The organism is Nonomuraea sp. K271, assembly GCF_009908215.1.
GTDB classification, from domain to species: domain Bacteria; phylum Actinomycetota; class Actinomycetes; order Streptosporangiales; family Streptosporangiaceae; genus Nonomuraea; species Nonomuraea longispora.
On the sequence record NZ_JAAAHR010000031.1, the window covers coordinates 1 to 56,797 of the forward strand.

A 56,797-nucleotide genomic window follows, 5' to 3' on the forward strand; every position below is an offset into this window, starting at 1 on the left:
GAGGGAACGGCGTCCCCCTCCCCCTCTCCCACCCAGAGCGGCGGCGGGGACGACTGCGACCTCGGCCCGTTCACCGATGACTTCGTCAACATCCGCCAGGTCCAGCAGGTCAACGAGGCGCGGATCGGCAGGGACGGCTCCCGCGGCTCGTTCGTCTCCCGCTGCGGCACCAACCAGAACCGCCACCACAACCCCGACAACTTCATCGTCGCGCCCGGCGTGAGCAACGGCGCGCACCACCTGCACGACTACGTGGGCAACCTGTCGACGGACGCGTTCTCCACCGACGAGAGCCTGGCCGCCGCGGGCACCACCTGCCGGCAGGGCGACAAGTCCACGTACTTCTGGCCCGTGATCAGGGACCGCACGTCGGACGAGAACGCCGGCGACCCCGACGGCAACGTGGGCCGGCTGGTGCTGCCCCGCGCGGTCACGCTGCAGTTCCGCGGCAACCCCACCGGCGACGTCGTGGCGATGCCGAGGTTCCTGAGGCTCATCACCGGTGACGCCAAGGCGGCCACGAACGGCACCGCAAACGCCAAGGCCGGCTGGAGCTGCTCGGGATTCCAAAATCGCATAAGTCCCGACAAATACACGCTTTGCCCGCGTGGCAGTCAGGTTCTTCGTATCCTGGACTTCCCTAGCTGCTGGGACGGCCAGAACACCGACAGCGCCAATCACCGGACGCACGTGGTCTTCCCCGACCAGAACGGTGCCTGCCCTCAGGGCACTCAGGCGATTCCCCAACTCCGCATGACCCTCGCGTACAACGTGCCGCAAGGTCCGTCGTACGCCGTGGACGCCTTCCCCGAGCAGAAGCACAATCCGGTCACCGACCACGGCGACTTCGTCAATGTGATGCCCGATCGGCTGATGCAGACCGTCGTCTCCTGCATCAACCGGGGCCGCCGTTGCTGATCTGACATGCCCTCACGGGCACCAGCCTTCCGAGTCGCACCCTCACCCGACCTTGGAGGGAAATAGATGCTCCACAGACGATCCCCCCGGCATGCCCCCACCAAGCTGGACACCAGAAACGTCCGGCTGGGGGCGAGCGCCCTGATCACGGCGGTCCTGTTGTCGGCGTTCGCGCTGACCAGGACGGAACGTGGCGTGGCGCTGCTCGGCCGGGGGGTGGGCTTCCTCGAGTTCTACGCGGGCGTTTTCGCCCTGGTGCTGCTGACCGCGACGGTCGCGCTCGGCCTGCTCACCACCGAACGCGTCTTCCTGTCACCGGCCAACCGGGTCAGGGCCCAGCTCGCGCACAGAGCCACCGCGTTCATCGGGCTGGCGTACCTGATCACGCACATCACCCTCATGGTCAGCCTGGGGCACGTGCCGCTGGGGGCGGCGGTCGTTCCGGTCGCCGGGATCTACGTGGGTTTCGGTGCGCTGGCCTTCGACCTGATGGTCCTGGCCGTGGTCACGGGAATGTTGAGGGGGCGCTTCGCCGTCCGGACCAGGCCGTGGATGTGGCGGATCTTCCACGCCGCCGCGTACGTGGCCTGGCCGGTCGGCATCATGCACGGGCTCACCGCCGGTCGCCCGCCGGCCGGCTGGGTGGCCTGGTCCTACGTGGCCTGCCTGGCGGCGGTCGGCTCCGCGCTCTGCGTGCGGGTGCTGGCCTCGCTGCGCCGGCCGCCGACCATGGCCGAAAGGGTCGAAGGGCCGGCGGTGGCGTCGCCGGCAGCCGCGGGCGTACCGAACGAACGGCCGCAGAAGGTGGCGGCGTCCGCAGCCTCCCGCGGCGCCGCGGTGAACGCCAACGCACCCGTGAGCCTCGCCGAGGCCCGGCGCAGATACAGGGAGGCCGGATGAGCCTGCCCGCGACGATCGATCAGGAGCGACCGTGATTCCGGCCCGAGTTCCCCGGGTTTTACGCATGGGTCCGGCCCGGCTCACCGCCGGGCTCGACCACTGCCGCAGGCTCGACCTGCCCGCGCACCGCACGCTCCACGGGGTGATGGAGCCGCGCGAGCTGGCCGAGCTCATCTCTCATGCCAACGACGTGGACATGCGCGGGCGGGGCGGCGCGGCCTTCCCGTTCGCGCGCAAGCTGCGGGCGGTCGCCGACGCGGCCGGCACGGGCGAGAGCGTGGTACTGGTCAACGGCGCCGAAGGCGAGCCGGCCAGTTCCAAGGACGCCATGCTGCTCACCCGCAACCCCCACCTGGTGCTGGACGGCGCAGTGCTGGCCGCCGAGGCGCTGGGCGCCCGCGAGGTGGTCGTCGCCACGGCCGGCGGTGAGGTCGCCGAGGCGTCCGTAGCCGCCGCCGTGGCCGAGCGCCGCGCCGCGAACGTGTCGGGAGGCGCGGAGAGCCGCGTACCGATCCGCGTGGTCGGCATCAAGGAGAGGTTCATCTCCGGCGAAGGCGGCGCGCTCGTCAAGGCCGTGAACGGCGAGGAGGGCATCCCGCCCGGCCGCAAGAAGCGGGCCGCGACGAGCGGTGTGGACGGGCTGCCGACCCTGCTGTCCAACACGGAGACGTACGCTCAGTTCGCGCTGCTGGCGGAGTACGGCCCGGAGAAGTACGCCGAGATCGGCACCAGCAAGGAGCCCGGCACGATCCTGCTCACCGTGAGCGGCGGCGCGGCGAAGGGCGCGGTCATCGAGGCGCCCACGGGCACCTATCTGGCCGACGTGCTGGCGCTGACCGAGGCCGAGATCGGCGACGGCGTGCTCATCGGCGGCTACCACGGCGCGTGGTTGTCCGCGGAGGTCGTCCAGACGGCCGTGCTCTCGCGCGAGGGCATGAAGCTGGCGGGCGCGACCCTCGGCGCCGGGATCATCGTCCCGCTCGGCGAATCCACCTGCGCGCTCGGGGAGGCCGCCAGGGTGGCGGCCTACCTCGCGGCCGAGTCCGCGGGCCAGTGCGGCCCGTGCCGTCTCGGCCTGCCGGACATCGCCAGGGCCATGTACGCGCTGGTCGAGGGCACGGGTTCGGTGGACGCCGTACGTCGCTGCGTGCGCGGCGTCGAGCGGCGCGGGGCATGTTTCCACCCCGACGGCACGGCGAAGTTCGTGTTGTCGGCGCTGGACGCGTTCGAGACCGAGATCGCGCAGCACCTGGAGCACGGCTCGTGCGGCCGGCCGATCCGCGGCGTGCTGCCGATGCCCGAGCGGGAGGCGCCCCCCGAGTACCGGCTGGAGGTGGACTGGTCCCGCTGCCAGGGGCACGGGCTCTGCGCGCATCTGTTGCCGGAGTTCGTGGACCTGGACGACTACGGTTTCCCGTCGTTCAGGAACGTCCCCGGCCACCTCGCCAAGGAGGCGCGGCGGGCGGTCGACATGTGCCCGGCGCTGGCCCTGCGGCTCGCCCGGACGACCGGAGACGGCCCCAAGCCCGCCGGCTCGCCGCTGAGGCTGGTCAAGGACGGCGTGCTCAAGAAGGCCGGGGCGAGCGTGCCCAAGCTTACGCGCGTGGGCACCGGCCCGAACGTCTCACGAGTCGGAGGAACTGCGGGTTGACGCGACATATCCCGATTTTTCAGGAATCACCATTTCTGTCGCACATAGACCGGCTCTCCCATGCCGACTATTGCGTAGAGCCGTTTGGACGTTTCCATCGGGACGCGTACGCATCCGTGGGACGCCGGCCGGTTCGGGACCTTTGTGGAACCGTGCATGGCGATGCCACCGACGAAGTAGAGGGAGTTGTACATCGATCCGAGCGGCCCGGTCGTCCACCCGGGCGCTCGCCGGTTGACGCGGAAGTCCCCCACGGGCGTGACCGCGTCGCCGCACCGCCCCTTGAGGCACCAGCGCCGCTGGGCGCCGCTGGAGATGTGCGAGATCAGCTCGGGACGGTGGCCGCGGTAGACGATGAGCAACTGGTCGCGCAGCCTGACCTCGACCCGGTTCGCCGGGCCGTTGGGCACCAGCGGGCGGGTCCTGAGCCGCCGGTCGAGCGCCCGCCAGATCTCCGGTCCCACCGCGCCCCGCGTCTGCATCTTGTGGCTCTTCTGCAGCGCCCAGACCGCGAACTTCGTCTGCTCGTCGTAGCGCCCGTTGATCTTGCCGAAGTAGTAGCGGCCATGGCGCAGTCCCCGCTGGAGGCGCTCGACCTCCTTGCCGCGATCCCCCGGCCGCAGGACGGGCACCTTCACCTCGGCCTGCTTGACCGGTATGGGATCGTTCCTGTCCGCCATCGCGGGTACGCCCATCAGCAAGGGCACCCCACATCCGACGACGAAAGCGCCGATTCTCCGAAATTTTATGATCATAATTCGATGCCTACCCACACCGTCGAGAATTCATCTCATGCATGGGTTTTGTCCGGTAAAGGCAGCGAATTTACAAATCCAGCTATAAACGGGCATTCCCCGTTTATTCGACTATCGTCGCCAGGTCGCGGCCGGCGAAAATCGTTCGCGCACCTCCGCGTCGCCTGCCACCATGCGGTGGTATGCGCAACTGGCCCCTGTTCGACCTGTCCATCACGACGCCTCGCCTGGAGCTGCGCCTCCCCTCGCTCGACGACCTCGACGAGCTCGCGGACCGCGCCGCCCAGGGCATCCACGAGGCGGGATTCATGCCGTTCATGTTCCCCTGGTCCGACGCCGACCCCGCCGAGCGGGCCAGGAGCACGCTGCAGTACCACTTCCGCGCGTGGGGCTCGCTCGCCCCGGAGAAGTGGTCGATCGACTTCGTGGTCGTGTACGACGGCCAGGTCGTCGGCACCCAGGGCCTCATGGCCACGTCCTTCTCGGTCACCCGCGAGGTCGGCACCGGCTCGTGGCTGGGACAACGTTTCCACGGCAAGGGCATCGGCACCGAGATGCGCAGGGCGGTGCTGCACCTCGCCTTCGCCGGGCTGGAGGCGCACCACGCGACGACCGAGGCGTTCGAGGACAATCACGCCTCGCTGGCGGTGACGAGGAAGCTCGGCTACCAGGAGGACGGCATCACGGTCCACGACCGCCAGGGCAAGCCGGCCGTCACCCGGCGCTTCCGCCTGGCCAGGGAAGACTGGGCGGAGTCGCCGGGTTACGAGATCCACAACCTGCCCGCCTGCCTGCCCCTCCTCGGCCTGACGAGCTGACGGCGTGCGGCCCGGTCCGCGGGCCGCACGCCCCGGCGCGTCAGAAGTCGAACTGGTCGATGTTGGAGGCGTCAAAGGTGAACGGCGGCCCGAGGATGACCTCGCCGTTCTTGCCGATCGTGCGCTCCCCCAGCTTGCCCGCCTTGAACGTCTCACCCTCGGCCCCGGTGATCTGCCCCGACACCAGCGCCGCCGCCGCGTACGACGCGAGGTAGCCCAGGTCCTTCGGGTTCCACAGGGCGAACTTCTCCACGGTCTTGTCCTTGACGTACTGGCGCATCTGGTTGGGCGTGCCCAGCCCGGTCAGCACGACCTTGCCCTTGTACTTCGAGCCCGAGATGTAGCGGGCCGCAGCCGAGACGCCGACCGTGGTGGGCGAGATGATGCCCTTCAGGTCGGGATAGGCCTGCAGCAAGCCCTGCGTCTCGGTGAAGGACTTCTGGTCGTCGTCGTCCCCGTAGGCGACCTTGACCAGCTTCATGTCCTTATACTCCGGCTTGGCCAGCTCCTCCTTCATGAACTCGATCCAGGTGTTCTGGTTCGTCGCGTTGGCCGTGGCCGACAGGATGGCGATCTCGCCCTTGTGGTCGATCATCTCCGCGAGCAGCTGCACCTGGCTGCGGCCGACCTCTTCCGAACTCGCCTGGTTGATGAACAGGTCGCGGCACTGCGGCGCGGCGTCCGAGTCGTACGACACGATCTTGATGCCCTTGGCGCGGGCCTGCTGGAGCGGGCCGCAGACGGCGTTGGCGTCGTTGGCGGCGATGAGGATCGCGTCGTGGCCCTGCTGGGTCAGCGTGTTGATGTAGGAGATCTGGGACGACGCCGACGCGTCGGACGGGCCGACCTCCTTCGCCTGGCCCTTGAACTCCTCGGCCGCCTCGATCCCGGCCTTGTCGACGATCACTTCGTACGGGTTGTTGATCTGTTTCGGCAGGAACGCCAGCTTGATGCCCTCCTTGAGCGGCGCGTCGGGGTTCGCCGAGGCGGCGGCCGAGGAGGCGGGCGCCTCCTGAGGAGCGGCGGTGACGGACGATCTCGTGGTGCCGCCGCAGGCCGCCACGCCGAGGACGAGCAGCATGGCGACGGCGGTGAGGCGCATCGGGGTCATGGGATTCCTTTCAGGGCCGGCCTGATGAGGGAGACGAGGCGCGGGGTGAGCACCGACACGATGAGGAGCAGGCCGGTGACGATCGACTGGATCTCCGTCGACACGTCGCCGAGCATCAGCAGATTGCGCAGCAACCCGATGAGCAGCACACCGGCGATGACCCCGCCCAGCGTGCCCTTGCCGCCGTCGAAGTCGACCCCGCCGAGCAGGACCGCCGCGATGACGGCGAGCTCGATGCCCAGGCCGTTGTCGGCGCGGGCGGAGCCGTACCTGAGGGTGAAGATGACGCCGGCGAACGCCGCGATCGTGCCGGAGAAGACGAACAGGAGCAGCTTGATGCGCTTGACCCGGATGCCGGCGAAGAAGGCGACCTCCTCCTGCGCTCCGATGGCGTAGAGCGAGCGGCCGAAGCCGGTGGCGTGCAGCACCACTCCGACGATGACGGCGAGCAGGACGAACAGCGCGATCGGGTAGGGGATCGGCGTGCCGGGCACGTTCTCCACGGCCAGCGCGACGTAGCCGGGCGGGAACTGGGCGATGGCCTGGTCGCCGAGCACGACGTACGCCAGGCCGCGGTAGAGGGCGAGCGTGCCGATCGTGACGGCCAGCGAGGGCAGGCCGAGCCGGGTCACGAGCAGCCCGTTGACCAGCCCGCACACGGCACCGACGAGCACCACGAGCGGGATGATCGTCTCGATGGCCATGCCGCCTTCCCACAGGGCGCCGACGAGCGCGCTGGACAGGCCGAGCACGGAGGCGACCGACAGGTCCACCTCGGCGGCCACCACGAGCATGGTCATGGCCAGCGCGATGAGCGCGATCTCGCCGAGGTCGCTCAGCGCGAACGACAGGTTGCCGATGGTCGCGAAGCCGGGAGTGCTGAAAGAGCCGGCCGCGAACACGGCGACCAGCAGCGACGCCACCAGGACGTCCCACCGCAGGACCCTGCCCATGACGAGGCGGCCGCCCCCTTGGTCAGCCATGACGGCTCCTGTTCCTGAGCAGGCGGGCCACCCTCATGGCCAGCACCCGGTCGACGCTGATGGCGAGCAGGAGCAGCGCGCCGGTGATGGCCTGCTGCCAGAAGGGGTTGACCCGGAGCACGACCAGGGCGCTGCCGATCGTGGTGAGCAGCAGCGCGCCGAGCGCGGCGCCGTACACGCTGCCGACCCCGCCGGTGATCGCGACGCCGCCCACCACGACGGCGCTGATCACGATCAGCTCCCAGCCGTTGGCGGAGTCGCCGATGACCGTTCCGAACCTGGCCAGCCAGAGCACGCCCGCCAGTCCGGCCAGGCAGCCGCTGACGAGGTAGGCGGTCAGGATGCGGCGGCGCACCGGTACGCCGGCCAGCCTGGCCGCCTCGGGGCTGGAACCAATGGCGTAGAACTCCCGGCCGCTCGGGTAGGAGCGCAGGTAATAGCCGATCAGCAGCATGAACACGAGCGTGATGAGCGGCAGGTACGGGACGCCCAGCACCGCCCCGTTGCCGAGCGACAGCAGCGCGGGCGGCAGGTCGACGGCGTTGATCTGGCGGCCGTGCGCGATGTAGTGGTCGACGCCCTGGATCACGTAGAGCGTGCCGAGCGTCACGACCAGGGCGGGGACCCGGCAGAAGCTGACGAGGAGCCCGTTGAGCAGGCCGCAGGCCGCGCCGACCGCCACCCCGAACACGACGCCGGGCACCAGGCCCCAGCCGCCGGCGAGCACGTCGGCGGTGACGAACGCGACCAGTCCCACCACGGAGCCGACGGACAGGTCGAGGTTGCGGGTGATGACCACGACGGACTGCCCAACGGCCAGCAGGGCGAGGATCGCGGTGTTGAGCAGGATGTCCTCGATGCCCTGCCCGGACAGGAAGTTGGAGTTGACCGCGCCGGTCATGCCGACGAGCAGGACCAGGGCGATGACCAGGCTCAGTTCACGCGCCCTGAACACCAGGTCGACCAGGCTTCGTGCGCTGCGCCCGCCGGGGGTCCGCTCGGGCGGCGCGGCCACCGTGGTGGTGGGTCCGGTCACGCGGCCCTCCCGGTTGCGGCGCTCATCACGCTCTCCTCGGTCGCCTCGGCCCGGGGGATCTCGGCGGCCAGCCGGCCCTCGTGCATGACCAGCACCCGGTCGGCCATGCCGAGCACCTCCGGCAGCTCCGAGGAGATCATGAGCACGGCGATGCCCTGGCCGGCCAGCTCGGACAGCAGCCGGTGCACCTCCGCCTTGGTGCCGACGTCGATGCCGCGCGTCGGCTCGTCCACGATGAGCACGGACGGCCGCGTGGCCAGCCACTTGGCCAGGACGACCTTCTGCTGGTTGCCGCCGGACAACACCCCCACACCGTCGGCCAGCCGGGCGAACTTCAGCTGCAGCCGCAGCGCCCAGTCCCTGGCCCGGTCGCGCTCGGCCCTTCGGGAGATGGCCGGCCCCCGGCGCAGCTCGCGCAGGCCGGTCAGCCCGATGTTGCGCTCGATCGACAGGTCCATGACGAGCCCCTGCTGGCGGCGGTCCTCGGGGACCAGGGCCAGCCCCGCCTTCATGGCGGCCGTGGGACTGCCCGCGGGGAGGGCGACGCCGTCCACCGTGACGGCTCCGGCGTCCCAGCGGTCGATGCCGAAGACGGCTCGCGCCACCTCGCTGCGGCCGGCGCCGACCAGCCCGGCCAGGGCGACGATCTCGCCCCTGCGCACCTCGAACGACACGTCGGTGAACACGCCCTCGCGGGTCAGCCGCTCGACCTTCAGCGCGACCTCGCCAACGGGCGCCTCCTCCTTGGGGAACAACGTGGCGACCTCGCGTCCCACCATGCGGCGGATGAGGTCGTCGTGGGTGAGCCCCTCGACGGGCTCGCCGGCGATCCAGGCGCCGTCGCGCAAAGTCGTGACCCGCTGGCACAACGTGAAGATCTCATCCAGCCGGTGGGAGATGAACAGCAGGGCGCAACCCTGCTCGCGCAGCGCCTCCGCCACCGAGAACAGCCGGGTCACCTCGTGGCCGGAGAGCGCGGCCGTCGGCTCGTCCATGACCAGCACGCGGGCGTCCCTGGAGATCGCCTTGGCGATCTCGACGAGCTGCTGGTCGGCGATGGACAGCCCGCGCGAGGGCTGCTCGGGGTCGAGAGCCACGCCGAGCCGCCCGAACAACTCCCTGGTGCGCGCGTGCATGGCCCTGCGGTCGATCCGGCCGAGACCGCGCCGCGGCTGACGGCCCATGAAGATGTTCTCGGCCACGGACAGGTCGGGGAAGAGGGTCGGCTCCTGGTAGATGACGGCCACGCCCGCCTGCTGGGCGTCGGCCGGTCCCGCGAAGTCGACCGGCTCGCCTCCGAGCAGCACCTGGCCGCTGTCGGGGCGGTGCACCCCGGCGAGCGTCTTGACCAGCGTCGACTTGCCGGCGCCGTTCTCCCCCGCGAGCCCGTGCGTCTCGCCGGCGAACAACTCGATGGAGACGTCACGCAGCGCCCGCACGGCGCCGAACGACTTGCTGACGTTCGCCAGGGCCAGCGTGGGGGGTGCGGCCATCCATCCTCCGGCAACAAACGTTTTAACGGGCGGCTGTCCGGAATCTAGGCGTTGTATCCAGCAAGCGTCAATGCCTTCATCCAAGGTATGACGGCATTGTGATTGCTACGTTTTAATCACGTCGCGAGCCTGGCGGAACACAGCCCGCCGCCCGTTCCGACCGGGCGGCGCCCCGGCTCCGCGGCCGGCCGGCTCAGTCGGCGGCCCTGGTGGACCGGGGAGACCTGGTCGCCGACCCGTCCGGGTGCCACCCGCCGGCGGCGCTGACCGACTCCACCGCAGGGCGGAGTCGGGGCGCACGCGCGGGAAGATCGTCATCACACCGGTCTGAAGTGGCTCAGCACCTCGGGGTTGGCCATGGCGTCGGGGTTGGCCGCCTGCTCGACGGGGGTGCCGAGCAGTATCTTGCGGACGGGCACCTCCAGCTTCTTCCCCGACAGCGTGCGCGGGATGCCGGGCACGGCGTGGATCTCGTTGGGCACGTGGCGCGGCGACAACTCGGTGCGCAGCGCGTCGCAGAGGGCCCGCTGGAGCGGCTCGGTGAGCTCGGCCCCTTCGGCGAGCGTGACGTACAGCAGGAGCCGCCCCTCCTGGCCGAGCTGGCCCGTGTCGATCACGAGGCTGTCGGCGATCTCCTCGAACCGCTCGACGACCCGGTAGAACTCGCTGGTGCCCATACGGACGCCGCCGCGGTTGAGCGTCGAGTCGGAGCGGCCGTAGATGACGCAGCTGCCGTCCTCGTTGATCTTGATCCAGTCGCCGTGCCGCCACACGCCGGGATAGACGTCGAAGTAGCTGCCGAAATAGCGTTCGCCCGACGGGTCGTTCCAGAACATCACCGGCATCGACGGCATCGGCCTGGTCACGACCAGCTCGCCCACCTCGCCGGTGACCGGCTCGCCCGCGGGTTCGTACGACTCCACCTTCGCCCCCAGCGACCGGCACGGGATGATGCCGGCCCTGACCGGGTGGAGCATGGTGGCCCCGACGAAACCCGTGCAGACGTCGGTGCCGCCGGAGAACGACCCGAGCGGGACGCCCGGCAGCTCGGCGGCCAGCCACGCGAACCCCTCGGGAGGGAGCGGGGAGCCGGTCGAGCCGACGCCGCGCAGCTTCTCCAGCCCCTCCGGGCGCAGGCCGGCCTTCAGCGAGGCCATGATGTAGGGGGCGCCGACCCCGAAATAGGTCACGTCCTCCGAGTCGGCGATGCGCCACAGCGCCGCCGGCGACGGATGGGTGGCCGAACCGTCGTAGAGCACCGGCGTGGCCCCCACCAGCAGGGCGCCGATGAGATAGTTCCACATCATCCAGCCCGTGGTGGTGTACCAGAAGAACACGTCGCCCTCGCCCACGTCCTGGTGGAAGGCGAGCGACTTCAGGTGCTCCAGCACGACGCCGCCGTGGCCGTGCACGATCGGCTTGGGCAACCCGGTGGTGCCGCTGGAGTAGAGAATCCACAGCGGATGGTCGAAGGGCACCCGCTCGAACTCCAGCGGCCCCTGCTCGGCCCGCAGCCCCTCCCAGCCGATGACTTCGCCGTGCGGCGGCTCCGTGGCGTGCGGGGAGGCCGGCTCGGCCTGCTGCGGCGCGCGACCCTCCCCGGCCGCCGCCAGGTAGGGGATCCACACGGTCGCGCGCAGCGACGGCAGCGCGGCGGCGATCTCGTTGACGGCCGCGGAACGGTCGTAACTCTTGCCGTTGTAGTGGTAGCCGTCGACCGCGATGAGCACCTTGGGCTCGATCTGCGTGAACCGGTCGACGACGCTCGGGACGCCGAAGTCGGGCGAGCCCGCCGACCAGATCGCGCCCAGCGAGGCGGTGGCCAGGAAGGCGATGAGGGCCTGCGGGATGTTGGGCACGTAGGCGGCCACCCGGTCACCGCGCCCCACGCCGAGGCGGCGCAGCCCCGTGCGCACGCGGGCGACCTCTTCGCGCAGCTCGGCGTGGGTCATCTCCTGGCGGGCGCCGTCTTCCGAGACGAACACCAGGGCCGCGCCCCCGCCTCGCGGGCGCAGCGCGTTCTCGGCGTAGTTGAGCGAGCTGCCGGCGAACCACGTGACGCCGGGCATCGTGCCGGACAGCACGGGCCCGTCGCCGCGCTCGCCGATCACGTCGAAGTAGTCCCAGACCGACGTCCAGAACTCCTCGGGGTGGTCGACGGACCACCGCCAGGCGTCCTCGTAGGCGGCAGGCCGGCCCAGCCACTCCAGGTAGCGGGTCAGCCTGGCCGATGCGACGACCTCTTCACTCGGCTCCCAGACAAGCTCGCCCTCAGCAACCATGTGTCCCATCCTGTCGCTTGATCAACGGAAAGTCATACCCGGACTTCCCCACAAGTTGCTACCTCCGTAGGTGGTCCACCGCCATACGCGCCGCCGTGCCGATCACCGCGTCGGCGCGCGGCTGGTTGAGCGCGGTGCTGAAGGAACGGGTGAACACGGCCACCGCGTAGCGCCTGCCGTCGGGATATTCGACGACGCCCGACTCGGTGCGCAACGTCGGGGCCGTGCCGGTCTTGCCGCTGACGGCCACGTCGTCGTACGGGAAGCCGGAGGCCAGCCGGTGCGGCCAGACCTGTTTGTTGAGCGCCGCCCGCATCCAGGCGCACGACTCGGCCGAGGCCGCCTCGTCCCGCCAGATCAACCCGAACAGCGCGGACATCTCGCGCGAGGTGCTCCGGTTGGTCCGCTCGGGGTCGAGCGCGCGCAGACGGGCGACGTCGTCGGGGTCGACGAACGGCCACGGGTGGCCGGCGTCCTCCCGCATGCTGTCGTTGAACTCCTGGCAACTCTGCAGCACACGCGTGCCGTGCAGCCCCTGCGCGGCCAGCATCGTGTTGACGGCCTCGCGCCCGACCCTGGCCAGCAGCACGTCGGCGGAGCCGTTGTCGCTCACCGCGATCATCAGGTACGCCAGGTCGCGCAGCGAGAGCGTCACCTCGTCCAGCATGGCCGAGATGCCCGTCGGCCCGGACGAGCGGCCGGCCGCCGGCACGGTCACCCGGTCGGAGGGGTCGAGCAGCCCGGCGTCGGCCTGCCGGCAGAACTCGACCAGCAGCGGCACCTTGAACATCGACGCCGTCGGCAGCGGCACGTCGGCCCCGTGGCCGACCTCGCGCCCCGAGTCGATGTCGGCGGCGTGCAGCCAGCCGCTCACGCCGGCCGTGCTGAACAGGGTGTCGAAGTCGGGGGCGCTCATGTGCCCTCCCCCGCAGGCCGCCCGCGCGCGTGCCGGTCCGTGCGCCCGCTCATGCCAGCATCCCCGGCCTGCGGCTGATCCGCCGTGCGGGTACGGCTCCCTCGTCCGTCATCCCCGCTCTCTCCTTCAGTGTCCGTACGGCCACGGCGGAGAAGTCGCCGATCACCTCGTTGACGGACGCCGTCGCCACGCGCCAGGCCGTGGAGACCCGGGACATGATCGGCGAGCCTAGCAGCGGCCGCCAGGCCAGCCCCGGCAGCTCCGCCTTCGGCCCGAACGCCACCGCCGCCCCGGCCAGGACCAGCCCGAGCCCGGCTCCTTGGTGCACCTGCGTGGGGACGAAGCCGTGGCGCCGGCATTCCGACAACACCTGGGCGTGGAGCCCCGGCTCGCCCTCCTTGGGCGGCATCAGCAGCTCGCGTCCCGCCAGGTCGGCCAGGTGCACCTCGCCGACGGCGGTCAGCGGGTCGTCCTCGGCCAGCAGCACGCCCTGCGCCTGCACCAGGATCCGGCCGTACTCCAGGCCGGGCGCCGAGACGGGGTGGCGGACCAGGCCGACGTCGATGGTGCCCTCCGTCAGCGCCGTCACCTGGTCGGCGGTCCAGATCTCGGCGGGCGCGAGGCGTACTTCCGGCTTGATCTCGCGGAAGCCGGCGACGAGCGCGGCGATCGCGGCGGGAGCCAGGTCGGGCGGTACGCCGACCTTGAGCACCGTGCCCTGGCCCTGCCTGGCCAGCTCGTGCAGCCGGTCGACCCTGGCCACGATCTCGCGGGCCTCGCCCAGCAGCAGTCTGCCCGCGTCGGTGAGCCTGACCTGGCGGGCCGAGCGGTCGAACAGCCGCACGCCGAGCTCCTCCTCCAGGCGCTTGATGCGCTGGCTGAGCGGCGGCTGCGCCATGCCGAGCCGGATCGCGGCGTTGCCGAAGTGCAGTTCCTCCGCGACCACGGTGAAGTAGCGGAGGTGCCGGACGAGGTCCATGAACAGCAAATATATCCAGGTTTATATCCTTAAAGCGGCCATATCAGTATTGGACATCCATGCTTCTGCTCTGGTGTCCTCTCCGTCATGGCACCACAAACGGGGACAAACTATGCCTACCTCCGGCCCGAACACCCGCCGCGGCGGCGCGGGCGGCGACGGTCGTGGATCGTCGCGGGACTGCTCGTCCCGGTCGTCGTGGCCGGCGGCGTCATCTGGGCGCTGCGCACGCAGGGTTCGCCGGAGCAGACGGCCGACGAATACCTCGCGGCCTGGTCCGGCCAGGACTACGCGGCGATGCGGGACCTGGTCGCCGACCCGCCCGCCGACTTCGAGCGCCGGCACCGGCGCTTCCTCGCGGACCTCAAGGCCACCCGGACCGGCTTCCACCGTACCGAGCCGTCAGGCGACGGCCCCGTCGGCTTCGTCGCGACGCTGACGGGGGAACACGACTGGCGCTACAGCGGACAGCTCAAGCTGGTCGAGAGCGGCCGTACCTGGAAAGTGGCCTGGAGCCCCGCCACCCTGCACCCCCTGCTGCAGGAGGGTCGCTCGCTGCGGGTCATCACCGAGCAGGCCGACCCGCCCCGGGTCGTGGCCGCCGACGGCACCACGGTCAGCACCCCGGACGCGCCCGGCTCCGTGCAGCAGCTCGTCGAGGGCATCAAGCAGACCATTCCCGACCGCTTCGCAACGCCGCGCCGCTCCAGAATCGACCTGTACGAAGGCGGCAAGGCCCTCAGAACCGTCGTGAAACCCGAGCGCGACCGGCCGCTGCGGACCACGATCGACCTGAAGGTGCACCAGGCCGCCGCCCGGGCGCTCGAAGGCGTGTCCAAGCCCCGCTCGCTGGTGGCGCTGCGGGCCTCGACCGGGGAGATCCTCGCGGCGGTCAACGCGCCCGGCGGGTTCAACCGGGCGCTGCTCGGCAAATATCCGCCGGGCTCGACCTTCAAGGTCGTGACGGCCTCCGCGCTGGTCGCGGACGGGACCGAGCCGGCCCAGCGGGTCGCCTGCCCCGCGGAGCGGAACATCGGCGGCTTCCCCTTCCACAACGCGGGCTACGAGGACTTCGGCACGCTGTCGTTCCGTGACGCGTTCGCGCATTCGTGCAACACCACGTTCGGCGAACTGGCCGTGGCCGAGCTGGACGGCGGCCGGCTGGGCGAGGTCGCCGGGAGCTTCGGCTTCGGCGTCCCGATCACGCCCGGCGCGCCCGCCGTACGGGCGGAGTTCCCCGGCCCGAAGGACGACACCGACCTCGCATCCGCCGCCATCGGGCAGGGCAGGGTGCTGGCGAGCCCGCTGAACATGGCGTCCGTCGCCGCGGCCATCGCCTCCGGCGCGTACATCCCGCCCACGCTCGTCAAGGACGAGCGCATCCCCGGCGCGCAGCCGTCCCGGCCGCGCCCGCTGGAGAAGGGGGTGGTGGCGGCGCTGCGCGACCTCATGCCCGCCGTCGTCACCGACGGCACCGCCAACGCCGTACGGTTCCCGCCCGGCACGGCCGGCAAGACCGGCACGGCGGAGTACGGCTCCGGCGAGGAACCGCCCGCGCACTCCTGGTTCATCGGCTACAAGGGTGACCTGGCGTTCGCGGTGGTCGTCGAGGGGGGCGGGGCCGGCTCCGCGGTGGCGGCCCCGATCGCGGCCCGCTTCCTCAGCGCCCTGCCCTGAATCCGGCCACGGTGGAGGTCAGCCGGCCTTGCGGTCGACGGGAGACGTGAGGCCGGCAACCGCGGCCACCACCTCCGAGGCGTTGGACAGGTCGGGCAGCACGATGTCGGCGCCCGCCTCACGCAGCTCGGCCGCCATCGACCGCCCGGAGGCGACCCCGATCATGGCGGCACCGCCGATCTTGGCGGCCTGCACGTCACGGGTGGAGTCGCCGATCACCACGGTGTTGGCCGCGGTGAACGGCGTGCCGAGGCGCTGCTTGGCCCGCGACTGCGCGACCTGCAGCAGCGTCGCCTTGGGGTAGACCTCCTCGCCGTAGCCGCCGAGCTCGAAGTCGACGTACTTGTCCAGCCCGAACGCCTTGAGCTTGTGCACGGCGTTGCTCTTGATCGTGCCCGTCAGCACCGTCTGCACCACGCCGTCGAGCTTGGACACCGACTTGAGCGCGTCTTTCGCCCCGGACATCATCCGGCCTTCCTTGGCCAGCCGCCCGCGCCGGTCGGCGAACGCCGTGGCCAGCGCCGCGAGGAACTTGGGCAGGTGGGCGTCCTCGGCCTGGACGCCGTTGACGGCCAGCGTCTCGAAGACGATCTCGGAGTCGGGACGGCCCAGCGGGGCAACGAGCTTGATCAGCGGTCGCCCGGTCACGAGGCGGAACGCCTCGGCGTAGGCATCCCTGGTCACGATGGCGACGTCGACCAGGGTCAGGTCGACGTTCCAGAGCACAAGACGGTTGATGGCGGGCCTCCTGAGGGGGGTGATCCATGCCAGAGTACGGTCGCCGGGGGGCTCAAGGCCCGCGCCTGCGCGAATTTCGCATGGCCGGAGCCCGCCGGAGCCCTGCCGGAGCGCTCGTTCTACGCGTGGTCGAGGGCGTCGGCGAGGGTGTCGACGACCGGCAGGCCGGTGCTTTCGAGCTCGGCCCTGGTCGTCATGCCGCCGGTGTAGAGCACCGCCCTGGCCCCCACGTGCTTGGCGGCGAGCCCGTCGTCCACGCTGTCGCCGATCACCAGGATCTCGCCCGGGTCGATGCCGAGCGCCGCGATGTGCGCGGTCATGTGAACGGCCTTCTCGCCGCCGGTCATGCCGAGCAGCCCGTCGATCCTGGTGAAGTGCCGGGTGATGCCGAACGAGTCGACCTTGGGCACGAGGTGGGCGTGCGGCGCCATGGAGCAGAGCGACTGGGTGCCCGTCCAGCTGGAGAGCACCACCTCCGCGCCTGCGGCCAACTGGCAGCTGTCGCACAGCCGGTTGTAGTGCTGGTGGAAGCCCTCGTCGAGCAGTTGCCACTCGCCCTCGGTCAGCGGCCGGCCGAGCAGGCGTTCGTAGGCGAGCCAGATCGGGCGGGTGTAGACCGCGCGGAAACCGTCGGCGGTCATCACGGGAAGGTCGTAGGGCTTGAAGACTTCGTTGGTGGCCTCGACCACGGCATCGAGATCGTGGAAGAGGGTGCCGTTCCAATCCCACACAATGTGCTTTGTCATGTCATGACCAGCGTAGTGGGCTGGTGTGACATTCCGCGAAACGCCCGGAGGCCGTGGCCGTCAGGCCACGGCCTCCTCTCGCGTGCCTCAGCGGCAGGCCTTGCCGGTGGTGCCGGAACCGTTCTGGCCGCCCCGGCCGCCGCCCCACTTCACGCTGGCGCTGCCCCAGGCGCACATGTTGTTCGCCCAGATCATGTCGCCCCAGTGGCGGCCCCCGTTGCCGGCCTTGTAGGTGAACGAGTCGGAGCGTCCGTCTCTGGCGTAGACGCTGATCGTGCCGCTCATGGTCGTGCCGACCTTGATCTCGGTCCAGTTGGTCTTGCACTTGCCGGACCACATCAGCTTGATGGTCCCCACGGTGCCGTTGGCGCGGCTCTTGATCTTCGCGGACTTCACCACGCGGGCCGAGTTACCGCAGCCCGACTTGTAGGGGTCCTGGTGGTCGTAAGGCTTGGCCTGGGCGTTCGCGGGAGAGCCTGCGAAGAGGGCCGCCGCCGTTACCGCCCCCGTAACGACAGCCACAACTCGAAGCTTCACGGTGAACCGACTCCTTCGGGTAAAGAACAGTGCTGGGTCGGGACACTAGCGAGTCAAGTCACGGTCCGGTCAAGGAGTGTGATGGACGTAACGTCACCGTTACGTACCGAGAAGGTCGGGGATCTCCTGGGTCGCGTACCACATGAGCTCGTGGGCCTCGGCGCCGTCCACGGTGAACTTCGCGTCGTCGTCGCCCGCGTCGGAGGCCGGCAGCGCGGCGATCGCGGCCTCGACGTCGGCCACCGCGTCGTGGTCGTCGACGTGCACGGCGGCCACCTTGGCCAGCGGGACCGGCCCGGCGAGGCGCACCCTGCCCCGCTCCTCGAGATCGACGCCGGCGGACACCTCACGGTCCGGCACCTCGGCCGCCACCACGACCCGCCTGGGCGCGGCCTTGCCGCCGGCGGCGGCCAGCATGCGCAGCGAGGCGCGGGCCGCCTCTGTGAGCGCGACGTATTCGAGTTCCTCGGTGTCGCCCGAGGCGTACCACTCGGTCAGCGCGGGGGTCACCGCGTAGCCGGTCAACGGGGCCGGGCCCATCTCTCCCGCCTTGACCGCGGCGGCCAGGGCAGGGAGAGTGCACGGCAGATACACGCGCATGACGTACCTTTCCACGCTTCGCCAGGGCTCGGCCATGAGGAATCCCGAGCCACCAGACCGACACCTTACTGATGGGCGACCCGCTCATCGGCCATGACCGTCGATCCCGCCCGGCCGTGACCGGCCGAGTCAGGCCCGGCGCAGCGTGAGGCGCAGGAGGGTCTCCAGCTCCGCGATCGTGGTGTCCGCGTCGCGGTGGTGGATGCCGGCGATGCCGAGGGCGCGGGCGGCCAGGATGTTGGCCTCGATGTCGTCGATGAACACGCAGTCCTCGCCGGCGAGCCCGATCCGGTCGAGGGCGTGGTGGAAGATGCGCGGCTCGGGTTTACGCATGCCGACCTCGCCGGAGATCACGACCGCGTCGAAGAGCACGTCCCAGCCGTCGCGGGGGTACGCGTTCCCCCAGGAGTTGGAGAGCAGGCATGTTTTAAGGCCATTTTTCCGCACATCGCGGAGCATGTCGTACATCGCCTCGACCCGCTCGAACCCCGCGAACATCCGTTCCAGCAGCCCCTCCGCCACCGGCGGCACTCCGTCGAGCGTGAGCAGCCGCGCCGCGAGGTCGCGCTCGAAGGCGGAACCGTCGAGCTCGCCGCGTTCGAGCGCATGGACCGTGTTCTCGCCGCCGCCGTCGCGGTAGGCGTGCTCGATCATCTCCCGCATCACGACGTAGTAGTGGTCGGCGTCGATCCGGTCCTCGCGGATCCACCTGCCGATGGAGTCGGACATGCTCGTCGTGAGCACCCCGCCCCAGTCGATCAGCACACCCGTGACCACGACCACCTCCATGCTCGAACTTCGTTCCAGAATAGGGCGTCCCCCGGCCCGCGCCCGTCCGCGCGGCACCACCAGTCCCGTCTCGTACGCGGCGACGACCGCCTGCGTCCTGTCACGCAGCCCGAGCTTGATCGGCACGCGGCTGACGTGCGTCTTCACCGTCTCCTCCGTGACCAGCAGCCGGCCCGCGATCTCGGGAGTGGACAACCCCTCCGCGACCGGCTCAGCACCTGCGTCTCACGCGGCGTGAGGTTGGCCAGCTCCGCCACCGGAGCGCCGGACCTGCGGCCCTGGCGGGCGAACTCGCTGATCAGGCGCCGGGTGACCGCCGGGGTCGGCGCACGTCCATGAGCACCACGTCCGGCGAGCACGCGCCGCAGCCCCGCGACCCGCTGCCGCCGTGGGCCGGGTTCGCCGTGTCGTGCCGCTACACGGCCGCCGCCCTCGCCCTGGCCGCGTACCGGCTGCGCCGGAGGGACGCGTGAGGCACGCCGTGTACGCCGAATGGACGAAGGTGCGTACCGTGCCGGGACCCGGGTGGCTGCCGGCCACGACGCCCGTGCTGACCGTGGCGTCGTGCTGAGCCAGCTCTACCTGCTCCCGCTCGCCGTCCGGATGGCCGGCGACGAGGACACGCAGCGGGTGCTCTGGCAACTGTCGCCCTCAGGAGCGGGGCTCGCCGTCCAGGCCACCACCGACGCCGCCCTGCCGCTCACCCCGTGGGCGGGGCTCGGCGTGCCGGCCGCGTGGGCGGCGGCCGCGCTCCCGACCGGATGGCCGCTGCTGGTCCGGCGCGACGCCTGAGCCAGGAGCACGTGGCTCAGTCGCCCGAGACGCGGGCGGCCAGCTTGCGGTGCTCGGCGGAGCGCAGCACCTTGGCCGCCTCCTCGGCGGAGGCGACGGGAGCCTCGGCCAGCAGCCCCTTCGACTGCTTGAGCGTGAGCAGCCTGGTGACCGACTGGTCGAGCCGCTGCTCGGAGATGCGGCCCGACTTCACCGCCGCCAGCACCGCCCGGTGGGCCTTGGGCAGGTCGTTGGGCATGAGCAGCAGGTCGGCGCCGGCCAGCACGGCGCGCACCGCCACCTCCCCGTCGTCGTATTTCGTGCGGGCCCCGCCCATGTTGAGCGCGTCGGTGGAGATCACGCCCTTGAAGCCGAGTTTCTCCCGCAGCAGGCCGGTCAGGATGGGCTTGGACAACGTCGCCGGATCTCCTGACGGGTCGAGCTTCGGGAAGACGATGTGGGCGCTCATCACGGCGTCCACGCCCGCGGCGATCGCGGCCCTGAACGGCGGCGCGTCGATCCGCTCCCATTCGGCCTTCGTGTGCTTGATCACGGGCAGCCCGGTGTGGCTGTCGACGCTCGTGTCGCCGTGGCCCGGGAAGTGTTTGGCCGTGGCGGCGACCTTCGCGTCGTCGAAGCCCTTGACCGCCTCCGAGACCATCCTGGCCACCTTCTTCGGATCGTCGCCGAAGGCCCGCGGGCCGATCACGGGGTTGCGCGGGTTGACGTTGACGTCGGCGACGGGGGCGAAGTCGAGGTTGACGCCGAGCGCACGCAGCTCCTTGCCGGTGGCCGCGGCCACGGCCCGCGACAACGACGGGTCCTTCGTCGCGCCGATCTGCCCCGCGCCGGGGAAGTCGGTCATGAGCGTGGACATCCGCGCCACCAGGCCGTTCTCCTGGTCGGTCGCGACCAGCAGCGGGACGCCCCTCGCCGCGCGCTGCATGCCGTTGGTGAGGTCGACGACCTGGCCGGCGCTCCTGACGTTCTGCGGGAAGAGGATCACGCCGCCCAGGCGGTATTTCCTGATCACCTTGGCCGGGGTCCTGGCGCCGTAGCGGGCTTGGTTCTCCCCCGACTCCGAGGAGGCAGAGGTGCCGTAGAGGACGGGCATGAACAGCTGGCCCACCTTCTCCTCGACGCTCATCCCGGCCAGCGCGCTCTCGACGGGGTCGGGAGGCGTGCTCTGCGGGGCGGAACGCGTGGGCGGCGCCGCCTTGCTCCCGGTCGGCGTCGCCGGCGTCGTACCGCCCGAACCACCGCCACCGGCGCACGCGGCCAGCACGATCGTCAGGAGGCCCGCCGTTGCCAAGCGTCGAGGGGAGTGAGGCATGCCTCCCAAGGTATCCGTCCGACGACCCGGCAGGGCCCCTCTTCAGAGCCCCAGCCGGGCGAGTTCGGGAAGGTGCACGCGGGCCGCCGCACGCGCGGCGCCCGCCGTCGTCTGCTCCCGCGCCGCCTCGGCCGCGAACGTGCACTGCTGCAGCGTGTGCGCGGCCAGCCCGGCGCGTACGGCGGGCAGCGCCGCCGCCCCCATGGACAACGTCGTCGCCCCCAGCCCGACGAGTACGCACGCCAGCGCCGGGTCGGCGGCCGACTCCCCGCAGATCCCGCACGGTTTGCCGGCGTCGCCGGCGGCGCGGGCGGCCAGCGCGACCAGATCGAGCAGCGCGGGCTGCCACGGGTCGTGCAGCGCGCTCACGGCCCCGAGCTGGCGGTCGGCGGCGTAGGCGTACTGCGACAGATCGTTCGTGCCGACGGAGACGAAGTCCACGGGCGTGAGCAGGTCCCTGGCCCGCAGCGCGGCGGACGGGATCTCGATCATCACGCCCACAACGCGCAGCCCCTTGGCCCGGCACTGCTGCGCGAACCACCGGCTCTCCTCGGCCGTGGCGACCATGGGCGCCATCACCATGAGGTCGTCGGTCGCGATCTCGGCCAGCGCGCCGAGCTGCGCCTCCATCACCTCGGGGAACTTGCGGAACGTACGCAGCCCGCGCTCGCCCAGCGCCGGGTTGGGCTCGGCGGCGGAGGGCAGGAACGCCAGCGGTTTGTCGGCGCCGCTGTCGAGCGTCCTGACGACGACCTTGCCGCCGGGGAACGCCTCGAGCGCCGCCTGGTAGGCGCGTCGCTGCTCCTCGGCGGCCGGCGCCTCGGTGCGGTCGAGGAAGAGGAACTCGGTCCGGTAGAGCCCGACGCCCTCGGCCCCCGCCTCACGGGCGGCGGCGAGGTCGGCCGGGCTGCCGATGTTGGCGAGCAGCGGGACGAGATGGCCGTCGGCGGTCCGGCCGGGGCCCTGCGCCTCGGCCACCGCCGCCTGCCTGGCCGTGGCCGCGCCGACGGCCTCGGCCACGTCGGACTCGGCCGGTTCCAGGCGCACCTCGCCCGAGGCGCCGTCGGCCATCACCCGCACGCCCGGCCGGATGGTGGTCGCGCCCGGGCAGGCCACCACGGCGGGCACACCCATCGCCCTGGCGATGATCGCGGTGTGGCTGGTGGGGCCGCCCTCCTCGGTGACGAACGCGGCGACGTCGCCCCTGGACAGCAGCGCCGTGTCGGCGGGCGCGAGGTCCCGGGCGACCAGCACGTACGGCTCCGCCGGCGCGGCCGGCAGGCCCGGCATCGCGTGCCCGTAGAGGAGGGCGACCACGCGGTCCCTGATGTCGTCCAGGTCGGCGGCCCGCTCGCCCAGGTATCCACCCGAGCCGGCCAGCACGTCGCGATATTTCGTGAAAGCTTCGTAGATCGCCCGAGGCGCGGCCAGCCCGCGGTCGATCAGCGAGCGCACCTTCACGACCAGGCCGGGGTCCTCGGCCATCAACGCCTGAGCTTTGAGGATCTCCTCGGCCTCGCCGCCGGCCTGGTTGCCGCGGGCCTCCAGCTCGCCCGCGACCCTGGTGAGCGCGGCCATCGCGCGCTCCTTCTCCTGCTCCGCCTCACCGGTGTAGGTGGCGCCCTCGGGGGGTTCGGGCACGGAGGCGGTCAGTACGTACGCGGGGCCGTGCCCGATGCCCGGGCTGACTCCCACCCCCCGCAGATTCATGGCTTTCCGGCGATCTCTGCCAGCTCGTCGAGCACCTCTTCCGAGCCCTCGCCCTCCGCGGAGATCACGACGGTCTCGCCCTGGCGGACGTCGAGCCCCATGATCGCGAGAATGCTCTTGGCGTTGACGGCATCACCGCCGTGGGCCTTCGCCACCGTGATGTCCATCGGAGCCTGTTTGGCCCGCTGCACGAACGTCGCCGCGGGCCGGGCGTGCAGCCCCACCTCCGCCGCCACGGTGACCTTGCGCTCGCCCATCTGCTTCTTCCTCCTTCTCGGCCGGTCCGGGCCAGCCGGACCCGGGATCGAACGGCGCCCGCCGACCGGGGTCGGATCGGTGGCATGCCTATTGTGACGCCTTGGCAGCGGGTCTATTCCCATATGAACAGCTCGTCCCCTGCATGTACCCTGCCCTGCGCCACCCCGGTCACCGCTTCGGAGAGCGCGTCGAGCGCGACCACCGGGCAGACCGGTGAGCGCCCGCCCGCCTCGACGGCCGACGGGTCCCACGCCACCACCGCCTGGCCGGCGCGCACCCTGTCGCCCTCGGTCGCCAGCAGTCGGAACCCCTCGCCTTTCAGCTGGACCGTGTCGATGCCCAGGTGCACCAGCACGCCTCTGCCATCGTCCCCCACGATGACGTACGCATGCGGATGCAGCTTCATGATTATTCCCGCTATGGGAGCCACGGCCTCCCCCGGCCCTCTCAGCGGATCGATCGCCGATCCCGGCCCCACCATGCCCGCGGAGAACACCGGATCGGGCACCGCGGCCAACCCCACGGCCGCCCCCTCGACCGGGGCGAGAACAGTCGTCATGACCTCGCCCTCAGCCGATGATGTCCTCGATGTCGCTGGCGATCGTGTCCGCCTCCGGCCCGACGACGACTTGGACCACGTTGCCCGCGGCCATCACGCCGTGCGCGCCGGCCGCCTTGAGCGCCGCCTGATCGACCATGGACGCGTCACGCACCTCTGTGCGCAACCGGGTGATGCAGGGCTCGATCTCGAGGATGTTCCCGGCACCGCCGAGCGCCGCGATGAGCGCGTTGACGTCAGCCGTCATCAGGTCCTCCCTTGCGCTAACACTGTGACCAGGCTAGACGACGCTGTGTGATCAGTCGGTCTGGGTGACCTTGTTCAGGCCGCGCGGCGCATCGGGGTCGATGCCGAGCCTGCGGGCGAGTGCCTCGGTGAGCAGTTGCCCCGGCACGATCAGGCCCATGGGCGCGACCCATTCGGGCAGGTCGGGACCGTTGAGCGCGGCCGTGCCCGCCCGTGCGAGCGCCTCGCCGCCCCCGATCGTGTACGCCGCGGCCCCCGCGGCAACCACCCGCTCGGCCAGCGCGACCGTACCGGACAGGGTCGGGCTGTTCTCGGAGGCGACCAGCAGCGCGGGGGTGTCGGCGTCGACCACGGCGATGGGCCCGTGCAGCAGGTCGGCGTACGACAGGCCCATGGCGTGCAGGTAGCAGGCCTCCTTGAGCTTGAGCGCGGTCTCCAGCGCCGTGGAGAACACCAGCCCGCGCCCGGACACCACCACGCCCGGCTTGTCCACCAGCCCGTCGACCAGGGCGTCGAGGTCGCCGGGTGCGGCGATGAGCTTCTCCACGGCCTCGGGCACCCGCCGCAGCTCCGCCACGTCCACGTCGGCGCCCAGCCCCAGCGCCAGCACGGCGAGCGCGGCCAGCTGCGTGGTGTAGGTCTTGGTCGCCGGCACGGCCTCCTCCTCGCCGGCCACCGTGCACAGGGCCACGTCTGCGGCCTGGGCCAGCGGGCTGTCCGCGCCGCCGTTGGTGACGCCGACCGTCCTCGCGCCGCAGTCCTTCGCCCAGGCCAGCGTCTCGACGATCTCCTCCGTCCGCCCCGACTGCGAGATGGCCACGGCCAGCACGCCGTCGAGGTCGAGCCTGCGCTTGTACGTCGTCGCGATCGACGGCGCGGCCAGCGCCGACAGGCGGCCCGCGTGCGACTCGACGAGGTAGCGCCCGTACACCGCCGCGTTGTCGGAGGTGCCCCGCGCGATGAACAACAACTGCCGGGCCTGTGCGCCCACCGCGCGCACCTCGTCGACCCGCGGGAGCAGCGAGTCCAGCGTGTCCCGCAGCGCGGCCGGCTGCTCGGCGATCTCGCGACGCATCTTCGTGGTCATCTCGGGCTCATCCCTCAAATCCGTGGGGCTTAGACTTGACCGTCTTTCGCGACATGTGGTCTAGTCCGGACTAGACCAGTACGAACCATAGCTCATTGCCCTGGTCAGTTCGAGAGGAGGATCCGTGGCGCACATCGATCCGGACAGCCCGGTGCCCAAGTACTTCCAGCTTCGCGAGATCCTGCTGGACCTCATCGACAGCGACGAACTCAGCATCGGCGCCGCCATTCCCTCCGAGCGCGAGCTCTGTCAGCGCTTCGGCCTGTCCAGAATGACCGTACGGCAGGCGGTCGACCACCTCGTCTCCGAGGGGCGCCTGCACCGCGTCCCCGGCAAGGGCACATTCGTGGCCAGACCCAAGATCGAGCTGGCGCTGCAGCTGACCTCGTTCACCGACGACATGCGGGCCCGCGGCATGATCCCCGGCTCGCGCGACCTCGACAGAAGGATCGTGCGGGCCAGCGCCCACCTGGCCAAGGAGCTGGGCATTCAGCCGGGCGAGGAGGTGCACTTCATCGAGCGCCTGCGCACGGCCGACGGTGAGCCGCTGTCCATCGAGCGGGCGCACATCCCGGTGAAGCTCGCCCCTGGTCTGGCCGACCTCGATTTGTCGGATAAATCACTGTATGAGCTGCTGGAGGGCCGCTACGGTCTCGTCATGGACGCCGGCGAGCTCACCATCGACGGCGGCATCGCCGACCCGAGCGACGCCGACCTGCTGAAGCTGCCGCGCGGCGGCGCCGTACTGCTGCTTCAGCGCAGGTCGTTCGCCGGTGGCGTCTGCGCGGAGCTGGGCGTGTCCACCTACCGTGCCGACCGCTACCAGTTGCGCACCGTACTCGAGCCCTGAGGGCCGGCTCCCACCCCCGGAGGAACGCCCGGTGAACGAGACCACCGCGGCCCGGCCTTCGCCGGGCGCTCGCGTGATGACCGTGCTCCAGCGTCTGGGCCGCTCGCTGATGCTGCCCATCGCCGCGCTCCCCGCGGCGGCCCTGCTGCTCCGCGTCGGCCAGCCCGACATGCTCGGCTCGAACGGCGCCGAACCCGGCGGCCTGGCGGACGTGGCGGGATTTGCCTGGATGGAGCGGGTGGCCGAGGTGCTGGCCGCCGCCGGCGGGGCGCTGCTGGAGAACCTGCCCCTGCTGTTCGCCGTGGGCGTGGCCATCGGCTTCGCCCGCAAGTCCGACGGCAGCACCGCGCTGTCCGCCATGGTCGGCTACCTCGTCTTCGACCGGGTGACGAAGGTGATGTTCTCCGGCTCCGGCATCCGCGACACCGTCGTGATCAAAGAGGTCCAGGACCAGGGCGTCGTCGAGATCATCAACTACGGCATGCAGAATCCCACCCAGGTGCTGGGCGGCATCGTCATGGGCCTGGTCGCCGCCCTGCTCTGGCAGCGGTTCCACCGCATCAAGCTGCCGTCGTGGCTGGCGTTCTTCGGCGGGCGCAGGTTCGTACCGATCGTCACCGCCATCGTGGCACTGCTCATCGGCGTGCTGTTCGGCTGGCTCTGGCCCGTGCTCGGCGAGTGGATCCGGCACGCGGGCGAGGCCCTCACCGCGATCGGCCCGATCGGCACCGGTATCTACGGGCTGATCAACCGCCTGCTCATCCCCCTCGGCCTGCACCACTTCGCCAACTCCGTCGTCTGGCACGTGGTGCCGCAGTGCGACGTGGGCGGCCAGTTGCTGGGCGGCGACTGGAACTGCTATTTCGGCGGCGCCGAGCACTCGGGGCAGTTCATGGCCGGCTTCTTCCCCGTCATGATGTTCGCCCTGCCCGCCGCCGCCCTGGCCATGTGGCGCGCGGCGCCGCCGCACCGGCGGGCCAGCGTGGGCGGCATCATGTTGTCGGCGGCGCTGGCGTCGTTCGTCACCGGCATCACCGAGCCGATCGAGTTCGCCTTCATCTTCGTCGCGCCGCTGCTCCTGGTGGTCCACGCGATCCTTACCGGCCTGGCCATGGCGCTGACCACGCTGATCGGCGGCCAGCTGGGCTTCGGCTTCTCCGCGGGGCTGCTCGACATGCTGCTGAACGCCAGCAAGTCCAACACCGAGAACTTACCCGGCATCCTCGCCCTGGGCGCCGTCTACGGCGTGCTCTACTACGTCGTCTTCACGTTCCTGATCCGCAGGCTCGACATCATGACACCCGGCCGCGAACCAGAGCCGGACGTCGACTCCGGCGAAACCTGATCGCTTCCGGCCAGTCCCGGCCGGTTCCTGGGTGAGGCCCGTCGGCGGTTCCCCGTGATCCGCCGAGGGGTAGTAATCCGGCGACCCCCGCGAGCGAAGCACGATGCGGGGGGACCACCGTCATGAGCGCTGGCTGGTCATCGATGTTCGGCGGACTGCAGCGTGTGGGACGCTCGCTCATGATGCCCATCGCGGTGCTCCCCGCGGCGGGCCTGCTCCTCCGCTTCGGCCAGGACGACCTGCTCGGCACCGACGGACTGGGCGGCGTCCTGCCCTGGCTCCTCCCGGTGGCCAGGGTGCTCGCCGCGGCGGGCGGCGCCCTCTTCGACAACCTGCCGCTGCTGTTCGCCGTGGGCGTGGCCATCGGCTTCGCCCGCAAGTCCGACGGCAGCACCGCGCTCGCCGCCGTCGTCGGCTACCTCGTCTTCGACCGAGTCACCAAGACCCTCTTCTTCGACGCCGGCCAGGGCGCCGTCCACGACAAGGTGACGGTGCTGCTTCGCGACGGCACCCCCGCGCTCGACCTCGGCGCCCAGAACCCGACCGGCGTGCTCGGCGGCATCCTCATCGGCATCACCGCCGCCCTGCTCTGGCAGCGGTTCCACCGCCTCAAACCACCCGCGTGGCTGGCCTTCTTCGGCGGACGCCGCTCCGTGCCCATCATCACCGCGGTCGCCGCGCTCCTCCTCGGCGTGGTCTTCGGCCTGCTGTGGCGGCCGGTCGGCGACTGGCTGGCGCAGGCGGGCGACTGGCTGTCCGCCCACGGCACGGCGGGCACGGGCATCTACGGCGTGGCCAACCGCCTGCTCATCCCCCTCGGCCTGCACCACGTGCTCAACACCATCGTCTGGTTCACCCTGCCGGAGTGCCGGGCGGGCGTGAACGGCGCCACCCGGGACGCGGCCGGGGACCTCAACTGCTACTTCGCCGGCGAGCAGGGCGCCGGCATCTTCATGACCGGGTTCTTCCCCGTCATGATGTTCGGCCTGCTCGGCGCCGCACTGGCCATGTGGCGGACCGCTGACCCCGGCCGCCGCCAGGCCGTCGGCGGCATCATGCTCTCCGCCGGCCTGACCGCCTTCGTCACCGGCATCACCGAGCCCCTGGAGTTCGCCTTCATCTTCGTGGCGCCCATCCTGTTCGCCGTCCACGCGCTCCTGACCGGCCTGTCGATGGCGCTGATGGCCGAGCTGGGGGCACGTCTCGGGTTCACCTTCTCCGGCGGCGCCATCGACCTGCTGCTGAACTCCGGCAAGTCCAACACTCACGAACTGGGGCTGATCGTCGGATTCGGGCTGGTGTACCTGGTGCTCTATTACGTGCTGTTCACCGTACTGATCCGCGCCCTGGACCTCCCCACGCCCGGCCGCGAACCCTCCTGAGTTCAGGACACCCGATGCGTACGCCGCCGCGCGCCCGAAACAGCGCGCAGCCCGCGACGACGGGGATCCAGCTCCGGCCGACCTTCTTCTCACGGCGGGACGAAACGCGACCCCTGCTGGGAGAAGCTGGCGGCCGCTGTATTCCTGGGCCGGGGCCGAAAACTCCTTATGACGTTTGTCTCTCCGCCTGAGCACCTGGAGGATGCGTGTCCGCAGCACCCCACATCGACATCACTTCCACCCCCCAACCGTCCTGCGACGAGCACCGGCGCGGAGCGGGCGGCGCGGCGGCGCAGGTGCACGGAGCCCTGGCCCTGGACTCGCGCCCCCTGGTGTGGGGAGCACCTGGCGCGGCCCCGGACGAGCGTCGGCTACGCCATCTCGGGCAGGCGCTGGCGGAGGTGCTCACCGGCCGCCGCCCGCCCGAGACCCTGGCCGGCCGGCTCACCGAGCGCGCCTACCGGGACCTCGTCAGGGCCGGGCGGATGATCGCGGCCGCCCGCCCGCCGTTCGCCGGCAGGCCACACGTGACCGAACCCAGGGAGGGTGTCCTGGAGATGTGCGTGGTCGTCCACTGCGGCGAGCGCGACCACGTACTCGCCGCCCGCCTGGAACGGCATGGCCACCAGTGGCTCTGCACCGACTTCGAGACCGCCTGACCCGCACCGGAGTCGCGAGACGGCCCCGGCTGAGCGGGCGGGGCCGTACAGAACGAAGACCCCCACCCCGGGAGGGGCGGGGGTTCTTCGGAAGCAACCGTCAGGCGGCGTTCTTCGGGTCGCCGTGGCAGCGCTTGTACTTCTTGCCCGACCCGCACGGGCAGGGCGCGTTGCGCTCCACGTTGCCGTAGGCGGCCCGCTCGGCGGAGCTCGTGCGCACCCGGGTGTGCTCTACCTCGCCCTGCTCGCCGGGCGCCGAGTATTCGAGCTCGGCCGGCCGGTCGGGGCCCCGCAGCCCGCGCGCGATGATGGAGCGGGTCTCCGCCAGCGCCGCGTCCTCCTCCGCCACGATCGGGTTCTCCTGCACCTCGACCTCGAGGTTGAACAGGAAGCCGACGGAGTCCTCCTTGATGCCCTCAAGCATCCCGGAGAACATCTCGTAGCCCTCACGCTGGTATTCGATCTGCGGGTCCTTCTGCGCGTAGGCCCGCATGCCGATGCCCTCGCGCAAATAGTCCATCTCGTAGAGGTGCTCGCGCCACTTGCGGTCGAGCACCGAGAGGATCACGCGGCGCTCGAGGTCGCGCATCGTCTCGGCGCCGAACTCCTCCTCGCGCCTGTCGTAGGCGGCCAGCGCGTCGGCCTTCATGCGCTCGCTGATCAGGTCGGCGGTCAGCTCCTCGCGCGAGCCGGCCTCCTCGATGATGTCTTCGATCGTGACCTGGACCGGGTAGAGCTCGCCGAACGCCTTCCACAACTTCTCGAGGTCCCACTCCTCCGCGAAACCCTCGGCCGTGGCGCCCTGGACGTAGCCGTCGATCACGTCGCCGATGAAGCCGCGCACCTGCTCGTGCAGGTCGGCGCCCTCCAGCACGCGGAGGCGCTCGGCGTAGATGACCTTGCGCTGGCGGTTCATCACCTCGTCGTACTTCAGAACTTCCTTGCGGATCTCGAAGTTCTGCTGCTCGACCTGGTGCTGGGCGGAGGCGATCGCCTTGGAGACGATGCCGGACTCGATCGGCTGGTCGTCGGGGATCTGCAACCTCGTCATGATCATTTCGACTCTGGCCGAGTTGAACAGGCGCATGAGGTCGTCGCCGAGCGACAGGTAGAAGCGCGACTCACCGGGGTCGCCCTGGCGGCCGGACCGGCCGCGCAACTGGTTGTCGATGCGCCGCGACTCGTGCCGCTCGGTGCCGAGGACGTAGAGGCCGCCGAGCTTGGTGACCTCGTCGTGCTCGGCCTTGACCGCCGCCTTGGCCTTCTCCAGCGCCTCGGGGTAGGCCTTCTCGTATTCCTCGGGCGTCTCGACGGGGTCGAGCCCGCGCTGGCGCAGCTCGAGGTCGGCGCGGAACTCGGGGTTGCCGCCGAGCTGGATGTCGGTGCCCCGGCCCGCCATGTTGGTGGCGACGGTGACGGCGCCCTTGCGGCCCGCCTCGGCGATGATCGACGCCTCACGCGCGTGGTTCTTCGCGTTGAGCACCTCGTGCTGAACGCCGCGCCGCTTGAGGGCCTTGGACAGCCGCTCCGACTTCTCCACCGAGGTCGTGCCGACGAGGACCGGCTGCCCGGCCTCGTAGCGCTCCTTGATGTCCTCGACCACCGCGTTGAACTTGGCGTCCTCGGTCTTGTAGACCACGTCGGCCTGGTCCTTGCGGATCATCGGCCGGTTGGTCGGGATCGGGACGACGTTGAGCTTGTAGGTCTTGTTGAACTCGTTGGCCTCGGTGACGGCCGTACCGGTCATGCCGGACAGCTTTTCGTAGAGGCGGAAGTAGTTCTGGAGGGTGACCGTGGCGAGCGTCTGGTTCTCGTCCTTGATCTTCACGCCCTCTTTGGCCTCGATGGCCTGGTGCATGCCCTCGTTGTAGCGGCGGCCGTGCAGGATGCGGCCGGTGAACTCGTCGACGATCAGCACCTCGCCGTCGGCGACGATGTAGTCCTTGTCCTTCTTGAACAGCTCTTTGGCCTTGAGCGCGTTGTTCAGGAAGCCGACGAGATGCGTGTGCTCCGGCTTGTAGAGGTTGTCGATGCCGAGCCAGTCCTCGACCTTCTCGACGCCGGACTCCAGGATGCCGACCGTGCGCTTCTTCTCGTCGACGACGTAGTCGCCGGTGCTCTCCTCGCCGGGGTTTTTCGCCTCGACACCCCTGCGCAGGCGGGGCACGATCTTGGCGAACTCGGTGTACCACTTGCCCGACTGCTCGCCCGGGCCCGAGATGATCAACGGCGTGCGGGCCTCGTCGATCAGGATCGAGTCGACCTCGTCGACGACCGCGTAGAAGTGACCGCGCTGCACGCACTCGTCGAGCGACCAGGCCATGTTGTCGCGCAGGTAGTCGAAGCCGAACTCGTTGTTCGTGCCGTAGGTGATGTCGGCTTCGTACTGCTTGCGACGCTCGTCGGGCTGCTGCCCGGACACGATGCATCCGACCTCGAGGCCGAGGAAGCGGTGGATGCGCCCCATGTTCTCGGCGTCGCGCTTGGCGAGATAGTCGTTGACCGTGATGACATGCACTCCCTGACCGCTCAGCGCGTTGAGATAGGTCGGCAGGGTGCAGGTCAGGGTCTTGCCCTCACCGGTCTTCATCTCGGAGATGTTGCCCATGTGAAGGTTGGCGCCGCCCATGATCTGCACATCGAAGGGCCGCTGGCCGAGCACACGCTTGGCCGCCTCGCGCACGGTCGCGAACGCTTCCGGAAGCAGGTCGTCGAGGCTCTCACCTTCGGCGTGGCGCTTGCGGAACTCGTCCGTCATCGCCTGCAACTCCGCGTCGGACATGGCCGTGAAGTGGTCCTCAATGGAGTTGACCTGGTCTGCGTACCGCTTCAGCTTCCGTAGGATCTTGCCTTCGCCGGCACGTAGGATCTTGTCGAGAATGGCTGCCACTTTATGTAAAGCTCCTCGCAGGTCTACCCCGGCGGCGCCGCCAGGAGGAGAGGCCGAGACAAACTTCCCCGTTGCCATGGTAGGCGGTTCCGCAAGCAGACACAGCCACCGTGCCGACGAGGGCACAAGACCGGTCTGGGAGAATGGGCTCAAGGCAGAGGATATGCCGGTTGAGAGCCGGCTCGCACCAATAGCGCGATAACCGGCAAAGGAAGGATTTGTCATGGTTGAGGGGAAGAAGTCGGAGCAAACGGAGAATCTCGGCAGCCACGGCGGACGCGGGTCATCGTGGCTGGCGGTGACGGTGATGCTGGTGGGCACCGTGGTTGCCGGCTTCGGGCTGACCGCCGGCAACTGGACGCTCGTCTGGATCGGCGCCGGTGTGTTCGTCGTGGGCGGCATCCTCGCTCTCGTCTTCGATATCTTCACCGACGTCGTGATCGACGCTCCGCGCGTGGGCATGCGAGCGGAAGACCACCGCTGACGCAGGCTTCACACGGCGGGCGCCCACCCAACGGGGCGCCCGCCGTTTCCATGTCACCTCCGCCCGGGCGTGTCTCCTCCCCGCCGACCAGCGTGCTCGCCAGGTCCTGCCTGCTCGGGACCTCGACCGGGCAGGGCGTGTCCCATCTCTCCCTCGGGCGCGCTCCCGACGCGACCCCTCCGACTCCACCCAGGCGTGTCGCGCACTCCTGACCGGGTCTCCGGCGTGTCGTGGGCGCCACTCTCGATATGCGGTTCGCCAGGGCACGCCCACGGCATGTCGCTGGGGCTCTGCCCGTCACGTTTGTGCATGGGCGGAAGGCCTCGCCCGGCACGTCCTCGGGCGAGGGCGTGGAGGCTTTCGTCCTCGCCCCGGCGGTCCGCGCGGACGGTTTGTCGGTGGCCGCGGCTAGATTGCTCGCATGCACCGCCGTACGGAAATGCAGACATGACCCCCATACCGGATCTGACTGCCGACGAAGCGCGCCGGATCATCCTGCGGGCCCAGGGCTTGGCCGGCGCCGACGCGCGCAAGGGTGGGGTGCACGCCATGCTGCGCAGGCTCGGCGCCGTGCAGCTCGACACGATCTCGGTCCTCGCGCGCTCCCACGAGCTGGTCGCCTACGCCCGCCTGGGCGCGATCGGCAGGTCCAAGATCGAACGGGCCTACTGGCGCAACCCGGCCCAGAGCTTCGAATACTGGTGCCACGCGGCCTGCATCCTGCCCATCGAGCACTGGCCGCTCTACTCGTTCCGCCGCCGTGCCTACCGCGAGCGGCGCTTCCGCTGGCACGAGGTCCCCGACGACGTGGGCAAGCTGCTGGAGAAGGTACGCGAGTCGGGACCGCTGACGACGTCCGACGTGGGCGGCGCCAAGAACGGCGGCCCGTGGTGGGACTGGTCCGACTCGAAGATCGGCCTGGAGTGGCTGCTCGACATCGGCGAGCTGGTCTGCAGCCGCCGCGTCGGCTGGCGGCGGGTCTACGACCTGGCCGAGCGGGTCGTCCCCGCCGACCTGCTGGGCGAAGACCTGTCCGACGAGGAGTGCATCACGCGCCTGGCCGCCATCGCAGGCCGTTCGCTGGGCGTGGCCAACCGTACCGACCTGATCGATTTCCTGCGGCTCAGGGGCCGCTACGCCGCGATCCTCGACGAGGTGCTGCTCAGCGGGGCCGCGGGGCTCTCACCCGTGACCGTCGCGGGCTGGCCGGGCAAGAAGGGCCGCGCCAACGCCTGGGCCGATCCTGTCTCCCTGGCGTCCGATCCGCGCGGCCGTCACCGCACGACGCTGCTGTCGCCGTTCGACTCGCTCATCTGGCACCGCGGCCGCACCGAGCGCGTCTTCGGGTTCCACTACACGCTGGAGCTCTACGTCCCCAAGCACAAGCGTGTTCACGGCTATTTCACGATGCCGGTGCTGGCCGGCGGCCGGCTGATCGGCCGGGTCGACCCGGCGCGCGAGGGCACCACGCTGGTGGCCAGGCAGCTCAGCCTGGAGCCCGGCCTGTCCTTCGCCAAGTGGGGCGACGCCATGCGCGAGGCGCTGTGGTCGGCGGCCGACTGGGTGGGCTGCGACTCCGTCCGCGTCGAACGCGCCGACCCTCCCGAACTCGCCCCGATCCTGACCACGGTCCCACGGTGAGCTGAGCCTTCATGGCGGGTGGACCGGCCGGGGCCGCAGCGACGACGTCCGCTTGGAAGCCGAGCGAGTCTCGCTACGGGCGGTGGACCGGCCAGGGCCAGGCGACGACGTCCGCCTGAAGGCCGGGGCGGTCTCGCCCGTAGCGAGACCCGCATCGCCCTGCGCCCCGGGCCGAAGCCAACAGTGCTGCGGGGCCCGTCGGGGCCGCGGCGAAAGCGGGCCTGGCTTCCGGCTACGGGCGGGAGCCAGCCTGGCTTCCGGCCAGGGACGGGAGCGGGCCGCACTTCAGGCTGCGGGCGGGAGCAGGCCGAGCGAGCACCGTGACAGAACGGGCGTCGATCCCCGCCGTGGTGGGCCGGGGTGCCCCCGGGCCCGGCTGCCGTCGTGGCGGGCGGGGGTGGTGTGGAGGCGGTCGGGTCGTACGGAGCCCGGGGGCGGCGTCAGCGGGCCGCCGGCGCGGGCAGGGCCCGGCGTACGGCCCGCCCCGTGCGCGTCACCATTGACCGGGGGTGATGGGAGCGCGTGGTCGCCGCGTCAGGTGATCTCGAGCATGCGTTCGCGCACCGCGTAGACCACGGCCTCCATCCGCGAGTGCAGTTGCAGCTTGTCGAGGATGTTGCGCACGTGGTTCTTCACGGTGTTCTCGGAGATGAACAGCTGCTTGGCGATCTCGCGGTTGTTCATGCCCTTGGCCACCAGTCGCAGCACCTCCATCTCCCGGTCGGTGAGCCGGGGAACGGGGAGCTGGGGCGGGCGCTCGGCCTCCTTGCGGCTCATGTTCGCGAACTCGCTGATGAGCTTGGCCGCCATCGCCGGGTTGATTAACGACTGGCCTTCGTGGACGCCGCGCACGGCGGCCGGGACGTCGTTGATCTGGACGTCCTTCAGCAGGTAGCCGGTGGCTCCCGCCTTGATGGCCTCGAAGAGGTCTTCTTCCTCGTCACTCACCGTCAGCATGATGATGCGGGTGCTCGGGACGGAGGCCTTGATGCCCTTCGCCGCCTCGATGCCGTCCTGCCGCGGCATGCGCACGTCCATGAGGGCGACGTCGGGCATGAGGCGATCGGCCAGTTCGACCGCCTCCTGCCCGTCGCTCGCTTCACCGACCACCTCGATGTCAGGCTCAGCGGCCAGCGCCAGCGCCAGGCTGCGTCTGATCAGCTCGTGGTCGTCCACGATCAGCACGCGGATCGGCTCGCTCTCGGACGCGCGGACCTCGTCGGACTGGGTCACGAAGCCTCCTTGGGCAGCCTCGCGACCGTGTGTTCCTCGCTTCGCTCGCTCATCTGAACCTGACTGAGCTCGCTCACGTCTCCTCCTCGTCGGGGGGCCAGAGCCGTTGAACCGCCATGATGGCACGGGTGCCGCGGTTCTCGGGTGGTCGAGAAGATCTTTCAGCGCGCTGTCAGGGCTCTACGAGCCGCAGCACACCATAGTTGTAACCGCGTCTGTTGTAGACGACACACGGCTGGCCGCTCTCTTTGTCGCGGAACAGGTAGAAATCGTGTCCGACCAGTTCCATCTCGAGGAGGGCCTGGTCGATGGTCATGGGCTCCGCCCTGTGGAACTTCTCCCGTACGATGAGCGGGCCGTCGCCGTCCATCTCGATCGGGACGATGTCGTCGTAGAGCCGGTCGTTCTTCTCCTGCTCGTCCTCGTCGGGCTCCTGGGCCTGCTGGGGGACGGAGGGCTTGGTGACCGGGGGAAGCCCGGTGGCGTCAGGGAGCGTCGCGGTGATCTTCGCGACCGAGGGCGGGCAGTGGTTGCCGTGGTGGACCTTGCGCCGGTCGGCCAGCCGCCTGAGGCGGCCTTCCAGCTTGTCGAGCGCCAGGTCGAGGGCTGCGAACCGGTCGTCGGCCGACGCTTCAGCGCGGATGGCCGGCCCCTTCGAGTGAATGGTGAGCTCGACGCGCTCTCGTCGGTCGGCGATGCGCGGGTTGCGTTCCTTCGACACCTCCACGTCGACTCGGATGATGTTGTTGTCCAGACGTTCGATCCTGGCCAGCTTGGATGTCACGTGGTCTCGGAACCGGTCACTCACTCCTGTGTGCCGGCCCTTGACGATGATGTCCATGCAACAGCCCCCCTTCGTCTAACGACTGAGCAAGAGCGCCCGACGACGTGCGTGCCGGGCGGGGTCTTCTGTCTGCCTTTCTGCCACCGTTACCCTCTTCCAACTGGGCGTCACCGGGAGCTCGGAGGGCACCCGTCCGGCCGACCTGGTCTTCGACCCCACATTCGCCTGCTGAGGGTCTCGCAGCTCAGTCGCCACTACTGCCCTTCTCTTCTGGCGAGGGACATCTGGCCCCCCGGGAAGGCAGGACTTACCCCTAAGCCGCACCGTGATCGGTCGACAAAGAGTCGCCTTACGTGGACCGTTTTGCCTGCGGCTGGCATCGGCTAGCAGAGCCGGGAACACCGGCCCTGCGCAACCACGGACCCGAACGGGTGCCATGTCAGAACGCTATCCGCATCCAGGGAGAATGTCAGCCGAAGGGCCCGCCAAACGATCACTTTCCGTGATTTACGACGGGATGGAAAGCGCATTCCGCCACCCGCCCCCGCGGGTCGGCACCCCTTACGGGCACGAACGTCCTGACTCCTGAGCTGGGCCGGCACGCCGCTCGGGGAAGGAACATCTAACCTTCTGGTTAGAGCGGCGAATTGGATCTTTCTTTACCGACCGTCACCGTAACGACTTCCAAGATCTTCGGCGTGTCGCGGCGACGGTGACCGCCAGCGGGCTCTGCACGCCGGCCGCCCGCAGCGCCCTGGCCGCTTCGGCGAGGGTCGCCCCGGTGGTCACGATGTCGTCCACGAGCAGCGCAACGGGCGCTGGAGGGCCTCCGGCGGACGAGGCGGCCCGGAGTGACCCGCTGAGGTTGGCGGCCCTCTCAGCGGAGCTCAGGCCCGCCTGGTCGGCGACGCCGCGCGCCTGGACCAGCCCCGGCCACACGCGCGCCGGGACGCCGTACGCCCGCAGGTCGCGCGCGACCAGCACGGCCAGCCGCCCCACCGGATCGTGGCCCCTGCCGCGCACGCTCCGCCGCGCGCTGGGCACGGCGACCACCGCGACCGGGCCGCGCGCCCACGGCGCCGGCGTGCGCCCGATCGCCGTCACGGCGGTGAAGGCCGCAGCCTGCGCCAGCACCCCGGCCAGCGCCACCGCGCCCCGCTCTTTGTAGGCCACCACCGCCCTCCTGACCGCTCCGGAGTAGGGCGCCGCCGACCAGCAGTCGGGCAGGCCTGGCGGGGCCGGGTCGGGCCTGCGCCTGGCGGGCGAGGCGGTCAGCCCGGAGACGCAGCCCGCGCAGAGGCGCGCCCCCTTGACGCCGCAACCCGCGCAGGCGCCGGGGAGGACCAGATCGAGCACGGCGGTCAGCACGCCGCCAGCATGCCGCCCGCCACCGACGGTTTCCGGCGTGGTACGGAATGGGGTCAGCCCAGGGGAAAGATGGGGCTGCCGGCGTTGGACTCGACCTTCGGCACCCAGGTCTGGCGGTCCTGGTTCAGCTCGACGATCTTCGTCTCCTTGTCGGTCCGCACCTCTCCCAGCACCCGGTCGTCCAGAGCCGCGAGCGAGGCCAGCCGATCCTTCAACGGCACCCCGACCGTCTCGCCGTCCCCCACGTTGATCTCGTTGAGTATCTGCCCTGCCTTGCTCTCGATCAGGACCAGCAGGTGCTCGTCGTCGCTCCACGTGACGTCGACGATCTCGTCGCCCACCTCGGTCGTGGCCAGGCTCCTGAAGTTCCCGAGCACGAGCCCCTTCGAGGTCGGCGTGAGAGCGCCGATCTGCACGGTGTTCCTGCCCATGGTGACGAACACGCGCACTCCGTCCCTCGCGATGCGCAGGCGGGTGACGTCGAGGCCGGCCAGTTTGGGCGCGGAGATTCGCTCGGGCTCCCGGCCGCTCGACGGGTCGTACCGCAGCAGGACGCCGTTCTTGTTGTCGTACGTCCACAGGGACCCGTCGCGGTGGAACGTCGGCGGCGTGAGCTCCGTGCCGGGGATGACCTCCTGCCAGCGCCCCTCCTGGGCGAGTTTCGCCATGGAGACGCCGGTTGAGGTCTTGGCGGCGATGAGGGCGGTGTCCTCCTTCGACAGGGCGAAGTCGGTGTAGCCCGCGCGCTGCTCGCCCGCCGCACCGGGCACGGCGCCCGCGGGGCCTTCCCTGCCCATGAAGTGCACGGCGCCGTCGTCGACGAAGTAGGCGGTGTCGCCCCCGTCGTCCAGCCAGGGATCGTCGGGATCGGGCCGGTCGACGGCGTACGTCTCGCCGTCGACCTGGATCTCGATCGTGCGCCCCTTGGCGACGTCGTTGTCGGCGAAGCTGTGCCTGATCTGCGCCCTGATCGCGGCCTCCGCGCTCAGGTCGCCCAGGTCGAACGGGCCGGAGAGGTTGACCAGCACCCGTTCCTCGTTCCACCGGATGGACTCGATCTCCGTGCCCTCGGGGAAGCTCGTGGTCACCGCGCCGCGAAGGGTCGTGGTGGGCTCCTTGAGCAGGCGTTCGAGAATGGTCCTGGCGAAGCTCTCCGTCGGCCTCATCCGCAGGCGTACGCGGTCGACGACCAGCCGGTCCGGCATGTCGGCGTTGAGGTAGTAGAGGTTGGCGGGGCGGTACGCGCGCACCACGTCGGAGTTGGTGAGCAGCAGCCCGGCGGGCAGCTTGTTGACGAGATAGCCGCCCTGCGGGGTCTTGACGAGCTCGAACGTTCCGCCGCCCCACGGGCCGGCCGTGGGGGCGTAGGCGTCGTCGGTCCCGATGCCGGCGACCCACTGAGCCTTGAGCGTGACCTGCAGCACGGTCTCGGTGCCGTCGCGCGGCGTGGGATAGGTGATCTCGAAGGCGTCCTCGATCACCTTCACCGGCCCGGCGGGGCTCCACTTGGCCCGCGCCTCAGGGGTCAGGTACTGCGGCAGGATCGACGGGTCGTCCGCGTACGCGGCCATGGCGGCCTGCAGGCCCTTGATGGTGTCCTCAGGCCCCCAGTTCGGCTGGGGCGGGATGGCGATCATGCGCTGGAACGGCTTGTTCAGCGGGTCGCCGCCGGTGCCGTCGTCGCCCACCGTGTACGGCCCCGTCACGGGGATCACGGTGCAGCCGGCGCCGGCGAGGACCATGGCGAGGACGATCGCGATCGCGGCGCCGAGCCGGCTAGTCCTCGTCATGACCGGCTCCGTCCGCGGAGGCGGGCAGCAGGACGGGCGTCATGGCGCCGCGCCACGTACGCCGCATCTCGATCTCCGGCGGCACCAGCGACAACGGCGAGCCCTTCAGATCGGCGCCGGCCGACCTCGGCAGCGTCAGCCTGAACTGCGAGCCTTCGCCCGGCTGCCCCCAGGCCTGGAGCCAGCCGCCGTGCAGCGTGGCGTCCTCGCGGGAGATCGCGAGACCGAGCCCCGTGCCGCCGATGGTGCGCGCCCGCGAGGGGTCGGCCCGCCAGAACCGGTCGAACACGAGCGTGTCCTCGCCGCCCTTCAGGCCGATCCCGTGGTCGCGTACGGCGATGGCCACGGCGTCCCTGTCGGCGCCCACGGTGACCACGACGTCCCTGCCCTCGCCGTGCTCGATCGCGTTGAACAGGAGGTTGCGCAGGATGCGCTCGACCCTGCGGTTGTCGATCTCGGCCATGCACGGCTCGTTGGGCAGCCGCAGCTCGAAGCGGGTGGAGTGGCGCTCGGCCAGCGCCTCGGAGTCGCCGATGGCCCGCAGTACCACGTCGCGCACGTCCACCGAGTCGAGGTCGAGCGTGGCGGCCCCGGCGTCGTAGCGGCTGATCTCCAGCAGGTCTGCCAGCATCGCCTCGAACCGCTCCAGCTGCGCCTGCATGAGCTCGGCGGAGCGGGAGGCCATCGGGTCGAAGTCCTCGCGGGCGTCGTACAGCAGGTCGGCGGCCATGCGCACGGTGGTCAGCGGGGTGCGCAGCTCGTGGGAGACGTCGGAGACGAACTGCCGCTGGACCTGCGAGAGTTCCTCCAGCTGGTGGATCTTCAGCGCCAGGTTGGCGGCCATCTCGTTGAACGAGTTCGCCAGGCGGGCGAGGTCGTCCTCACCGCGCACCTTGAGGCGTTCGTCCAGCTTGCCGGCGGCCAGGCGTTCGGCGGCCTGGCGGGCGAGGCGTACGGGGGAGACGACCTGGCGGGCGACCAGGTAGGCGATCGCGGCGAGCAGCAGCACGAGGCCGAGGCCCACCACGACGATGGCGAGCCTGACGTTGGTGAGCAGCTCCTCTTCCTCGGTGAAGGGGAAGAAGTGGTAGACCTCGTAGTTCTGTCCGGTGGCGGGCACGTGCACGACGCCGCCGACCACGAAGGTGAGCCGGGGCTGGCTCTCGCCGGGGAACTTGATCTCATGGACGTTGCCGACGGGCTTGCTGTATTCGCGGTTGCGCAAGTAGCGGAGCAGGTGCGCCCGGAGGTTCGGGGGCACGCTGCCCCGTACGACGCTGCCGGACGCCCGTGACTGGCCCGGGGTGGTCTGGTTGAGGATCAGCACGTCGTAGCGCTTCCTGGAGCCGTCCTCGCCCGACCCGGTGACGGTGTCCATGACCTCGTCCAGCGGGTTGACCGAGCCGGTCTTGGAGCTGTCGGCGGTCTTGGTCTGCTCGTCGGTGTCGGGGGCGAGCGCGTCGGCGATCTGCAGGCGGTCGGCGAACGCCTCGCTGATGGAGGACTGCTGGCTGCTGTCGACCACCGACTTGTTGATCTGGCCGAACAGGAACGTGCCGAGCACCACCACCACGATCACGGAGATGACGAGCGTGCTGGTGACGACCTGGAGCTGCAGCGAGCGCCGCCATATGCTGCGCGCCCTGCCCGCCGCACGACGGACCCGCCGGCGAACTCCGCCGAGGATCTGGCGGAGCGTACGCCTGCGTGTTCTCGTCTTTCTGGTCGGGGGCATGGCAGGGCTGGGCGGAGGCTAGGCGGGGCCGGCTTTGTAACCCACGCCGCGGACGGTCACCACGATCTCGGGGTGCTCGGGGTCCTTCTCGATCTTGGCCCTGAGCCGCTGGACGTGCACGTTGACCAGCCGCGTGTCGGCCGCGTGACGGTAGCCCCACACCTGCTCGAGCAGGACCTCTCGGGTGAACACCTGGCGCGGCTTGCGGGCGAGCGCCACGAGCAGGTCGAACTCGAGCGGCGTGAGGTTGATGGTCTCCTCGCCGCGCTTGACCGAGTGTCCGGCCACGTCGATGGTGATGTCGCCGATCTGCAGGATCTCGGGGGTCGGCTCGTCGGTGCGGCGCAGGCGCGCCCGCACCCTGGCCACCAGCTCCTTCGGCTTGAACGGCTTGACGATGTAGTCGTCGGCGCCGGACTCCAGGCCCAGCACGACGTCGATCGTGTCGCTCTTGGCCGTGAGCATGACGATCGGAACGCCCGACTCCGCCCTGATCCTGCGCGCGACGTCGATGCCGTCGGCCCCCGGCAGCATCAGGTCGAGCAGCACCAGGTCGGGGCGTGTATCCCGGAAAGCGTCAAGGGCTTTGTCACCGTCGGAGACAAATGACGGCTCGAAACCCTCCCCCCGCAACACGATCCCCAGCATCTCGGCGAGAGCGGCGTCGTCATCGACGACCAGCACGCGACCTTTCATGGCCCCTCATTCGTTCTACGCATTGTGGGACATACCCGCACGATCGCTGAAGGTTACCCTTGGTGGGCTCATGAGTGTGACTCAAGCCCCGCAAAAGGCGACTTTTCGGTCCGCCCCCGCGATCGCAATCTCAGTCTGCGGTAACAGAGCAACTTTCTGCCATCCCTGGACGCGAACACAGCCCGGATTCGCCGAAGAATGCGGCCGAGCCGAGGCTTCGGATGGGCCCGGCTGCACTCAGCGACACCAAGTTCCCGCCCAGCATGCCAGGATTGGGGATATGTCAGACGGTCACGGTCCCACGCCCGAGACGCCATCAGGCTGGTCGGCCGAGCAGCCCCCGCCCTACAGCGCCCCGCCGGCCTCCCCGTGGACCGCGCCGGGTTCGCACCAGCAAGCTCCGCACGGTGCTCCCCACGGGGAGCAACCACCACAACAGCGGCCTTACGGGCCGGGGCCCCAGCCACCATATCCGCCCCATCAGCATCCCCAGCCCGTCTACGGCGCCATGCAGCCACCGCCCGCGCTGCGGCCCGGCATCATCCCGCTGCGTCCCCTGCAACTCGGCGATCTGCTCGACGGCACGATCAAACTCATCAGGTCCAACCCGAAGGCCGTGCTCGGCCTGTCGGCCATCGCCGCACTGCTCGCGTCGGTGCCGCTCGCGGTGGGGCAGGCCTTCCTGCTCAACTCGGTGGGTGGCGCGCTCGCCGATCCCGCCAACGTGAGCACCGCACAGGCCGAGCTCACCGGCCTGTACGGCTTCGCCTCCCAGTACGGCGGCACCCTGATCTCCTACGCCATCCAGTTCGTCGCGGTCACCCTGCTGACCGGCGTGCTGACCCGCATACTCGGCCGGGCGGTCTTCGGCGGCAAGCTCACCGCCGGGGAGTCCTGGCAACTGGTCAAGGGCCGGATGCCGGCGTTGTTCGGCGTGGTGGGGCTGATGGCCGCGTTCATGCTGGTGCCCGCGCTCGTGTTCGTCATGCTCGTCGTGGTCTTCTCGCTCAACGCCTCCGCCGGCGACATCGGCTGGCTGGCCGCGATGAGCATCCTGTTCATCATCGTGTACATCGCCTACTACCTGATCATCAGGACCCGCTTCGCGTTCGCCTCGCCCGCCGTGGTCCTCGAGGGGCGCAGCCCTCTCGACGCCATGCGCCGCTCGTGGCACCTGGTGACCGGCGACTTCTGGCGGGTGTTCGGCATCCTGCTGCTCACCTCGCTGCTCGTGGGGCTCGTGGCGGGCATCCTGTCGGTGCCGTTCACGATCGCGGGCACGCTCTTCGGCATGTTCGGCGCGGGCTCGGCGGCGACGACGGCCGTGTCGGCCGTGCTGATCGCCATCGGCGGCACGCTGAGCGCCATGTTCGCCTATCCGTTCGAGGCCGGGGTCGCCGGTCTCCTCTACGCCGACCGCCGCATGCGCAGTGAGGCGTTCGACCTCGTCCTGCAGACCGCGGCCATCGAGCAGCAGCGCCAGGGCTGGGTGCACGCCTCCGCCGACGAGCTGTGGCACCCGTCCAACTCCGCCAGATCGTGAGCCCGATCGACAGGGAGGAGGCGGCGCGGCAGGCCGCGCGCGAGCTGCTCGACCCCGCCTACGAGACGGAGTCGCTGCCGGACCGGGTCTACCGATGGGTCATGCAGTTCCTCGGCGACCTGGTCGACGCCACCGTGGGCGGCGGCCCGGCCGGCGGCGTCATCGCGTCCGTGGTGATCGTACTGATCATCCTCGGGGTGATCGTGCTGATCTCGTGGCAGCTGCGCAGGTCCGCTCGCAGGAACGCGCCGGCGGTGGGCGCGCTGTTCGGCCGGCGGACGATGAGCGCGGCCGAGCACCGGCAGGCGGCGGAACGGCTGGCCGCCGAGGAGCAGTGGGCCCCCGCCCTCCAGGAACGCCTCCGGGCCGTCGCCCGCGACCTGGAGGAGCGCGCGCTCGTCGACGGCATGCCCGGGCGCACGGCCGACGAGCTGGCCGCCGAGGCCGCCGTCTCCCTGCCGGACTTCGCGGACGAGCTGGCCATGGCGGCCCGCTCGTTCGACGACGTCACCTACGGCGGCGTGCCGGGCACGCGCGAGGCCTACACGCGGATGGCCGACCTTGACGACCGCGTCAGCCAGGCCCGCCCGGTGCCCATCGCCTCCCAGACGGCCGTCGCGCCCGGCGCGGGCCCGTGGACGGGCGTCGGAGGCGCCTCATGAGCGTGACCACGAGCCCTCCCGCCGCCGACGGGTCCAGGCCGACCTCCCCGACTCCCCGCTCCACCTGGCGCGCGAACCGGCTCATCGTGCTGATGGGCGCGCTCATCGTGCTCGCGGGGGTGACGAGCGTGCTGCTCGGCGGAAGCCGCGGCCCCGCCCGTCCCCTCGACCCCGACGACACGTCGCTGATGGGCTCGAAGGCCCTGGCCGAGCTGCTGCGCGTCCGGGGCGTCACCGTCGACCGGGTCGACTCCGCCCAGGCCGCCGTCGACAAGGCCGCCACAGGTGAGCGCCTGCTGCTCATCACCGCCCAGACGTACGTCGACGAGCGCCCCCTCGCCCGGCTCCCCGGCGATCGGCTGATCGTCGGCGACGTCTTCGGTCTGGCCGCCCTGGCCCCGGAAGTGCGTACGCAGGCCCAGCCCGCACGCCCCCGCTCGCGCGACCCCGAATGCCCGCTGCCCGCCGCCCGTGCCGCGGGGAGCGCCCACATGGGCGGCGTCGTCTTGCGCGGGCCGCCGGGCTCCACCGGCTGCTACCCGGCCGGCGACGGGCACACGCTGGTCAGCTACTCCAACGGCAGGGGCGTCACCACCGTCGTCGGCGACGGCGGCTTCATGACCAACCAGCGACTGGCCGAGGACGGCAACGCGGCTCTCGCGCTCAACCTCCTCAGCACCGGCAAGCCCGTGACCTGGCTGGTCCCGCCGGAGAACCCGCCGCCCGGAGAGCTGCCGGGTGAGCAGGGCCAGTCGATGTACGACCTGATGCCCGGCAACATCCGCTGGACCATCTACATGGCGATCATCGCCGTGGCGCTGGCGGCGTTCTGGCGGGGCAGGCGGCTCGGGCCGGTGGTGGTGGAGAAGCTGCCCGTCGTCGTCAGGGCCTCCGAGACGGTCGAGGGGCGTGGCAGGCTCTACCGGGCGAGACGTGCCAGGGAGCGCGCGGCGTCCGCGCTGCGCGCGGGCACGATCGACCGGCTCACGGCCAGGCTCGGGCTCGGCCACGGCGCGGGGCCGCAGGAGGTCGTCCCGGCCCTCGCCGCCCGCACGGTGGAGGACCCGCACCGTCTCGGCGCGGCACTGTACGGGCCGCCGCCGACGGACGACGCCCAGCTCGTGGAACTGGCCGGATACTTGGACATGATCGAAAGGCAGTTGAGTGAACTTTGACGAGACCTACCGCGTGACGAGTTCCGGCGACTCGGCGAGGCAGGCGCTGGCGGCGTTGCGCACCGAGGTGTCCAAAGCCGTGGTCGGGCAGGACGCTGTGGTGACGGGCATGGTCATCGCGCTGCTGTGCCGGGGCCACGTGCTGCTCGAAGGCGTGCCGGGCGTGGCCAAGACGCTGCTGGTGCGTACGTTGGCGGCGGCCCTGTCGCTCGACTTCAAGCGGGTGCAGTTCACGCCCGACCTGATGCCGGGCGACGTGACCGGGTCGCTGATCTACGACGCGAAGACCGCGCGGTTCGAGTTCCGCGAGGGCCCGGTTTTCACCAACCTGCTGCTCGCCGACGAGATCAACCGCACCCCGCCGAAGACCCAGGCAGCCCTGCTCGAAGCGATGGAGGAGCGGCAGGTCAGCGTCGAGGGCGCGGCCAGGGCGCTGCCCGACCCGTTCGTGGTGTGCGCCACCCAGAACCCTGTCGAGTACGAAGGCACCTACCAGCTTCCCGAGGCGCAGCTCGACCGGTTCCTGGTCAAGCTGACCGTGCCGCTGCCGCCGCGCGAGCAGGAGATCTCGGTGCTCGACCGGCACGCCCGCGGTTTCGACCCGCGCGACCTGTCGGAGGTCAAGGCCGTCGCCACGGCCGCCGACCTGGCGGCGGGCCGGGAGGCGGCTTCCGCCGTGCACGTGGCTCCCGAGGTGCTCGGCTACATCGTCGACGTCGCCCGCGCCACCAGGAGCTCGCCGGCGTTGCAGCTCGGCGTCTCGCCGCGCGGCGCCACCGCCCTGCTCGCGGCCTCCCGGGCGTGGGCGTGGTTGTCCGGGCGCCAGTACGTCACGCCCGACGACGTGAAGGCGCTGGCCAGGCCCGCGCTGCGGCACCGCGTCCAGCTCCGGCCCGAGGCCGAGCTGGAAGGGACCACCGCGGACGGCCTGCTCGACGGCATCCTCGCCTCCGTCCCCGTCCCCCGCTGACAGGAGGGTGAGCGACCAATGGCGCTGAGCCAACCCGACGCAGCCGCGCAGCGAGTGAGGAGGGTGAGCGACTGATGGCGCTGACGGGACGTGCCGGGCTGGTGGCGGCGATCGGGATCCTGGTGGTGATGTTCGCGCCCCTGCCGGGGCCCGCGCTGGCCGGGGTTTGCCTGCTGCTAGCCGCCGCGATCATCGTGGACCTGGTGTTCGCGGGGGCGGTGCGCCCGCTGAGGTTCCACCGCTCCGGCGAGACCCTGATGCGCCTGGGCCAGCGGGCCACGGTGGAGCTGGTGGTGGAGAACCCCGGCGCCCGGCGCGTACGCGGGGTGCTGAGGGACGCCTGGCCGCCCTCCGCCGGAGCCTCGCCGCGCCTCGCCCGGTTGGACGTACCGGCCGGCGAGCGGCGCAAGATCGTCGTGACGCTCGATCCGACGAGGCGCGGCGACCGGGCGTCCGTGGCGGTCGCGGTGCGTTCGGTCGGACCGCTCGGCCTGGCCGCCCGCCAGGGCAGCCATCAGGCTCCGTGGTCGGTGCGGGTGCTGCCGCCGTTCCTGTCGCGCAAGCACCTGCCTTCCAGGCTGGCCAGGCTGCGCGAGCTGGACGGGCAACACCCCGCGCTGGTGCGCGGGCAGGGCACCGAGTTCGACTCGCTGCGCGAATACGTGGTGGGCGACGACGTCCGTTCCATCGACTGGCGGGCGACCGCGCGCCGCCACGACGTCGTGGTGCGCACCTGGCGTCCCGAACGCGACCGCCGCGTGCTGATCGTGCTCGACACCGGCCGCACGTCGGCGGGCCGGGTGGGTGACGCGCCGATCCCCCTGGCGGGCGCGGCGGGCAACGGCGGCGGCCTGCTGGCTCAGCAGGCCGCCGGGCGGGATTCGCGGCCCTCGCCGGGCTGGCCGCGGCTCGACTGGTCGATGGACGCGGCGCTGCTGCTGGCCGCCCTCGCCGCCAAAGCCGGCGACCAGGTGGACTTCCTGGCCTACGACCGGGCGGTACGCGCGTGGGTGAGCGGGGAGTCGCGCACCGAGCTGCTGTCGTCGCTGGTCAACGCGATGGCGCCGATCGAGGCGGAGCTGGTCGAGGCCGACTCGCAGGGCATGGTGGCCGCCATCCTGTCGAGGGCCAAGCGGCGCTGCCTGGTCGTCCTGCTGACGGACCTCAACCCGGCTGCGCTGGACGAGGGGCTGATGCCGGTGCTGCCGCAGTTGTCTGCGCGGCACCTGGTGCTGGTCGCCGGGGTGTCCGATCCGCTGGTCGCGGCCATGGCTGGCCGCCGCGACTCGGCCGAGGAGGTCTATGACGCTGCGGCGGCCGAGCACGCGCAGCTCGGGCGCAGGCGCATCACGGCGAGACTGCGCCGGCACGGGGTCGAGGTGGTCGACGCGGCTCCGGACGACATCGCGCCCGCGCTCGCGGACGCGTACCTGGCGCTGAAGGCCGCGGGCCGCCTCTGAGCACTGCGGGCGGGCGGTCAGGGCGCCTCTGGACGCTGAACGCCACGCCTCCGAGCGCTGCGGGCCGCGGGCGGCCTCTGCGCGCCCGGGGTGATCACGCCGATGGGGCCACGTCGGGGGCGCGTTCGAGGTCGCCGGTCTCGTTCTGCGCCAGCGCCCGGCGGCCGAAGACGATCACGTACGTCAGGAAGACCACCTCGGCGAGCACCCCGATGCCCACACGCGCCCACGTCGGCAGCCCCGACGGCGTCACGAACGCCTCGATCAGCCCCGACGCGAACAGCACCACGACGAGCCCGAGCGCCACGCTCATCACGGCTCTGCCCTGCTCGGCCAGCGCCTCGACCCGCTTGCGCGGTCCTGGGTCGACGACCGTCCAGCCCAGGCGCATGCCGACGGCCGCCGCCAGGAACACCGCGGTCAGCTCCAGGAGCCCGTGCGGCATGATGAGACCGAAGAAGATGTCCAGTTTGTCCCTGGAAGCCATGAGGCCGCCCGAGACGGCGACGTTCTCGGCGTTCGCGTAGAGCGCGTACGGGATCGGCAGCCCCAGCAGCACCGAGTACGCGATCATCAACGCCGAGACGTAGGCGTTGTTCAACCACACGCGGCTGGCGAAGGACGCGGCCGGGTTCTCCGAGTAGTAGTCGGCGAAGTCCTCCTCGACCAGCTGGGTGATCTCCTCGGGGCTGGCGATGGCGGCCTGGACGCCGGGGTTGTTCGCCACCCACGCACCCATCACGAACGCGACGACCAGGAACGCGGCCGAGCTCGCCAGCCACCACCACCGCGCCCGGTAGGCCACCACGGGGAACGTCACCGTGAAGAATCTCACCAGCTCCCGCCAGGCCGGCGTGTGCGCGCCGGTCACCGCGGACCTGGCCCTGGCCACCAGCGCGGACAGCCGCCCGGCCAGCACCGGGTCGTTCGACGAGGAGCGCATGATGGACAAATGCGTCGAGACGCGCTGATAGAGGTCGACCAGTTCGTCGACCTCGGCGCCCGTCAACGACGAACGGTTCTGCACCAGGTAGTCGAGCCGGTCCCACACGGGGCGGTGCGCCGCGACGAAAGCATCAATGTCCACCCGAACATTCTGGCCGCTCAATCACCGCGACATAGCCGTTAGGCTCCACTTATGTCGGAGGTTGTGACCGGCGACGCCGTCGTCGTGGAAGTGCGGGTGGCCCAGATGCCCTCGCGGGCGCTGGCGATCATCATTGACCTGGCGGTGCAGTTCACGGCGATGGTCGGCGCCTACGCGCTCTTAGGAGCGTTCGCCGGCGTCACCGACATGGCCATGTTCAGCGCTGTCATGATCGTACTGCTGGTGCTGGTGATGATCGGCTATCCGGTGATCTTCGAGTCCCTCACCAGGGGCCGCAGCCTCGGCAAGCTGGCGCTCGGGCTCCGGGTGGTCAGCGACGACGGCAGCCCTGAGCGCTTCCGGCAGGCGCTGTTCCGCGGGCTGGCCGGGCTGGTCGAGTTCTGGGTGCTCGCCGGGGCACCGGCGCTGATCGCCTCGCTGGTCTCGCAGCGGGGCAAGCGGCTGGGCGACGTGTTCGCGGGCACCATCGTGATCTCCGACCGGGCTCCGCGCGACACGGGGCAGGTCATCATGATGCCGCCGCCGCTGGCGAGCTGGGCGACCACGCTGGAGCTCTCCCAGTTGCCCGACGACGTGGCGCAGGCGGCCAGGCAATACCTGTTGCGCTGGCCCGACCTGTCGCCGCAGGTGCAGCACGAGATGGGCGTGCGCGTCTCGACCCAGGTGGCCTCCTTCGTCTCCCCCGCGGCGCCCGCCGGGACGCCGCCGTACGCGTATCTGAGCGCCGTGCTGGCCGAGCGCCGACGCAGGGAGCAGGCCAGGTTCGCGCAGCGGGCGGGGAACGGCGGCGTGCCGCATGGCCCGTACGCGCAGCCAGGTCCTCCCCCGCCGGTTCCGCAGCCGGGCCCTTACGGCCCGCCCCCTCCGGCGGCTGCGCGGCCCGGCCCTTACACGGCGCCTCCTCCGGCGCCTCCTCCGGCGGCTGCGCGGCCGCTGCCCGGCCCGCCGCCGGCCGGGCCCGCGCCGGAGCCGCCCCAGGCGACCCCGGGCGGGTTCGCGCCGCCCCAGTGACCCGCGAGGGTCGCCGAGGCGGCGCGGAGCCTTCGGATCAGTGCCACCAGCCGTTGCGGTACGACTCCTGCGTCTGCACGTTCAACCGGTCGGTACGAACGTGCTTGGCGCTGTTCGTGAGCCGGTCGTCGATCTTGATGACGTCGAAGCCCTCGTGGAAGTCGGCCGCGTAGATGTAGCCGTTGTAGTAGTAGGCCGACCAGATGCCGCCGCCACCGCCGTCCGAGCGGGGGCCGCGCTCGAAGAAGCCGATCTCCCTCGGGTTGGCGGAGTCGGTGAAGTCCCAGACCGACAACCCGCCCATGTACCACGCCTGCACCATGATGTCGCGGCCCTTGACGGGGATCAGCGAACCGTTGTGGGCGACGCAGTTCTCGCTGTCGTCCTGGTGCCGGGAGATCTTGAAGTAGCTCTTGAACGCGAACTGGCCGTTGGAGATGTCGTAGATCGCGTCGGCGCCGCGGTTGGGGCCGGTGGCCTCGTTGCAGGTGGCCGCGCCGCCGCCGCCGAGCTCGTCGGTGAAGACGACCTTCCTGGCGTTGTTGGTGAAGGTCGCCGAGTGCCAGAAGGCGAAGTTGGGGTCCGTGGTCCTGGCGGTGACCTTCGGGTCGAGCCGGTCGGAGATGTCGAACAACACGCCGTCGCCCATGCACGCGCCCGCCGCGATGTCCTTCTCCGCGTACGCGGTGATGTCGTGGCAGCCGGTGGTCGGGATGAGCAGGCCGGGCTGGTCCTCGTTGCCGCCGTCGGGGAAGACGACCGGGGTGGCGGCGACGTGCGCGGCCTGCGGGTGGCGCAGCGGCACCTTGATGATGGAGATCTTGTCGTGCGGCGGCTGGCAGTCGGGGAAGTTCGCCGCCGGCAGGTACGAGGAGACGTACACGTAGACGTTCTTGTGCCGGTCGCGCCCCTTGCCCGGTACCAGGGTCAGCGTGTGGGAGCCACAGGCCGTTTCGACCGCCTTGATGTACTTCGGCCTGGCCTTGTTGGAGATGTCGAAGATGCGTACGCCTTCCCAGGCGTCCTTCTCGGCGGCCGACCGGTCGGTGCTGGCGCAGGAGTCGTCGCTGCGTGAGCTGTCGACGGCGGCGAACAGCAGGTCGCCGTAGACGCTGACGTCCATCTGCCCGCCGGGGCAGACCACGGAGCTCACGACCCTGGCCTTCTTGGGGTTCCTGATGTCGTAGATGGAGAAGCCGCCGTAGTTGCCGACGTAGGCGTAGTCGCCCTGGAAGGCGATGTCGGTGTTGATGGACGACGCGATGGCGTCCGGTTTGGGGACGTTCCTGACGTGGGTGACGTTGGGGCTGGTGACCACGGCGTCGGGCGGCGGGATGTCACTGGCGGTCGCGGGTAACGCGGTGAGCAGCAGAGCGACGGCCGCCCCGGCCATCGCGAGGACACGGCGCGGGCTGGACATGCGGAATGCCTCCTTCGTACGGATACCGGCGGGAACGCGGCGTCCCGTCATCAGTGATGACCGTGGCCGCGCTCGGGGTAGGACGTCTGGGTCTGCGCGTTGAGCTCGCGCATCTTGACGCCGTTCGCCCGGTTCGTACGCCAGTCGTTGATCTTCAGCACGTCAAGGCCCAGGTTGAAGTCGGAGCCGTAGATGTGCCCGTTGTAGTAGTAGGCCGACCAGAAGCCGCCGCTCAGCGCGGGCGCGGTGTTGTCGGGGCCGCGCTCGAAGTAGGCGATCTCCTCCGGATGCGCCGAGTCGGTGAAGTCGACCACCGAGATACCGCCCTGGTACCACGCCTGCACCATGATGTCGCGGCCCTTGACGGGGATCAGCGAACCGTTGTGGGCGACGCAGTTCTCGCTGTCGTCCTGGTGCCGGGAGATCTTGAAGTAACTCCTGAAGACGAGCCGGCCGCGCACGATGTCGTAGTAGGCGTTGGCGCCCCGCTCGGGCCCGATGGCCTCGTTGCAGGTGGCCGCGCCGCCGCCCCCGAGCTCGTCGGTGAAGATGACCTTCGTGCCCTCGTTGTTGAACGTGGCCGAGTGCCAGAAGGCGAAGTTCCGCTCGTCGCGCACGGTCGCGGTCACCCTGGGCCGCTCGGGGTCGCGGATGTCGAGCAGAACGCCCTCACCCATGCACGCGCCCGCCGCGACGCCCTTCTCCGGGTACGCGGTGATGTCGTGGCAGCCCGTCGTGGCGGACCTACCCTCGGGATAGGGCAGTTGCTTGCCCGGGTACCCGCCGTCGGGGAACAGGTTGGGCGTCGCGACGACCGAGGCGGCGGACGGGTCGCGCAGCGGCACCTTGATGATCGAGATGAGGTCGTGGGGCGTCGCGCAGTCGGGGAACGCGTCGCTCGGGCCGTAGGAGGAGACGTAGATGTAGACGTTGCGCTTCCACCGGTCGGGGACCAGGGTGTGCGTGTGCGAGCCGCAGTTCGTCTCGACGGCCTTGATGTACTTCGGGTGCGCCTTGTCGGAGATGTCGAAGATGCGTACGCCCTCCCACGACTCCTTCACGGACGCGGGCTGCGAGGTGCTGTTGCACGAGTCGTCGTTACGTGAGGAGTCGACCGAGCCGAACAGCAGGTCACCATGGACGCTGACGTCCATCTGCCCGCCGGGGCAGACCACGGAGCTGACGAGCGAGGTGCGCTTCGGGTTGCGGATGTCGTAGATCGAGAAGCCGTAGTAGTTCCCGACGTACGCGTAGTCGCCCTGGAAGGCCATGTCCGTGTGGATGTCGGCCAGGGCCTCGGGTTTGGGCACGTTAGTGACGTGCTTGATGTTCGGGCTCATGACGATCTCGCCAGGAGCCGGTATGTCCGCAGCCTGGACAGGCAGAGTGGTGCCGGCCAGCGCGGCCAGGGCCGCGACCAGGATGAGGACCCTGCGGCGGGTGAACACTCGGGGACCTCCGATAAAGGGGGCATAAACCTCCGTTATGGTCGCTCTAATCACCGCTGTTGACCAGCGTCCAACGTGTCAAATTTTGTTCCGGTTCGCCCCCTTTCCTAACTTCGGTTCATGACTTAGAGTGCGCATTCTCCGCCACGTTCGTCAGGGAGGCTGGGTGCGCGCCGCGCTCATTGTCGTCATGGCCACGGTCGCCACCCTCACCGGCTGCAGCTCCAGCACGACGCCACAGGCGCCGCGAGCCGACTCGACCGCACCCGTGATCGCTCCCGGCCGGCCAGGCGAACAGGACAGGACGCTCTCACCGGCCGAGGCCGCCACCGCGGTGCCCTCCCCCACCGCGAACGCCGCCGACGTGACCTACGTCCAGGACATGATCGTCCACCACCGGCAGGCCCTGGACATGGCGCTGCTGGCCCCGAACAGGGCGCAGTCGGCCAAGGTGAAGGGCCTGGCCGACCGGATAAAGGCCGCCCAGGCACCCGAGATCCAGTACATGACGACCTGGTTGCGGGAGCAGGAACAGAAGGTGCCCGACCACCACGCGGCGCACGACGGCATGCCGGGAATGGCCACGCCGGAGAAGTTGGAGGCGCTGCGGGCGGCGACGGGCAAGGACTTCGACCGGATGTTCCTGCAGCTCATGATCGCCCACCACCAGGGGGCGATCACGATGTCGGAGAAGGTGCTGACCAGCGGCTCCCACATCAAGATCGAGGAACTGGCCGGCGACGTGAGCGTCACCCAGATGGCCGAGATCGGACGCATGCGGGAGATGCGGACCGCGCTGTGACCACGCCCCCCGGCAGCCGCCGCACGGGCGCAGGCCCGCCACCCCTCAGGAGCCGACGCGCCAGGAGTGCAGGTAGTCCTCCTGCTCGTCCGTGAGCTCGTCGATGCCGATGCCCGTGGCGGCCAGCCTGAGCCTGGCGACCTCGTGGTCGATCTCCGCGGGCACGTCATAGACGCCGGGCTCCAGCCGGGCCCGCTCCCCGGCCAGCCACGCCACGGCCAGAGCCTGCGCCGAGAACGACATGTCCATGACCGCGGCCGGGTGCCCCTCGGCGGCCGTGAGGTTGACCAGCCGGCCCTCGGCGAGCAGCAGCAGCCGCCGGCCGTCGGGCATGACGTACTCGTCGGTGTTCGGCCGCACGCCCCTGATCACCTCGACGGCCAGCTCGTCCAGCGCCCGCACGTCGATCTCCACGTCGAAGTGTCCCGCGTTGGCCAGGATCGCGCCGTCCCTCATCGCGGCCAGGTGCTCGGCCCTGATCACGTCGCGGTTGCCGGTCACGGTGATGAACAGGTCGCCGAGCAGCGCCGCCTGCGCCATCGGCCGCACCTCGTAGCCCTGCAGGGTCGCGTCGAGCGCCTTCACGGCGTCGATCTCGGTGACGATCACCCGGGCGCCGAAGCCCTTGGCCCGCTCGGCCACCCCGCGCCCGCAGAACCCGAACCCGGCCACCACCACCGTGCGACCCGCCAGCATGATGTTGGTGGCCCGCATGATCCCGTCGAGCGTCGACTGCCCGGTGCCGTAACGGTTGTCGAACATGCGCTTGGTACGCGTGTCGTTCACGGCCACGACCGGGAACCTCAACGCCTGCTCCGCCGTCATCTGTCGCAGCCTGATGATCCCCGTGGTCGTTTCCTCGCAACCGCCGCTGACGCCGTCGAGCAGGTCGGTGCGCTCGGTGTGCAGGATGTTCACCAGGTCGCAGCCGTCGTCCAGCACAAGATCCGGCCCAAGATCGAGCGCCTGGTGAATGTGCCGGTAGTAGGTCGGCCGGTCCACGCCGGCCCGCGCGTGCACCGCGATCCCGTACGCGCGCAACGCCTCGGCCACGTCGTCCCGCGTCGACAGCGGGTTGGAGGCGGCCAGCGCGATCTCGGCACCGCCCGCCTTCAGCGCGCCCATGAGCACGGCCGTCTCGGCGGTGACGTGCAGGCAGGCCGCGATCTTCAACCCGTCCAAGGGCCGTTCCAGGCCGAAGCGCTCACCGATCGCGGTCAACACCGGCATCGAACGCGCTGCCCACGAGATCTGCCGTTCACCGCTTTGCCAGACGTCCATGGCTCACCTGTAACCGAAGAAGACGGCCAAGAACGCGCTCGTAACGGCGAGAGTCCCGTGAGCCTTCACGACCGGCCATGACGGACGGAAGCGGCGTCGGCGAGTGCGGGTGACTTGGCCTGCCGTAAAAGATGGGGTTGAAGCGCCCCGAGGGGGAGTCCCCTCGGGGCGTCGGTGACACGGAGAAGAGCCGCTCCCAAGACAGCCGAGCAGCTTTCAAGAAGCTCCCGGACAGCCGAGCAGTTCCAGCGTCCGGCCCCGATCAGTACCGGTAGTGGTCCGGCTTGTACGGGCCCTCGACGTGCACGCCGATGTAGGCGGCCTGCTCCTTGGTCAGTTCGGTCAGCTTGACGCCGAGGGCGTCGAGGTGGAGCCGGGCGACCTTCTCGTCGAGGTGCTTGGGCAGCGTGTAGACGTCGGTCGGGTAGTCGGCGGTCTTGGTGAACAGCTCGATCTGGGCGATCACCTGGTTGGTGAACGAGTTGGACATGACGAAGCTCGGGTGGCCGGTCGCGCAGCCGAGGTTCATCAGGCGGCCTTCGGCGAGCACGAGGATCGTGTGGCCGTCGGCGAAGACCCACTCGTCGACCTGGGGCTTGATGGTGTTGCGCTTGATGCCGGGCAGCTTGGCGAGGCCGGCCATGTCGATCTCGTTGTCGAAGTGGCCGATGTTGGAGACGATCGCCTGGTGCTTCATCCGCGCCATGTGGTCGGCGGTGATGATGTTGAAGTTGCCGGTCGCGGTGACGAAGATGTCGGCGATGCCGACGACCTCGTCCAGCGTGGTCACCTGGTAGCCGTCCATGGCCGCCTGGAGCGCGCAGATGGGGTCGATCTCGGTGACGATCACGCGGGCGCCCTGGCCGCGCAGCGCGTCGGCGCAGCCCTTGCCGACGTCACCGTAGCCGCAGACCACGGCGACCTTGCCGCCGATGAGCACGTCGGTGGCACGGTTGAGGCCGTCGATGACGGAGTGGCGGCAGCCGTACTTGTTGTCGAACTTCGACTTGGTGACCGAGTCGTTGACGTTGATGGCCGGGAAGAGGAGCTGGCCGTTCTTGTGCATCTCGTAGAGGCGGTGCACGCCGGTCGTGGTCTCCTCGGTGACGCCCTTGATGTTCTCGGCGATCCTGGTCCACTTCTTGTCGGCGCCGACCGTGCGGGTGAGCACGTCGATGATGACGTGCCACTCCTCGGGGTCGTCGGCGGTGGCGGGAGGCACGGCGCCCGCCTTCTCGTATTCAGCGCCCTTGTGCACCAGCAGCGTGGCGTCGCCGCCGTCGTCGAGGATCATGTTGGGGGCGCTGCCGTCAGGCCACGTCAGCGCCTGCTCGGTGCACCACCAGTATTCCTCGAGGGTCTCGCCCTTCCAGGCGAACACCGGCACGCCCTTCGGGTCGTCGACGGTGCCGTCGGGGCCGACGACCGCGGCCGCGGCGGCGTGGTCCTGCGTGGAGAAGATGTTGCAGCTGACCCAGCGGACCTCGGCCCCGAGCGCCACCAGCGTCTCGATGAGGACGGCGGTCTGGATGGTCATGTGCAGGGAGCCCATGATCTTCGCGCCCGCCAGAGGTCGCGTGTCCGAGTATTCGCGGCGCACGGCCATGAGGCCGGGCATCTCGTGCTCGGCGAGCCGGATCTCCTTACGACCGAAGTCGGCAAGTGAAAGGTCTGCGACCTTGAAGTCCATCGGGTTTCCCCTCGCGTCACTGATGGGTTGTCGCCGACGAGTCTAGGCACCGTTCGTACGGCGACGCACGCCAAGAGGGGTGAAACTGACGTAAGAATGTAAGGATGCGCATCACGGAAGCCGCCAAGCGGCTCGGCATGTCCCCGCGAATGCTCCGCTACCGGGAGGCACTCGGTCTGCTGCCGCCTGTGCGGGAGCAGGGGGCGCACCGGCGGTTCGGCCCCGAGGAGCTGGCCGCCGTGGCGCAGGGCGTCGAGCTGGAGAAACGGTTCGACGTGTCGCCGGCCGAGCTGGCGTTCGCCCTGCGGGTGCTGAGCGAGCCCGCCGTGGCGGCGGCCGTACGCGACCTCGGGGTGCGGATCGGGCGCATCCAGGTGCCGCGCAGGGCCCTCGACTTCGAGAAGGAGAAGGCCCTGCGACTGCTGCGCCCCTCGGGCGGCGCTCAGCAGGCTGGTGTGCGGGACCGGCCCAGGCCGG

General features: G+C 70.4%; 52 protein-coding genes (1 of these 52 cut by a window edge). 21 read left to right on the forward strand and 31 right to left on the reverse strand.

All coding sequences use genetic code 11. From position 1 onward, the window contains the following. From GUY59_RS13730 to GUY59_RS13740, 3 genes are all read left to right on the forward strand, one after another. The coding region (locus GUY59_RS13730; RefSeq protein ID WP_161714528.1) for a DUF1996 domain-containing protein at positions 1-918 on the forward strand (918 nt) is incomplete at its 5' end. A 66-nt stretch (positions 919-984) separates the two neighbouring features. Beyond that, the gene (locus GUY59_RS13735) at positions 985-1,818 is read left to right on the forward strand and encodes a ferric reductase-like transmembrane domain-containing protein (RefSeq protein ID WP_138202892.1); all 834 of its coding nucleotides are present in this window, start codon (positions 985-987) and stop codon (positions 1,816-1,818) included. Positions 1,819-1,882: 64 nt separating this feature from the next. Then, positions 1,883-3,469 carry an NADH-quinone oxidoreductase subunit NuoF family protein gene (locus GUY59_RS13740; RefSeq protein ID WP_138202890.1) on the forward strand — a complete coding sequence of 529 codons (1,587 nt, stop codon included), beginning with the start codon at positions 1,883-1,885 and terminating at the stop codon, positions 3,467-3,469. 26 nt (positions 3,470-3,495) lie between these two features. Here the strand turns inward: GUY59_RS13740 and GUY59_RS13745 are convergent, their stop codons facing one another. Continuing rightward, entirely contained in the window at positions 3,496-4,164 is a 669-nt protein-coding gene (locus GUY59_RS13745) for a L,D-transpeptidase family protein (RefSeq protein ID WP_161714529.1), read from the reverse strand. Between the two features lie 242 nt (positions 4,165-4,406). Here GUY59_RS13745 and GUY59_RS13750 point away from each other — a divergent pair, with 242 nt between their 5' ends. Then, complete coding sequence (locus GUY59_RS13750; RefSeq protein ID WP_138202886.1) at positions 4,407-5,042, forward strand: GNAT family N-acetyltransferase; 636 nt, start codon at positions 4,407-4,409, stop codon at positions 5,040-5,042. 40 nt (positions 5,043-5,082) lie between these two features. On the opposite strand, the gene rhaS is transcribed toward GUY59_RS13750, so the two are convergent. The 7 genes from rhaS to GUY59_RS13785 form a co-directional block, all read right to left on the reverse strand. Further along, entirely contained in the window at positions 5,083-6,153 is a 1,071-nt protein-coding gene (gene rhaS, locus GUY59_RS13755; RefSeq protein ID WP_138202884.1) for a rhamnose ABC transporter substrate-binding protein, read from the reverse strand. Beyond that, positions 6,150-7,136, reverse strand: coding sequence for an ABC transporter permease (locus tag GUY59_RS13760; protein ID WP_138202882.1), 987 nt, complete (start codon positions 7,134-7,136; stop codon positions 6,150-6,152). The genes rhaS and GUY59_RS13760 overlap by 4 nt, the downstream gene beginning before the upstream one ends. Then, positions 7,129-8,172, reverse strand: coding sequence for an ABC transporter permease (locus tag GUY59_RS13765; protein ID WP_252375053.1), 1,044 nt, complete (start codon positions 8,170-8,172; stop codon positions 7,129-7,131). Before GUY59_RS13765 ends, GUY59_RS13760 begins: the two co-directional genes overlap by 8 nt. Beyond that, positions 8,169-9,665, reverse strand: a complete 1,497-nt coding sequence (locus GUY59_RS13770; RefSeq protein WP_132333134.1) for a sugar ABC transporter ATP-binding protein — start codon at positions 9,663-9,665, stop codon at positions 8,169-8,171. Before GUY59_RS13770 ends, GUY59_RS13765 begins: the two co-directional genes overlap by 4 nt. A 317-nt stretch (positions 9,666-9,982) precedes the next feature. Beyond that, positions 9,983-11,947 carry an acetoacetate--CoA ligase gene (locus GUY59_RS13775; RefSeq protein WP_138202880.1) on the reverse strand — a complete coding sequence of 655 codons (1,965 nt, stop codon included), beginning with the start codon at positions 11,945-11,947 and terminating at the stop codon, positions 9,983-9,985. A gap of 58 nt (positions 11,948-12,005) precedes the next feature. Then, positions 12,006-12,863 (reverse strand): serine hydrolase, encoded by an 858-nt coding sequence (locus GUY59_RS13780; RefSeq protein ID WP_138202878.1) that lies wholly within the window; start codon positions 12,861-12,863, stop codon positions 12,006-12,008. Between the two features lie 49 nt (positions 12,864-12,912). After that, on the reverse strand, positions 12,913-13,842 hold the full coding sequence (locus GUY59_RS13785; RefSeq protein ID WP_138202876.1) for a LysR family transcriptional regulator: 930 nt from the start codon (positions 13,840-13,842) through the stop codon (positions 12,913-12,915). A gap of 87 nt (positions 13,843-13,929) precedes the next feature. Between GUY59_RS13785 and GUY59_RS13790 the strand changes: the two genes are divergently transcribed. Next, positions 13,930-15,519, forward strand: a complete 1,590-nt coding sequence (locus GUY59_RS13790) for a penicillin-binding transpeptidase domain-containing protein (RefSeq protein WP_138202874.1) — start codon at positions 13,930-13,932, stop codon at positions 15,517-15,519. Positions 15,520-15,537: 18 nt separating this feature from the next. Here GUY59_RS13790 and GUY59_RS13795 read toward each other — a convergent pair whose 3' ends face one another. The 5 genes from GUY59_RS13795 to GUY59_RS13815 all read right to left on the reverse strand — a co-directional run bounded on the left by GUY59_RS13795 (position 15,538) and on the right by GUY59_RS13815 (position 18,929). Continuing rightward, on the reverse strand, positions 15,538-16,245 hold the full coding sequence (locus GUY59_RS13795) for an HAD family hydrolase (protein ID WP_138202872.1): 708 nt from the start codon (positions 16,243-16,245) through the stop codon (positions 15,538-15,540). Positions 16,246-16,376: 131 nt separating this feature from the next. Beyond that, the gene (locus GUY59_RS13800) at positions 16,377-17,003 is read right to left on the reverse strand and encodes an HAD family hydrolase (protein WP_138202870.1); all 627 of its coding nucleotides are present in this window, start codon (positions 17,001-17,003) and stop codon (positions 16,377-16,379) included. A gap of 87 nt (positions 17,004-17,090) precedes the next feature. Next, positions 17,091-17,525, reverse strand: a complete 435-nt coding sequence (locus GUY59_RS13805; RefSeq protein WP_161714530.1) for a DUF2690 domain-containing protein — start codon at positions 17,523-17,525, stop codon at positions 17,091-17,093. 114 nt (positions 17,526-17,639) lie between these two features. Continuing rightward, positions 17,640-18,140, reverse strand: coding sequence for a DUF6912 family protein (locus GUY59_RS13810; protein ID WP_138202866.1), 501 nt, complete (start codon positions 18,138-18,140; stop codon positions 17,640-17,642). Positions 18,141-18,269: 129 nt separating this feature from the next. Further along, complete coding sequence (locus tag GUY59_RS13815; RefSeq protein ID WP_138202899.1) at positions 18,270-18,929, reverse strand: HAD family hydrolase; 660 nt, start codon at positions 18,927-18,929, stop codon at positions 18,270-18,272. A 335-nt stretch (positions 18,930-19,264) separates the two neighbouring features. Between GUY59_RS13815 and GUY59_RS13825 the strand changes: the two genes are divergently transcribed. Both GUY59_RS13825 and GUY59_RS13830 read left to right on the forward strand, forming a co-directional pair. Then, positions 19,265-19,402: a hypothetical protein gene (locus GUY59_RS13825; RefSeq protein WP_201760844.1), complete on the forward strand. Its 138-nt coding sequence runs from the start codon at positions 19,265-19,267 to the stop codon at positions 19,400-19,402. Between the two features lie 91 nt (positions 19,403-19,493). Then, entirely contained in the window at positions 19,494-19,721 is a 228-nt protein-coding gene (locus GUY59_RS13830) for a hypothetical protein (RefSeq protein ID WP_201760845.1), read from the forward strand. A 16-nt stretch (positions 19,722-19,737) separates the two neighbouring features. On the opposite strand, the gene nagZ is transcribed toward GUY59_RS13830, so the two are convergent. From nagZ to GUY59_RS13860, 6 genes are all read right to left on the reverse strand, one after another. Then, entirely contained in the window at positions 19,738-21,012 is a 1,275-nt protein-coding gene (gene nagZ / locus GUY59_RS13835) for a beta-N-acetylhexosaminidase (RefSeq protein ID WP_236667139.1), read from the reverse strand. A 63-nt stretch (positions 21,013-21,075) separates the two neighbouring features. Then, on the reverse strand, positions 21,076-22,743 hold the full coding sequence (gene ptsP / locus GUY59_RS13840; RefSeq protein WP_138202862.1) for a phosphoenolpyruvate--protein phosphotransferase: 1,668 nt from the start codon (positions 22,741-22,743) through the stop codon (positions 21,076-21,078). After that, positions 22,740-23,000 (reverse strand): HPr family phosphocarrier protein, encoded by a 261-nt coding sequence (locus GUY59_RS13845; RefSeq protein WP_132333124.1) that lies wholly within the window; start codon positions 22,998-23,000, stop codon positions 22,740-22,742. Before GUY59_RS13845 ends, ptsP begins: the two co-directional genes overlap by 4 nt. 113 nt (positions 23,001-23,113) lie before the next feature. After that, on the reverse strand, positions 23,114-23,560 hold the full coding sequence (locus GUY59_RS13850; protein ID WP_138202860.1) for a PTS sugar transporter subunit IIA: 447 nt from the start codon (positions 23,558-23,560) through the stop codon (positions 23,114-23,116). Positions 23,561-23,570: 10 nt separating this feature from the next. Beyond that, complete coding sequence (locus GUY59_RS13855; protein WP_138202858.1) at positions 23,571-23,807, reverse strand: glucose PTS transporter subunit EIIB; 237 nt, start codon at positions 23,805-23,807, stop codon at positions 23,571-23,573. A 51-nt stretch (positions 23,808-23,858) separates the two neighbouring features. Next, positions 23,859-24,893 (reverse strand): SIS domain-containing protein, encoded by a 1,035-nt coding sequence (locus tag GUY59_RS13860; RefSeq protein WP_138202856.1) that lies wholly within the window; start codon positions 24,891-24,893, stop codon positions 23,859-23,861. A gap of 124 nt (positions 24,894-25,017) precedes the next feature. On the opposite strand from GUY59_RS13860, the gene GUY59_RS13865 reads away from it, so the two are divergent. The 4 genes from GUY59_RS13865 (at position 25,018) to GUY59_RS13880 (ending at position 29,129) form a co-directional block, all read left to right on the forward strand. Then, on the forward strand, positions 25,018-25,743 hold the full coding sequence (locus GUY59_RS13865; protein WP_132333120.1) for a GntR family transcriptional regulator: 726 nt from the start codon (positions 25,018-25,020) through the stop codon (positions 25,741-25,743). A gap of 31 nt (positions 25,744-25,774) precedes the next feature. Continuing rightward, a complete protein-coding gene (locus GUY59_RS13870) occupies positions 25,775-27,088 on the forward strand; it encodes a PTS transporter subunit EIIC (protein ID WP_138202854.1) in 1,314 nt (437 codons plus the stop codon). A gap of 122 nt (positions 27,089-27,210) precedes the next feature. Continuing rightward, entirely contained in the window at positions 27,211-28,470 is a 1,260-nt protein-coding gene (locus GUY59_RS13875) for a PTS transporter subunit EIIC (RefSeq protein ID WP_138202851.1), read from the forward strand. A gap of 206 nt (positions 28,471-28,676) precedes the next feature. Continuing rightward, positions 28,677-29,129 (forward strand): Rv3235 family protein, encoded by a 453-nt coding sequence (locus GUY59_RS13880; protein WP_252375052.1) that lies wholly within the window; start codon positions 28,677-28,679, stop codon positions 29,127-29,129. A gap of 100 nt (positions 29,130-29,229) precedes the next feature. Here the strand turns inward: GUY59_RS13880 and secA are convergent, their stop codons facing one another. Beyond that, a complete protein-coding gene (gene secA / locus GUY59_RS13885) occupies positions 29,230-32,019 on the reverse strand; it encodes a preprotein translocase subunit SecA (RefSeq protein ID WP_138202849.1) in 2,790 nt (929 codons plus the stop codon). 223 nt (positions 32,020-32,242) lie between these two features. Here secA and GUY59_RS13890 point away from each other — a divergent pair, with 223 nt between their 5' ends. Continuing rightward, positions 32,243-32,503 (forward strand): HGxxPAAW family protein, encoded by a 261-nt coding sequence (locus GUY59_RS13890; RefSeq protein ID WP_132333116.1) that lies wholly within the window; start codon positions 32,243-32,245, stop codon positions 32,501-32,503. A gap of 447 nt (positions 32,504-32,950) precedes the next feature. Next, positions 32,951-34,144, forward strand: coding sequence for a winged helix-turn-helix domain-containing protein (locus GUY59_RS13895; RefSeq protein WP_138202847.1), 1,194 nt, complete (start codon positions 32,951-32,953; stop codon positions 34,142-34,144). Between the two features lie 534 nt (positions 34,145-34,678). On the opposite strand, the gene GUY59_RS13900 is transcribed toward GUY59_RS13895, so the two are convergent. The 6 genes from GUY59_RS13900 to mtrA form a co-directional block, all read right to left on the reverse strand. Beyond that, on the reverse strand, positions 34,679-35,377 hold the full coding sequence (locus GUY59_RS13900) for a response regulator (RefSeq protein ID WP_132333114.1): 699 nt from the start codon (positions 35,375-35,377) through the stop codon (positions 34,679-34,681). A gap of 172 nt (positions 35,378-35,549) precedes the next feature. Beyond that, complete coding sequence (hpf, locus tag GUY59_RS13905; protein ID WP_132333113.1) at positions 35,550-36,218, reverse strand: ribosome hibernation-promoting factor, HPF/YfiA family; 669 nt, start codon at positions 36,216-36,218, stop codon at positions 35,550-35,552. Between the two features lie 612 nt (positions 36,219-36,830). Then, positions 36,831-37,529, reverse strand: a complete 699-nt coding sequence (locus GUY59_RS13910) for a ComF family protein (RefSeq protein ID WP_161714531.1) — start codon at positions 37,527-37,529, stop codon at positions 36,831-36,833. Between the two features lie 53 nt (positions 37,530-37,582). Further along, positions 37,583-39,319 carry an LpqB family beta-propeller domain-containing protein gene (locus GUY59_RS13915; RefSeq protein WP_138203494.1) on the reverse strand — a complete coding sequence of 579 codons (1,737 nt, stop codon included), beginning with the start codon at positions 39,317-39,319 and terminating at the stop codon, positions 37,583-37,585. Further along, on the reverse strand, positions 39,306-41,054 hold the full coding sequence (mtrB, locus tag GUY59_RS13920; RefSeq protein WP_138203492.1) for an MtrAB system histidine kinase MtrB: 1,749 nt from the start codon (positions 41,052-41,054) through the stop codon (positions 39,306-39,308). The genes GUY59_RS13915 and mtrB overlap by 14 nt, the downstream gene beginning before the upstream one ends. A gap of 18 nt (positions 41,055-41,072) precedes the next feature. Beyond that, entirely contained in the window at positions 41,073-41,750 is a 678-nt protein-coding gene (gene mtrA / locus GUY59_RS13925; RefSeq protein WP_043620615.1) for an MtrAB system response regulator MtrA, read from the reverse strand. 508 nt (positions 41,751-42,258) lie between these two features. Here mtrA and GUY59_RS13930 point away from each other — a divergent pair. The 5 genes from GUY59_RS13930 (at position 42,259) to GUY59_RS13950 (ending at position 47,560) form a co-directional block, all read left to right on the forward strand. Continuing rightward, positions 42,259-43,293, forward strand: a complete 1,035-nt coding sequence (locus tag GUY59_RS13930) for a glycerophosphoryl diester phosphodiesterase membrane domain-containing protein (protein ID WP_236667140.1) — start codon at positions 42,259-42,261, stop codon at positions 43,291-43,293. Then, positions 43,290-43,955, forward strand: coding sequence for a DUF4129 domain-containing protein (locus GUY59_RS13935; protein ID WP_138203487.1), 666 nt, complete (start codon positions 43,290-43,292; stop codon positions 43,953-43,955). Before GUY59_RS13930 ends, GUY59_RS13935 begins: the two co-directional genes overlap by 4 nt. Continuing rightward, positions 43,952-45,130 (forward strand): DUF4350 domain-containing protein, encoded by a 1,179-nt coding sequence (locus GUY59_RS13940; RefSeq protein ID WP_201760846.1) that lies wholly within the window; start codon positions 43,952-43,954, stop codon positions 45,128-45,130. The genes GUY59_RS13935 and GUY59_RS13940 overlap by 4 nt, the downstream gene beginning before the upstream one ends. Continuing rightward, positions 45,120-46,100 carry an AAA family ATPase gene (locus GUY59_RS13945; protein ID WP_165959898.1) on the forward strand — a complete coding sequence of 327 codons (981 nt, stop codon included), beginning with the start codon at positions 45,120-45,122 and terminating at the stop codon, positions 46,098-46,100. Before GUY59_RS13940 ends, GUY59_RS13945 begins: the two co-directional genes overlap by 11 nt. A 74-nt stretch (positions 46,101-46,174) precedes the next feature. Continuing rightward, on the forward strand, positions 46,175-47,560 hold the full coding sequence (locus tag GUY59_RS13950; RefSeq protein ID WP_138203485.1) for a DUF58 domain-containing protein: 1,386 nt from the start codon (positions 46,175-46,177) through the stop codon (positions 47,558-47,560). Between the two features lie 94 nt (positions 47,561-47,654). On the opposite strand, the gene GUY59_RS13955 is transcribed toward GUY59_RS13950, so the two are convergent. After that, positions 47,655-48,647 (reverse strand): stage II sporulation protein M, encoded by a 993-nt coding sequence (locus tag GUY59_RS13955; RefSeq protein ID WP_132337822.1) that lies wholly within the window; start codon positions 48,645-48,647, stop codon positions 47,655-47,657. Positions 48,648-48,698: 51 nt separating this feature from the next. Here GUY59_RS13955 and GUY59_RS13960 point away from each other — a divergent pair, with 51 nt between their 5' ends. Then, positions 48,699-49,679: an RDD family protein gene (locus GUY59_RS13960; protein WP_171055487.1), complete on the forward strand. Its 981-nt coding sequence runs from the start codon at positions 48,699-48,701 to the stop codon at positions 49,677-49,679. A gap of 37 nt (positions 49,680-49,716) precedes the next feature. Here the strand turns inward: GUY59_RS13960 and GUY59_RS13965 are convergent, their stop codons facing one another. Next, a complete protein-coding gene (locus tag GUY59_RS13965; RefSeq protein WP_132337818.1) occupies positions 49,717-51,099 on the reverse strand; it encodes an LVIVD repeat-containing protein in 1,383 nt (460 codons plus the stop codon). Positions 51,100-51,149: 50 nt separating this feature from the next. Next, entirely contained in the window at positions 51,150-52,547 is a 1,398-nt protein-coding gene (locus GUY59_RS13970) for an LVIVD repeat-containing protein (RefSeq protein WP_138203481.1), read from the reverse strand. A 166-nt stretch (positions 52,548-52,713) separates the two neighbouring features. Here GUY59_RS13970 and GUY59_RS13975 point away from each other — a divergent pair, with 166 nt between their 5' ends. Beyond that, entirely contained in the window at positions 52,714-53,349 is a 636-nt protein-coding gene (locus tag GUY59_RS13975) for a DUF305 domain-containing protein (protein ID WP_171055486.1), read from the forward strand. A 45-nt stretch (positions 53,350-53,394) separates the two neighbouring features. Here the strand turns inward: GUY59_RS13975 and GUY59_RS13980 are convergent, their stop codons facing one another. Next, complete coding sequence (locus tag GUY59_RS13980; protein ID WP_132337814.1) at positions 53,395-54,630, reverse strand: adenosylhomocysteinase; 1,236 nt, start codon at positions 54,628-54,630, stop codon at positions 53,395-53,397. Positions 54,631-54,892: 262 nt separating this feature from the next. Continuing rightward, the gene (gene ahcY / locus GUY59_RS13985) at positions 54,893-56,320 is read right to left on the reverse strand and encodes an adenosylhomocysteinase (RefSeq protein WP_138203479.1); all 1,428 of its coding nucleotides are present in this window, start codon (positions 56,318-56,320) and stop codon (positions 54,893-54,895) included. Between the two features lie 104 nt (positions 56,321-56,424). On the opposite strand from ahcY, the gene GUY59_RS13990 reads away from it, so the two are divergent. Further along, positions 56,425-56,797: the 5' portion of a MerR family transcriptional regulator gene (locus GUY59_RS13990; protein WP_138203477.1), read on the forward strand. The gene runs 11 nt beyond the window's last position; 373 of the gene's 384 nt are visible here — the first part of the coding sequence; its start codon is at positions 56,425-56,427; its stop codon lies off the right edge, out of view.

Bases quoted from the DNA above. Each gene is read 5' to 3' on its own strand.
- GUY59_RS13740 (WP_138202890.1), top strand. From the start codon at position 1,883: ATGGGTCCGGCCCGGCTCACCGCCGGGCTCGACCACTGCCGCAGGCTC.
- mtrB (WP_138203492.1), bottom strand. From the start codon at position 41,054: ATGCCCCCGACCAGAAAGACGAGAACACGCAGGCGTACGCTCCGCCAG.
- GUY59_RS13760 (WP_138202882.1), bottom strand. From the start codon at position 7,136: ATGGCTGACCAAGGGGGCGGCCGCCTCGTCATGGGCAGGGTCCTGCGG.
- GUY59_RS13845 (WP_132333124.1), bottom strand. From the start codon at position 23,000: ATGGGCGAGCGCAAGGTCACCGTGGCGGCGGAGGTGGGGCTGCACGCC.
- GUY59_RS13790 (WP_138202874.1), top strand. From the start codon at position 13,930: ATGGCACCACAAACGGGGACAAACTATGCCTACCTCCGGCCCGAACAC.
- GUY59_RS13980 (WP_132337814.1), bottom strand. From the start codon at position 54,630: ATGGACGTCTGGCAAAGCGGTGAACGGCAGATCTCGTGGGCAGCGCGT.
- GUY59_RS13940 (WP_201760846.1), top strand. From the start codon at position 43,952: ATGAGCGTGACCACGAGCCCTCCCGCCGCCGACGGGTCCAGGCCGACC.
- GUY59_RS13825 (WP_201760844.1), top strand. From the start codon at position 19,265: ATGAGCACCACGTCCGGCGAGCACGCGCCGCAGCCCCGCGACCCGCTG.
- ahcY (WP_138203479.1), bottom strand. From the start codon at position 56,320: ATGGACTTCAAGGTCGCAGACCTTTCACTTGCCGACTTCGGTCGTAAG.
- GUY59_RS13915 (WP_138203494.1), bottom strand. From the start codon at position 39,319: ATGACGAGGACTAGCCGGCTCGGCGCCGCGATCGCGATCGTCCTCGCC.
- GUY59_RS13895 (WP_138202847.1), top strand. From the start codon at position 32,951: ATGACCCCCATACCGGATCTGACTGCCGACGAAGCGCGCCGGATCATC.
- GUY59_RS13780 (WP_138202878.1), bottom strand. From the start codon at position 12,863: ATGAGCGCCCCCGACTTCGACACCCTGTTCAGCACGGCCGGCGTGAGC.
- GUY59_RS13810 (WP_138202866.1), bottom strand. From the start codon at position 18,140: ATGCGCGTGTATCTGCCGTGCACTCTCCCTGCCCTGGCCGCCGCGGTC.
- GUY59_RS13745 (WP_161714529.1), bottom strand. From the start codon at position 4,164: ATGGGCGTACCCGCGATGGCGGACAGGAACGATCCCATACCGGTCAAG.
- GUY59_RS13860 (WP_138202856.1), bottom strand. From the start codon at position 24,893: ATGACCACGAAGATGCGTCGCGAGATCGCCGAGCAGCCGGCCGCGCTG.
- GUY59_RS13750 (WP_138202886.1), top strand. From the start codon at position 4,407: ATGCGCAACTGGCCCCTGTTCGACCTGTCCATCACGACGCCTCGCCTG.
- GUY59_RS13735 (WP_138202892.1), top strand. From the start codon at position 985: ATGCTCCACAGACGATCCCCCCGGCATGCCCCCACCAAGCTGGACACC.
- GUY59_RS13770 (WP_132333134.1), bottom strand. From the start codon at position 9,665: ATGGCCGCACCCCCCACGCTGGCCCTGGCGAACGTCAGCAAGTCGTTC.
- mtrA (WP_043620615.1), bottom strand. From the start codon at position 41,750: ATGAAAGGTCGCGTGCTGGTCGTCGATGACGACGCCGCTCTCGCCGAG.
- rhaS (WP_138202884.1), bottom strand. From the start codon at position 6,153: ATGACCCCGATGCGCCTCACCGCCGTCGCCATGCTGCTCGTCCTCGGC.
- GUY59_RS13855 (WP_138202858.1), bottom strand. From the start codon at position 23,807: ATGACGGCTGACGTCAACGCGCTCATCGCGGCGCTCGGCGGTGCCGGG.
- hpf (WP_132333113.1), bottom strand. From the start codon at position 36,218: ATGGACATCATCGTCAAGGGCCGGCACACAGGAGTGAGTGACCGGTTC.
- GUY59_RS13960 (WP_171055487.1), top strand. From the start codon at position 48,699: ATGTCGGAGGTTGTGACCGGCGACGCCGTCGTCGTGGAAGTGCGGGTG.
- GUY59_RS13850 (WP_138202860.1), bottom strand. From the start codon at position 23,560: ATGACGACTGTTCTCGCCCCGGTCGAGGGGGCGGCCGTGGGGTTGGCC.
- GUY59_RS13785 (WP_138202876.1), bottom strand. From the start codon at position 13,842: ATGGACCTCGTCCGGCACCTCCGCTACTTCACCGTGGTCGCGGAGGAA.
- GUY59_RS13800 (WP_138202870.1), bottom strand. From the start codon at position 17,003: ATGACAAAGCACATTGTGTGGGATTGGAACGGCACCCTCTTCCACGAT.
- GUY59_RS13965 (WP_132337818.1), bottom strand. From the start codon at position 51,099: ATGTCCAGCCCGCGCCGTGTCCTCGCGATGGCCGGGGCGGCCGTCGCT.
- ptsP (WP_138202862.1), bottom strand. From the start codon at position 22,743: ATGAATCTGCGGGGGGTGGGAGTCAGCCCGGGCATCGGGCACGGCCCC.
- GUY59_RS13890 (WP_132333116.1), top strand. From the start codon at position 32,243: ATGGTTGAGGGGAAGAAGTCGGAGCAAACGGAGAATCTCGGCAGCCAC.
- GUY59_RS13930 (WP_236667140.1), top strand. From the start codon at position 42,259: ATGCAGCCACCGCCCGCGCTGCGGCCCGGCATCATCCCGCTGCGTCCC.
- GUY59_RS13775 (WP_138202880.1), bottom strand. From the start codon at position 11,947: ATGGTTGCTGAGGGCGAGCTTGTCTGGGAGCCGAGTGAAGAGGTCGTC.
- GUY59_RS13815 (WP_138202899.1), bottom strand. From the start codon at position 18,929: ATGGAGGTGGTCGTGGTCACGGGTGTGCTGATCGACTGGGGCGGGGTG.
- GUY59_RS13875 (WP_138202851.1), top strand. From the start codon at position 27,211: ATGAGCGCTGGCTGGTCATCGATGTTCGGCGGACTGCAGCGTGTGGGA.
- GUY59_RS13950 (WP_138203485.1), top strand. From the start codon at position 46,175: ATGGCGCTGACGGGACGTGCCGGGCTGGTGGCGGCGATCGGGATCCTG.